The sequence below is a fragment of the Ruegeria sp. CDSA236 genome (genome assembly GCF_059611285.1).
In genome coordinates this window covers 112,962-168,110 of the sequence record NZ_JBXWPG010000001.1, presented here as the reverse complement: position 1 = coordinate 168,110, position 55,149 = coordinate 112,962, and the positions used below count along the sequence as shown (strand labels likewise).

The 55,149-nt window shown below is 55.3% G+C and carries 61 protein-coding genes and 1 tRNA gene (2 of these 62 running past the window's edge); 21 read left to right on the top strand and 41 right to left on the bottom strand.

Annotated elements, in window-relative coordinates; all coding sequences use genetic code 11:
• Positions 1-560: the 3' portion of a LuxR family transcriptional regulator gene (locus tag AC2FLB_RS00895; protein WP_142633818.1), read on the top strand. It extends 196 nt beyond the left edge of the window; 560 of the gene's 756 nt are visible here — the last part of the coding sequence; the start codon falls outside the window, past its left edge; it ends in the stop codon at positions 558-560.
• Positions 561-954: 394 nt separating this feature from the next.
• Here AC2FLB_RS00895 and tsf read toward each other — a convergent pair whose 3' ends face one another.
• From tsf to AC2FLB_RS00870, 5 genes are all read right to left on the bottom strand, one after another.
• Positions 955-1,830: a translation elongation factor Ts gene (gene tsf / locus AC2FLB_RS00890; RefSeq protein WP_142633819.1), complete on the bottom strand. Its 876-nt coding sequence runs from the start codon at positions 1,828-1,830 to the stop codon at positions 955-957.
• A 77-nt stretch (positions 1,831-1,907) separates the two neighbouring features.
• Complete coding sequence (gene rpsB / locus AC2FLB_RS00885) at positions 1,908-2,699, bottom strand: 30S ribosomal protein S2 (protein WP_496708451.1); 792 nt, start codon at positions 2,697-2,699, stop codon at positions 1,908-1,910.
• A 167-nt stretch (positions 2,700-2,866) separates the two neighbouring features.
• Positions 2,867-3,703, bottom strand: coding sequence for a lyso-ornithine lipid O-acyltransferase (gene olsA / locus AC2FLB_RS00880; RefSeq protein WP_271948058.1), 837 nt, complete (start codon positions 3,701-3,703; stop codon positions 2,867-2,869).
• Between the two features lie 4 nt (positions 3,704-3,707).
• Positions 3,708-4,463 (bottom strand): L-ornithine N(alpha)-acyltransferase, encoded by a 756-nt coding sequence (olsB, locus tag AC2FLB_RS00875; protein ID WP_496688091.1) that lies wholly within the window; start codon positions 4,461-4,463, stop codon positions 3,708-3,710.
• 97 nt (positions 4,464-4,560) lie between these two features.
• Complete coding sequence (locus AC2FLB_RS00870; RefSeq protein WP_271947102.1) at positions 4,561-4,743, bottom strand: DUF3553 domain-containing protein; 183 nt, start codon at positions 4,741-4,743, stop codon at positions 4,561-4,563.
• Between the two features lie 42 nt (positions 4,744-4,785).
• Between AC2FLB_RS00870 and AC2FLB_RS00865 the strand changes: the two genes are divergently transcribed.
• Positions 4,786-5,382: a histidine phosphotransferase family protein gene (locus tag AC2FLB_RS00865; RefSeq protein WP_496704611.1), complete on the top strand. Its 597-nt coding sequence runs from the start codon at positions 4,786-4,788 to the stop codon at positions 5,380-5,382.
• Here the strand turns inward: AC2FLB_RS00865 and AC2FLB_RS00860 are convergent.
• From AC2FLB_RS00860 to AC2FLB_RS00820, 9 genes are all read right to left on the bottom strand, one after another.
• On the bottom strand, positions 5,379-6,641 hold the full coding sequence (locus AC2FLB_RS00860; RefSeq protein WP_496708450.1) for a glutamate-5-semialdehyde dehydrogenase: 1,263 nt from the start codon (positions 6,639-6,641) through the stop codon (positions 5,379-5,381). The two genes, AC2FLB_RS00865 and AC2FLB_RS00860, sit on opposite strands and share 4 nt — an antisense overlap.
• 24 nt (positions 6,642-6,665) lie before the next feature.
• Positions 6,666-7,772, bottom strand: coding sequence for a glutamate 5-kinase (proB, locus tag AC2FLB_RS00855; RefSeq protein ID WP_496708449.1), 1,107 nt, complete (start codon positions 7,770-7,772; stop codon positions 6,666-6,668).
• The gene (obgE, locus tag AC2FLB_RS00850) at positions 7,760-8,794 is read right to left on the bottom strand and encodes a GTPase ObgE (RefSeq protein ID WP_496708448.1); all 1,035 of its coding nucleotides are present in this window, start codon (positions 8,792-8,794) and stop codon (positions 7,760-7,762) included. The genes proB and obgE overlap by 13 nt, the downstream gene beginning before the upstream one ends.
• Before the next feature lie 37 nt (positions 8,795-8,831).
• Entirely contained in the window at positions 8,832-9,368 is a 537-nt protein-coding gene (locus tag AC2FLB_RS00845) for a GNAT family N-acetyltransferase (RefSeq protein ID WP_142633834.1), read from the bottom strand.
• Positions 9,365-9,973, bottom strand: coding sequence for a LysE family translocator (locus AC2FLB_RS00840; RefSeq protein WP_496688076.1), 609 nt, complete (start codon positions 9,971-9,973; stop codon positions 9,365-9,367). Before AC2FLB_RS00840 ends, AC2FLB_RS00845 begins: the two co-directional genes overlap by 4 nt.
• Before the next feature lie 93 nt (positions 9,974-10,066).
• Positions 10,067-10,336 (bottom strand): 50S ribosomal protein L27, encoded by a 270-nt coding sequence (gene rpmA, locus AC2FLB_RS00835; protein WP_120635433.1) that lies wholly within the window; start codon positions 10,334-10,336, stop codon positions 10,067-10,069.
• An 11-nt stretch (positions 10,337-10,347) separates the two neighbouring features.
• Positions 10,348-10,965, bottom strand: coding sequence for a 50S ribosomal protein L21 (locus AC2FLB_RS00830; RefSeq protein WP_496688073.1), 618 nt, complete (start codon positions 10,963-10,965; stop codon positions 10,348-10,350).
• Between the two features lie 210 nt (positions 10,966-11,175).
• On the bottom strand, positions 11,176-11,973 hold the full coding sequence (locus AC2FLB_RS00825; RefSeq protein WP_281994622.1) for a DUF2059 domain-containing protein: 798 nt from the start codon (positions 11,971-11,973) through the stop codon (positions 11,176-11,178).
• Positions 11,973-12,755 carry a DUF2059 domain-containing protein gene (locus tag AC2FLB_RS00820; protein ID WP_496708668.1) on the bottom strand — a complete coding sequence of 261 codons (783 nt, stop codon included), beginning with the start codon at positions 12,753-12,755 and terminating at the stop codon, positions 11,973-11,975. The genes AC2FLB_RS00825 and AC2FLB_RS00820 overlap by 1 nt, the downstream gene beginning before the upstream one ends.
• Positions 12,756-12,938: 183 nt before the next feature.
• On the opposite strand from AC2FLB_RS00820, the gene AC2FLB_RS00815 reads away from it, so the two are divergent.
• The 11 genes from AC2FLB_RS00815 (at position 12,939) to AC2FLB_RS00765 (ending at position 23,839) form a co-directional block, all read left to right on the top strand.
• Positions 12,939-13,028, top strand: a tRNA-Ser gene (locus tag AC2FLB_RS00815).
• A gap of 344 nt (positions 13,029-13,372) precedes the next feature.
• Positions 13,373-13,894, top strand: coding sequence for a hypothetical protein (locus tag AC2FLB_RS00810; RefSeq protein ID WP_281972111.1), 522 nt, complete (start codon positions 13,373-13,375; stop codon positions 13,892-13,894).
• Between the two features lie 201 nt (positions 13,895-14,095).
• A complete protein-coding gene (locus AC2FLB_RS00805; RefSeq protein WP_496708447.1) occupies positions 14,096-15,124 on the top strand; it encodes a zinc-binding dehydrogenase in 1,029 nt (342 codons plus the stop codon).
• Positions 15,125-15,198: 74 nt separating this feature from the next.
• On the top strand, positions 15,199-16,074 hold the full coding sequence (locus tag AC2FLB_RS00800) for a branched-chain amino acid ABC transporter permease (protein WP_496708446.1): 876 nt from the start codon (positions 15,199-15,201) through the stop codon (positions 16,072-16,074).
• 3 nt (positions 16,075-16,077) lie between these two features.
• Positions 16,078-17,175, top strand: a complete 1,098-nt coding sequence (locus AC2FLB_RS00795; protein ID WP_496708445.1) for a branched-chain amino acid ABC transporter permease — start codon at positions 16,078-16,080, stop codon at positions 17,173-17,175.
• A complete protein-coding gene (locus AC2FLB_RS00790; protein WP_496708444.1) occupies positions 17,172-17,936 on the top strand; it encodes an ABC transporter ATP-binding protein in 765 nt (254 codons plus the stop codon). The genes AC2FLB_RS00795 and AC2FLB_RS00790 overlap by 4 nt, the downstream gene beginning before the upstream one ends.
• On the top strand, positions 17,933-18,706 hold the full coding sequence (locus tag AC2FLB_RS00785; protein ID WP_496708443.1) for an ABC transporter ATP-binding protein: 774 nt from the start codon (positions 17,933-17,935) through the stop codon (positions 18,704-18,706). The genes AC2FLB_RS00790 and AC2FLB_RS00785 overlap by 4 nt, the downstream gene beginning before the upstream one ends.
• A 4-nt stretch (positions 18,707-18,710) precedes the next feature.
• Positions 18,711-20,597, top strand: a complete 1,887-nt coding sequence (locus AC2FLB_RS00780; RefSeq protein WP_496708442.1) for an AMP-dependent synthetase/ligase — start codon at positions 18,711-18,713, stop codon at positions 20,595-20,597.
• A gap of 29 nt (positions 20,598-20,626) precedes the next feature.
• Positions 20,627-21,787, top strand: a complete 1,161-nt coding sequence (locus AC2FLB_RS00775; protein ID WP_281994628.1) for an ABC transporter substrate-binding protein — start codon at positions 20,627-20,629, stop codon at positions 21,785-21,787.
• Positions 21,788-21,931: 144 nt separating this feature from the next.
• The gene (locus AC2FLB_RS00770) at positions 21,932-22,597 is read left to right on the top strand and encodes a YrbL family protein (protein ID WP_496708441.1); all 666 of its coding nucleotides are present in this window, start codon (positions 21,932-21,934) and stop codon (positions 22,595-22,597) included.
• 153 nt (positions 22,598-22,750) lie between these two features.
• Complete coding sequence (locus tag AC2FLB_RS00765; RefSeq protein ID WP_496708440.1) at positions 22,751-23,839, top strand: SGNH/GDSL hydrolase family protein; 1,089 nt, start codon at positions 22,751-22,753, stop codon at positions 23,837-23,839.
• Between the two features lie 102 nt (positions 23,840-23,941).
• Here AC2FLB_RS00765 and rpsI read toward each other — a convergent pair whose 3' ends face one another.
• The 4 genes from rpsI to AC2FLB_RS00745 all read right to left on the bottom strand — a co-directional run bounded on the left by rpsI (position 23,942) and on the right by AC2FLB_RS00745 (position 26,984).
• Positions 23,942-24,427, bottom strand: a complete 486-nt coding sequence (gene rpsI / locus AC2FLB_RS00760; RefSeq protein WP_271947073.1) for a 30S ribosomal protein S9 — start codon at positions 24,425-24,427, stop codon at positions 23,942-23,944.
• A gap of 5 nt (positions 24,428-24,432) precedes the next feature.
• Positions 24,433-24,891: a 50S ribosomal protein L13 gene (gene rplM / locus AC2FLB_RS00755; RefSeq protein ID WP_113790645.1), complete on the bottom strand. Its 459-nt coding sequence runs from the start codon at positions 24,889-24,891 to the stop codon at positions 24,433-24,435.
• Between the two features lie 147 nt (positions 24,892-25,038).
• Positions 25,039-25,569: a GNAT family N-acetyltransferase gene (locus tag AC2FLB_RS00750; protein WP_496708439.1), complete on the bottom strand. Its 531-nt coding sequence runs from the start codon at positions 25,567-25,569 to the stop codon at positions 25,039-25,041.
• An 11-nt stretch (positions 25,570-25,580) separates the two neighbouring features.
• On the bottom strand, positions 25,581-26,984 hold the full coding sequence (locus tag AC2FLB_RS00745; protein ID WP_496700998.1) for an aminotransferase-like domain-containing protein: 1,404 nt from the start codon (positions 26,982-26,984) through the stop codon (positions 25,581-25,583).
• 99 nt (positions 26,985-27,083) lie between these two features.
• On the opposite strand from AC2FLB_RS00745, the gene AC2FLB_RS00740 reads away from it, so the two are divergent.
• Positions 27,084-27,311, top strand: coding sequence for a DUF1127 domain-containing protein (locus AC2FLB_RS00740; RefSeq protein WP_142633870.1), 228 nt, complete (start codon positions 27,084-27,086; stop codon positions 27,309-27,311).
• Positions 27,312-27,370: 59 nt separating this feature from the next.
• Here the strand turns inward: AC2FLB_RS00740 and AC2FLB_RS00735 are convergent, their stop codons facing one another.
• Positions 27,371-27,814, bottom strand: coding sequence for a PaaI family thioesterase (locus AC2FLB_RS00735; protein WP_142633872.1), 444 nt, complete (start codon positions 27,812-27,814; stop codon positions 27,371-27,373).
• A 58-nt stretch (positions 27,815-27,872) separates the two neighbouring features.
• On the opposite strand from AC2FLB_RS00735, the gene AC2FLB_RS00730 reads away from it, so the two are divergent.
• The 4 genes from AC2FLB_RS00730 (at position 27,873) to gluQRS (ending at position 31,805) form a co-directional block, all read left to right on the top strand.
• On the top strand, positions 27,873-28,658 hold the full coding sequence (locus AC2FLB_RS00730; RefSeq protein WP_282021264.1) for an enoyl-CoA hydratase: 786 nt from the start codon (positions 27,873-27,875) through the stop codon (positions 28,656-28,658).
• Positions 28,659-28,919: 261 nt separating this feature from the next.
• Positions 28,920-30,260, top strand: coding sequence for a methylenetetrahydrofolate--tRNA-(uracil(54)-C(5))-methyltransferase (FADH(2)-oxidizing) TrmFO (gene trmFO, locus AC2FLB_RS00725; protein ID WP_496708438.1), 1,341 nt, complete (start codon positions 28,920-28,922; stop codon positions 30,258-30,260).
• A 37-nt stretch (positions 30,261-30,297) separates the two neighbouring features.
• Positions 30,298-30,918, top strand: coding sequence for a class I SAM-dependent DNA methyltransferase (locus AC2FLB_RS00720; protein WP_496708437.1), 621 nt, complete (start codon positions 30,298-30,300; stop codon positions 30,916-30,918).
• On the top strand, positions 30,909-31,805 hold the full coding sequence (gene gluQRS, locus AC2FLB_RS00715) for a tRNA glutamyl-Q(34) synthetase GluQRS (protein ID WP_496708436.1): 897 nt from the start codon (positions 30,909-30,911) through the stop codon (positions 31,803-31,805). The genes AC2FLB_RS00720 and gluQRS overlap by 10 nt, the downstream gene beginning before the upstream one ends.
• A 4-nt stretch (positions 31,806-31,809) precedes the next feature.
• Here the strand turns inward: gluQRS and hisI are convergent, their stop codons facing one another.
• Positions 31,810-32,199, bottom strand: a complete 390-nt coding sequence (gene hisI, locus AC2FLB_RS00710) for a phosphoribosyl-AMP cyclohydrolase (RefSeq protein ID WP_496691259.1) — start codon at positions 32,197-32,199, stop codon at positions 31,810-31,812.
• A gap of 48 nt (positions 32,200-32,247) precedes the next feature.
• Between hisI and AC2FLB_RS00705 the strand changes: the two genes are divergently transcribed.
• Positions 32,248-32,700, top strand: a complete 453-nt coding sequence (locus tag AC2FLB_RS00705; RefSeq protein ID WP_281972123.1) for an iron-sulfur cluster assembly scaffold protein — start codon at positions 32,248-32,250, stop codon at positions 32,698-32,700.
• 60 nt (positions 32,701-32,760) lie between these two features.
• Positions 32,761-33,399 carry a MarC family protein gene (locus tag AC2FLB_RS00700; protein ID WP_142633886.1) on the top strand — a complete coding sequence of 213 codons (639 nt, stop codon included), beginning with the start codon at positions 32,761-32,763 and terminating at the stop codon, positions 33,397-33,399.
• 185 nt (positions 33,400-33,584) lie between these two features.
• On the opposite strand, the gene AC2FLB_RS00695 is transcribed toward AC2FLB_RS00700, so the two are convergent.
• The 5 genes from AC2FLB_RS00695 to sciP all read right to left on the bottom strand — a co-directional run bounded on the left by AC2FLB_RS00695 (position 33,585) and on the right by sciP (position 39,250).
• Entirely contained in the window at positions 33,585-33,758 is a 174-nt protein-coding gene (locus tag AC2FLB_RS00695) for a hypothetical protein (protein ID WP_496676229.1), read from the bottom strand.
• A 62-nt stretch (positions 33,759-33,820) separates the two neighbouring features.
• A complete protein-coding gene (gene recG, locus AC2FLB_RS00690; RefSeq protein ID WP_496708435.1) occupies positions 33,821-35,911 on the bottom strand; it encodes an ATP-dependent DNA helicase RecG in 2,091 nt (696 codons plus the stop codon).
• Complete coding sequence (ligA, locus tag AC2FLB_RS00685; protein ID WP_496708434.1) at positions 35,908-38,034, bottom strand: NAD-dependent DNA ligase LigA; 2,127 nt, start codon at positions 38,032-38,034, stop codon at positions 35,908-35,910. Before ligA ends, recG begins: the two co-directional genes overlap by 4 nt.
• Before the next feature lie 123 nt (positions 38,035-38,157).
• Entirely contained in the window at positions 38,158-38,874 is a 717-nt protein-coding gene (gene ctrA, locus AC2FLB_RS00680; protein WP_281972126.1) for a response regulator transcription factor CtrA, read from the bottom strand.
• Positions 38,875-38,956: 82 nt separating this feature from the next.
• Positions 38,957-39,250 carry a CtrA inhibitor SciP gene (gene sciP, locus AC2FLB_RS00675; RefSeq protein WP_281994636.1) on the bottom strand — a complete coding sequence of 98 codons (294 nt, stop codon included), beginning with the start codon at positions 39,248-39,250 and terminating at the stop codon, positions 38,957-38,959.
• A 129-nt stretch (positions 39,251-39,379) separates the two neighbouring features.
• Here sciP and mnmA point away from each other — a divergent pair, with 129 nt between their 5' ends.
• The gene (mnmA, locus tag AC2FLB_RS00670) at positions 39,380-40,525 is read left to right on the top strand and encodes a tRNA 2-thiouridine(34) synthase MnmA (RefSeq protein WP_281994637.1); all 1,146 of its coding nucleotides are present in this window, start codon (positions 39,380-39,382) and stop codon (positions 40,523-40,525) included.
• Here mnmA and AC2FLB_RS00665 read toward each other — a convergent pair.
• The 16 genes from AC2FLB_RS00665 to AC2FLB_RS00590 form a co-directional block, all read right to left on the bottom strand.
• Positions 40,522-41,103, bottom strand: coding sequence for a cadmium resistance transporter (locus AC2FLB_RS00665; protein WP_282021269.1), 582 nt, complete (start codon positions 41,101-41,103; stop codon positions 40,522-40,524). The two genes, mnmA and AC2FLB_RS00665, sit on opposite strands and share 4 nt — an antisense overlap.
• Positions 41,103-42,260 (bottom strand): lipid-A-disaccharide synthase, encoded by a 1,158-nt coding sequence (gene lpxB, locus AC2FLB_RS00660; protein WP_496708433.1) that lies wholly within the window; start codon positions 42,258-42,260, stop codon positions 41,103-41,105. The genes AC2FLB_RS00665 and lpxB overlap by 1 nt, the downstream gene beginning before the upstream one ends.
• The gene (locus AC2FLB_RS00655) at positions 42,260-43,054 is read right to left on the bottom strand and encodes an LpxI family protein (protein WP_496708432.1); all 795 of its coding nucleotides are present in this window, start codon (positions 43,052-43,054) and stop codon (positions 42,260-42,262) included. Before AC2FLB_RS00655 ends, lpxB begins: the two co-directional genes overlap by 1 nt.
• Before the next feature lie 4 nt (positions 43,055-43,058).
• The gene (gene lpxA / locus AC2FLB_RS00650) at positions 43,059-43,844 is read right to left on the bottom strand and encodes an acyl-ACP--UDP-N-acetylglucosamine O-acyltransferase (protein ID WP_496708431.1); all 786 of its coding nucleotides are present in this window, start codon (positions 43,842-43,844) and stop codon (positions 43,059-43,061) included.
• Positions 43,841-44,314, bottom strand: a complete 474-nt coding sequence (fabZ, locus tag AC2FLB_RS00645) for a 3-hydroxyacyl-ACP dehydratase FabZ (RefSeq protein ID WP_496691266.1) — start codon at positions 44,312-44,314, stop codon at positions 43,841-43,843. The genes lpxA and fabZ overlap by 4 nt, the downstream gene beginning before the upstream one ends.
• A 72-nt stretch (positions 44,315-44,386) precedes the next feature.
• Positions 44,387-44,971: an OmpH family outer membrane protein gene (locus tag AC2FLB_RS00640; RefSeq protein ID WP_496691267.1), complete on the bottom strand. Its 585-nt coding sequence runs from the start codon at positions 44,969-44,971 to the stop codon at positions 44,387-44,389.
• Positions 44,972-44,977: 6 nt separating this feature from the next.
• Positions 44,978-47,338 (bottom strand): outer membrane protein assembly factor BamA, encoded by a 2,361-nt coding sequence (bamA, locus tag AC2FLB_RS00635; protein ID WP_281972129.1) that lies wholly within the window; start codon positions 47,336-47,338, stop codon positions 44,978-44,980.
• Positions 47,339-47,466: 128 nt separating this feature from the next.
• On the bottom strand, positions 47,467-47,595 hold the full coding sequence (locus AC2FLB_RS00630) for a hypothetical protein (protein ID WP_271947040.1): 129 nt from the start codon (positions 47,593-47,595) through the stop codon (positions 47,467-47,469).
• A gap of 92 nt (positions 47,596-47,687) precedes the next feature.
• Positions 47,688-49,040, bottom strand: a complete 1,353-nt coding sequence (gene rseP / locus AC2FLB_RS00625; RefSeq protein WP_496708430.1) for an RIP metalloprotease RseP — start codon at positions 49,038-49,040, stop codon at positions 47,688-47,690.
• A gap of 1 nt (position 49,041) precedes the next feature.
• Complete coding sequence (gene dxr, locus AC2FLB_RS00620) at positions 49,042-50,217, bottom strand: 1-deoxy-D-xylulose-5-phosphate reductoisomerase (protein WP_496700256.1); 1,176 nt, start codon at positions 50,215-50,217, stop codon at positions 49,042-49,044.
• On the bottom strand, positions 50,217-50,999 hold the full coding sequence (locus AC2FLB_RS00615; protein ID WP_496708429.1) for a phosphatidate cytidylyltransferase: 783 nt from the start codon (positions 50,997-50,999) through the stop codon (positions 50,217-50,219). The genes dxr and AC2FLB_RS00615 overlap by 1 nt, the downstream gene beginning before the upstream one ends.
• Positions 50,996-51,727, bottom strand: coding sequence for an undecaprenyl pyrophosphate synthase (gene uppS, locus AC2FLB_RS00610; protein WP_281994644.1), 732 nt, complete (start codon positions 51,725-51,727; stop codon positions 50,996-50,998). Before uppS ends, AC2FLB_RS00615 begins: the two co-directional genes overlap by 4 nt.
• A gap of 9 nt (positions 51,728-51,736) precedes the next feature.
• The gene (frr, locus tag AC2FLB_RS00605) at positions 51,737-52,300 is read right to left on the bottom strand and encodes a ribosome recycling factor (RefSeq protein ID WP_142633921.1); all 564 of its coding nucleotides are present in this window, start codon (positions 52,298-52,300) and stop codon (positions 51,737-51,739) included.
• Between the two features lie 186 nt (positions 52,301-52,486).
• The gene (gene acuI / locus AC2FLB_RS00600; RefSeq protein WP_496695388.1) at positions 52,487-53,482 is read right to left on the bottom strand and encodes an acryloyl-CoA reductase; all 996 of its coding nucleotides are present in this window, start codon (positions 53,480-53,482) and stop codon (positions 52,487-52,489) included.
• An 85-nt stretch (positions 53,483-53,567) separates the two neighbouring features.
• Positions 53,568-54,671 carry a dimethylsulfoniopropionate demethylase gene (locus tag AC2FLB_RS00595; RefSeq protein ID WP_496695387.1) on the bottom strand — a complete coding sequence of 368 codons (1,104 nt, stop codon included), beginning with the start codon at positions 54,669-54,671 and terminating at the stop codon, positions 53,568-53,570.
• A 140-nt stretch (positions 54,672-54,811) separates the two neighbouring features.
• On the bottom strand, positions 54,812-55,149 hold the 3' portion of the coding sequence (locus AC2FLB_RS00590) for a DUF1326 domain-containing protein (RefSeq protein WP_496708428.1). Its footprint extends 367 nt past the window's final position; only the last 338 of its 705 coding nucleotides appear in the window; the start codon falls outside the window, past its right edge; its stop codon occupies positions 54,812-54,814.

The window sequence follows — 55,149 nt, the reverse complement described above, 5'->3', positions numbered from 1 at the left end:
ATGGGTTTCTGGGAGGCGGGTTGTATTTCCATGCTCCGATGCTGAAATGGGCTTTGCATAATGAAGGGGCCGCAAGCTGGAGGATCGCCCAGGATCTGATGACTGATGGCACCCTGACCGCAAAAGAGCGAGACGTCATCGAGTTCAACAAAACCAAAGGTGTCGTCGCCGGTTATACGGTCAGTTTCGACTCGGTTTCGGTTCGGTCGAAAGGGGCAATTTCGCTTTCAGCGCATGGATCGCGTACACAAGACGATGTGGACGCTGTCTGGGAGGAATTTGGCCAGGATATTCTTCTGATGAACAACGTTGCTCATCTGAAAATCCTCACCCTGCCCTATAACGCACCAAATCGTGCCCTGACAAAACGTCAGCGTGAGGCGCTTGAGTGGGTCGGCGACGGCAAAACAACTCAGGACATTGCGATTCTGATGGGGCTGACTTCGGCCACTGTCGAAAAGCATCTGCGTCTGGCGCGCGAGGCCCTCGTGGTCGAGACAACGGCGCAGGCAGTTTTGAAAGCATCTCTTCAAAATCAGATGTTCATCGTTGGGGTTTGACTCAGGGAGTGACGCGAATATGCGTCAATTTACCTAGGGTAAGGAAAACATGACTTTCCGAATCTAACGCTAAAGTTGCAAAGTGGTATTGTTCCGTGAGTGGTGGCTTTAGCCTGGGAACATTTGGTCGGATCTTTGCAATAACAAAGCTCTCCGATCGCTCTGACAATAGGGCGCCTATTTGTCCGCGTCTCTTTGTCGGAATTTTGGGGGGCCTCGTCCATCCCCATCTTTGCGGGGCCCCTCATTTAAACTAGGTTTAACTTGTGGACGCTTTCGGCGTCCTTTTTCGTTTCTTGGCATCATTTCTACACTAAGGGCAAAGAAAAACCGGATACGCATGGCGTACCCGGTTTCTCAGATTGATACAGGCCCTGTTCAGGGCCTGTGATGCTTAGCCCTGAACTGCTTTTGCAACTTCAGCGGCAAAGTCTTCTTTTTCGACAACGATGCCTTCGCCAACTTCCAGACGCACGAATCCGGTGACGGTCGCGCCTGCTTCTTTGGCAGCGGCCTCAACGGTCAGGTCAGGGTTTACAACGAACTGCTGGTTCAACAGGGTCGATTCAGCGACGAACTTCTTCATGCGACCAACGATCATCTTTTCGATGACCTGCTCCGGCTTGCCGGATTCGCGCGCGATGTCCATCTGGACCTGCTTTTCTTTCTCGACGATCGCCGGGTCCATGTCTGCCTCGGACAGAGCTGCCGGGTTCACAGCCGCGATATGCATCGCAATCTGCTTGCCGATGGCTTCGTCACCGCCGGTCAGAGCGACCAGAACGCCGATCTTGCCCATGCCGTTAGTGGCTGCGTTATGGACGTAAGATACAACAGTGTCGCCCGACAGTTTGGACATACGGCGCACCGACATGTTCTCACCGATGGTGGCGATCTTGTCGGTCAGCGTTTCCGCAACGGTTTTGCCACCCAGATCAGCTGCCAGCAGAGCTTCGACATTGTCGACGCCTTCTGCGGCATATGCGATTTTACCAACCATTTCCTGGAATTCGGCGTTTTTCCCGACGAAGTCGGTTTCCGAGTTCACTTCAACTGCAACACCATTGTTGCCGTTTACGTGAACGGCAACCAGACCTTCCGCCGCGGTACGACCCGATTTCTTGGCCGCTTTGGCCAAGCCTTTGGTGCGCAGCCAATCAACGGCTTCGTCCATGTTGCCGCCGGTTTCGGTCAGCGCTTTTTTCGCGTCCATCATGCCTGCGCCAGTGGTGTCGCGCAGTTCTTTTACCATTGCTGCTGTGATTGCCATCTTTTGGCTCTCCTCAATTCAAACGGAATTGGGGCAGGTCATACCCTGCCCCAGATGTCATTTACGTGACGGGCAGCTTACGCTTCGGCAGGTGTTTCTGCTGCTGCGGTTGCTTCTTCCGCAACGACTTCTTCAACCGGTGCTTCTTCGAATGCGCCAAGATCAACGCCTGCTGCACCCATCTGAGCGGTCATGCCGTCCAGAGCGGCACGTGCTGCCAGATCGCAGTACAGCGAGATCGCGCGGGCTGCGTCATCGTTGCCAGGGATGATGTAATCGACACCATCGGGCGAGCAGTTGGTGTCGACAACTGCCACGACCGGGATACCCAGCTTGTTGGCTTCGGCGATGGCCAGTGCTTCTTTTTTGACGTCGATGACGAACAGCAGGTCCGGGACGCCGCCCATTTCGCGGATACCGCCCAACGAAGCCTGCAGTTTGCCCTGGTCACGTTCCATGCCCAGACGCTCTTTCTTGGTCAGGCCTTCGGCGCCCGATTCCATGGCTTCGTCAATCTGGTTCAGACGGTTGATCGACTGGGAAACGGTTTTCCAGTTGGTCAGCGTGCCGCCCAGCCAACGGTGGTTCATGTAGTACTGGGCTGACTTTTCAGCTGCTTCGGCGATTGGGCCTGCGGCCTGACGCTTGGTGCCTACGAACAGAATGCGGCCGCCCTTGGCAACAGTGTCACGAACAGCCTGCAGAGCCTGGTCCAGCATCGGAACGGTCTGGGTCAGGTCCATGATGTGGATGCCATTGCGCGAGCCGTAGATAAACGGGCCCATGCGGGGATTCCAACGCTGTGTCTGGTGACCAAAGTGAACGCCAGCTTCCAACAACTGACGCATGGAGAACTCGGGAAGAGCCATGCTTTATTTCCTTTTTCCGGTTTACGCCTCGGCGGGGGTGAAAGAAGCGGATGCTCCAACCGGCGGGCCAGATAAGGATGTCTCCCCTATAAAGCCCAAACCCCGCCTGCGGGTTTGAATGGCGCGCGTATACGGCAGGTTTTCAGGCAGTGCAAGGGCCAATCGCCCTATTTTTCAAGCCGCGCAAGGCTGTGCGCCTGACGCACGGTATCTTCGCAATAGGCGGCCAGGGCCTTTCGGTTCTCAAAGTCGCTGACCTTGGCTGGCGAATGATAAATTAGCTCTACGCCACCTTGGCGACGTGCTCCCAAAGTCTTTAACAGATGCGGTGCAAAATCCATGTCACCCCACCAGCCATAAAACCGGTCAGGCTCACCCTTAGGTGCATGGTAAACGACCGACACCGGTTGAACATACATGAAATCGCGTAGATCTTCGGTGAAGAATGCCGCAAAAAGTGTTGTTTTAAATGGTAAAATCCGTAGACCGTCGGTCGACGTACCCTCTGGAAAAAACAGCAGCTTGTGACCGGCTGTCAGGCGCTCCTGAAACAGAAGTGTCTGTTCGCGTGCCTTCTTGCGGTCGCGCTCGATGAAAACAGTACCTGTCGCTCGCGCCAGCCAGCCTATACCGGGCCATTTGGCTACCTCGGCCTTCGAGACAAAATAGATTCTTTTACGGGCATTCAGCGCAAAAATATCAAGCCACGAGGAATGGTTCGCAACAACCGCACCACGCTGGGTCATAAGCTCGCCGGTTGTACGGTAGCTAATCCCGAGAATCCGGAACGCATTACGGCATACGAACTGCGTGATGAAGGGCGTGACCGGACGGTGAACCCCATAGAGCGGGCGCTCGATCATGCGAAGGATCAGCAGGACAATCAGCCCGCTGAATACAAATACAGCAAGTGGTAAACCCCGAAGGAAGACCAATAGCCATCCGCAGACCCCCAGATTGATTGGGTCAGGTGCGTCTTCACTGTGCCATGAGGCGTCACTCATCACGTTACGCTCCACCATAGATGCGCCGTTGTCGCTCATTCATCCGCGCCGTGTCGAGGATAAGGCAAACATCGGTGGTATTGAACATATGGTCGATAAAGGCACCCTCGCCCACAAACCCGCCGAGACGCAGGTATGCTTTTATCAGTGCTGGAACCTGCACCATCGCTGCGCGCCGATCCAGTTTATCGCTATCCAGCATATCCATGGGCTGGAACACTTCGGGCTGAGCCCGAACCCGAAGGTCCGGAGGCGCAAGGTGATTGTGATGTAACATGGACAAAGGCTGAGCCAGAGCTTGAGGATCGGTGCCGTGGAAACTGGCGACGCCGAACAAGACCTCGATCTCGCGCTCGGCAACATAGGCGGCCAACCCGTTCCACAGGTGATACATTGCTGTGCCGCCGCGATAATCGGGATGTAGACATGAACGTCCCAACTCCAACAGCTTGCGTCCGCCTTGTTTCAAGATGGAAAGATCGTATTCATCTTCGGAATAGAACTGTCCGATTTCAGAAGCACGATCACCTGGTAACAGCCTGTAAACGCCAACAACTTTGCCAGATTGATCGTCAACCGCCAACATGTGATCGAAATAGGGATCGAACCTGTCACGCTCCAGCCCGGCATCGTGGTCGACCATTTCCCCACCGCCGCCCAGTTCACGTATGAACACGTCATAGCGTAACCGCTGTGCAGCCCGCAATTCGGTGTCATTTTCGGCGAGTTTGACGGTGAAAGAAGGGCCTGCGTCCGGCATCAGAGGTTCCGTATTGTTTCCGCGCTGATACCGCAGGTTTCAGGGGAATGGCAACATAGAGCGCTTCGATCAAACGTTAACCTTTCTTAAACCAGTTTCACGGATCAAAGACCGGCATCAGGGCGATGCGTGTCCCGTCGATTACCACTTTTCCCTGCTCGCGGAAGTTTACGGTGATCTTACCTGCGATGTTGGATTGTACCTGTCCAATGCCCCAATCGGGGAAATCGGGGTGGCGGACATACATGCCCGGTGCGAGAATGGCATTCAGATCTGTCATCAAGGGGCTCCGGTCCGGCGGCAGATACAGCAGGAGGTACGCATGAGCGACTTGGACGTCAACCTGGCCGAACTGATCGGCTCGCGGATCTGCCACGATCTGATCAGCCCGATCGGGGCGATCACCAACGGCTTGGAGCTGCTTGAAATGGTTGGCGCGGTGCAAGGCCCCGAGATGGAACTGATCGCGGGAAGTGTCGGCAGCGCCGGCGCACGCATCCGCTTTTTCAGGGTCGCTTTTGGGTCGGCCAGCGATCATCCCCTTGGGCGGGCCGAGGTTTTAGAGCTGTTGAATGATGTCGAACGCGCAGGTCGTGTTCGCGTCAACTGGAACCTGACCGAAGCGGTACCGCGTAATCAGGTGAAACTGGCCTTTCTGGCGTTGATGTGCTGCGAAAGCGCGATGCCATTTGGCGGGGATGTAACGATCGTAAACGACGGGAAGAACTGGTCTGTGACAGGGACCGCGGACAAATTGAAGCTGGAAACCGAGCTATGGAAGAACCTGCCCAGCGGACGGTTTACCAACAAGGTCACCCCGGCGCAGGTTCAATTTGCGCTGCTGCCTGAATCCGCATCGTCGATGGGACGGCGGGTCGCGACCGATACGGCCTCAACTCGCGTCGAAATCCGGTTCTAAGACCGAACAGTCCCTGAACCGCGCACCAGATACTGAAAACTGGTCAGTTGAGCCGCCCCTACGGGGCCGCGCGCGTGCATCTTTCCGGTGGCGATGCCAATCTCGGCCCCCATGCCAAACTCACCGCCATCGGCGAATTGGGTTGAGGCGTTATGCATCAGGATCGCGCTATCAAGCCGTTCAAAGAACCGGGCAGCTGCAGCGGGATCCTCGGTCATGATGCAATCGGTATGGTTCGACCCAAACCTGCGGATATGAGCAATGGCGGCGTCGATATCAGTCACCGGCTTGGCCGCGATGATACTATCCAGAAACTCTTTGCCCCAATCATCAGAAGTGGCCGCGATAGTGCCATCAACGGCCAAAGTACCTTCGGCGTGTACTTCGACACCTGCGGCCAGAAACGCCGATATGACATCCCGTCCCAGCGTTTCAGCGATATCCTGATGGATCAGCAGACATTCGGCAGCACCGCAGATTCCGGTACGACGGGTTTTGGCGTTCAAAACCACCTCCAGCGTCTTTTGGGGGTCAGCGGCCTTGTCGATATAGATATGCACAATGCCTTCCAGATGGGCAAATACCGGGACCCGGGCCTCGCGCTGGACTAGCCCGACCAGCCCTTTGCCCCCACGGGGAACGATCACGTCGACATAATCGGTCATGGTCAGGAGTTCCTGAACCGCCGCCCGGTCGCGGGTTGGGATAAGCTGAACGGCATCCTCAGGCAGGTTCGCCGATTTCAGACCCTGAACCAAACAGGCATGGATGGCTGTCGAGGAATGGAAACCCTCTGATCCGCCACGCAGGATGACCGCGTTCCCGGATTTCAGGCACAACGCTCCCGCATCCGCCGTGACATTCGGGCGGCTCTCATAGATCACGCCGATCACGCCCAGAGGCGTGCGCACACGCTGGATGTTCAGGCCCGAGGGCATGTCCCATTCGGTCAGAACCTCACCAACAGGATCGGCCTGCTCTGCAACGGCGCGCAGCCCGTCGACCATGCCCTGAATGCGGGCCTCATCCAGCATCAGGCGATCCATCATCGCCGGGCTCAACCCTTTGTCGCGCCCGAATTCCATATCTTTCTTATTGGCCGCAATGATCTGTTCACGATTGGCCCAAACAGCCTCGGCGGCCCCAATCAGGGCTGCGTGTTTACGCTCGGCGCTTGCAAATGCCAGCTCGGCAGCGGCGGCCTTGGCGCGTTTCCCAAGATCGGCCATCAGGTCGGGGATGCTGTCGAAATCCTTCATCTCAGGTGCCTTTCAGTCAATTTGTCAAACAGCCAGATCATCGCGGTGGATCAACACCGCGCGGCCAGGATAGCCTAGAGTGGCTTCGATCTCGGTCGATTTGCGCCCCTTGATAGCGTCTGCTTCTTGCGCGGTATAGCGGCTGAGCCCCTGCGCAAGCCGTCGCGCCTGTGGGTCCATGATCGAAACAGGATCACCGCGCCCGAAATCTCCGGACACTTCGACTATTCCTGCTGGCAACAGGCTTTTGCCATTGCTCAGCGCCCGCGCGGCCCCCGCGTCTACAACGATCTCACCCCGGGGTTTCATCGCTGAAATCCAGCGTTTGCGTGCGGCATGCGGGTCAACAGTCGCGATGAACCATGTACAGTTCGCGCCGTTTTCAAGCATTTTCAACGGGTTCAGAGGGGAGCCTTCGGTGATCGCCATGTCGCAACCAGCAGCCGTGGCCATTTTTCCCGCCAACAGTTTGGTCTTCATCCCGCCCTTTGATAGGCCGGAACCGGCATCACCCGCCATCGCCTCAATCTCGGGCGTGATGTCTTCGATGACGTCAAACCGCTTGGCCGAGGCATCCTCATTTGGATTGGCCGAGTAGAACCCATCAACATCCGACAACAGGATCAACTGGTCGGCGCCAACAGTGACGGCAATCTGTGCCGCCAGCCGATCATTGTCGCCATATCGTATCTCATCCGTGGCGACTGTATCGTTTTCGTTGACAATCGGAACGACACCCAGCCCCAGCAGCGTTTCCAAGGTGGCGCGTGAATTCAGATAGCGGCGACGATCCGCGCTATCCTCCAGCGTAACGAGCACTTGTGCAGTGGTAATGTTGTGAGGCGTCAGCGCTTCTTCATAGGCGCGGGCCAGCCGGATTTGCCCGACAGCGGCGGCGGCTTGCGACTGTTCCAACGGAAGCGTGGCCATGGGCAGACCCAAAACGCCACGCCCCAACGCGATTGACCCCGATGAGACCAAAATGACGTCGGTCCCCTGCCCCTTCAGCCATGCGACGTCCTGAGCAAGCGAATGTAACCAATCAGATCGCAGCAACCCTGTGTTCCGATCCACCAGCAAGGCGGATCCGATCTTGACCACGAGGCGTTTGGCTGCGGTCAGGGTTGCCAAGGCAGTTCCTCCTCGGCGGGTTTCTGGCGCACGCGGTCATCGTCTATCCGACCGCGCAAAGCCCGCAGGACGTCGGTTACACCCAGATGTGCCACACCAGACATTGCCATTACGGAGCCTCCGACGGCCTCTTCAAGCTCGGTCTTGGCCAGTTCGCGTTCCTCGTCATCTAGGGCGTCGACCTTGTTCAAGACGGTGATGCGAGGCTTATCGGCCAACTCACCACCATAGGCTTCAAGCTCGTGAATGATCGTGCGATAGTCTTCGGCCACACTTTCCGAGGTGCCATCAACCAAATGCAGCAATACCGCACAGCGTTCGACATGGCCCAGAAAACGGTCTCCGATGCCACGTCCTTCATGTGCGCCCTCGATCAGACCGGGGATGTCGGCCACCACGAATTCCACATTGTCGACACCCACCACGCCCAAATTGGGGTGCAAGGTGGTAAAGGGGTAATCGGCAATTTTGGGGCGTGCGTTCGATGTCGCAGCAAGAAAGGTCGATTTGCCGGCATTAGGCATTCCCAACAGGCCGACATCGGCAATCAGTTTCAGGCGCAGCCAGATCGTGCGGTCGATACCTGCCTGACCCGGATTAGCCCGACGAGGAGCCTGGTTGGTGGCCGATTTGAAGTGCAGGTTGCCAAAACCGCCATTGCCGCCCTTGGCCAGCAGGACGCTTTGGCCCACCTCTGTCAGATCGCAGATAACCGTTTCTTCGTCTTCGTCCAGGATCTCAGTGCCGACCGGGACGCGAAGAATGATGTCATCACCATCTTTTCCGGTGCGCTGCTGCCCACGGCCAGGCTGACCGTTCTTGGCAAAGAAATGCTGCTGGTAGCGAAAGTCGATCAGGGTATTCAACCCATCCACAACTTCGACCCAGACAGAGCCACCTTTACCGCCGTCCCCGCCATCGGGACCGCCGTATTCAATGTACTTTTCGCGCCGAAAACTAACGCAGCCGCCACCGCCGGCCCCGGACCGGATGTAGACCTTTGCAAGATCGAGAAATTTCATGACTGTCCCCTACTGCAAGGGCCCCACCGGCCACAAGTCAGAGTTTTTTACTGTATGTCCAAGTGGGCACGTTCGCATCACGCGCCACCGAATAGATTTCGGCATCACCCAGGTATTCGAAACCACAATGCGTCAGCACCCTGGCTGAGGCTGGATTGTCCTGAAATACGCTTGCGAACATCGACGTGTTTTCAAGCGGATTGGCGACAACCAGTGCTTCGACCGCCAGAGATGCGATCCCGGTGTTCCAATAGACAGGAGCTACCCAATAGCCGACCTCGGATTGGTTGCGATCCAGGCGTTCCAGCGAGATCAGGCCTATCAGCTCCGGACCGCCATCCTTGGTCGCGTCCATCGCCCAGACATCCTCGCTGCGGTCTTCGGCCATGGACCGGGTCACAAAGGCCTCAACCGCGCCGGGCGGCAAAGGGTGCGCAATCCTTGTCGTCATACGCGCAACCCGTTCATCTCCGGCATAATGTTCGATGAGACCCAGATCCGACCGGCGCAGAGGGCGCAGATCGAACCGCTCGGTTTCTATGACCGGCTGGTTTATGATCGTCTCAAGTTTCATAGGTGCGTTCCTCCTCCGAACAACACAAAAAGTACAGACGCAACAGTGAGACCTGCTAACGTCCACATCAGATATTTTTCCATCGGCCGACCTTCAACCGCGTGGGCAATTCTATCTCCGGCAAATGTCCAGATTGGATGAAGAATCACCTGACAAATCAACAAACAAGCCGCGATTGCGAGCGTTGCCTCAAAAGTTGGTGTTCCGACGGCGACAAACCCCGTGAACCCCGCAACGATCATGGCCCAGGCCTTGGGATTGAGCGGATGAACAATCAATCCAGCCAGAAACCCTGGCGCTGCGCCATCAGCCTCTTGCCGGGACAGCCGCGTGTTGGCGATCTTCCAGGCCAGCCACATGATATAGGCCGCCGAGGCGTATTTCAGAACAGCAAACACCGCCGGCGCCTGATCCGCCAATTGCAGCAACCCAAAGCCCACCGGCCAGATGATTAGCTGCTTGCCCAGAATGACGCCGCCCACAAAAGGCAGCGCTGCCCGAAACCCGTAACGCGCACCGGTTCCCAGCAGGACCATATTGGCCGGTCCCGGCGTGCCGACCTGACTGGCGGCAAAGATCAGGAAACTGGTGGTTGCGACTGTCATCGGACTGTTTGATCGAACCTGTGTTAAAACGAGAAAAGGGACCGGCATTTTCTGCCGGTCCCCCAAGAATTTTCAAACCTTATGGGTTTCGGCTTACTCTGCGGCCTCCGCCACTGGCAGGACCGAAATAAAGGTGCGGTTTTTGAGGCCTTTGTGGAACTTCACAGCGCCATCAACAGTTGCAAAGATGGTGTGATCTTTGCCAATGCCTACGCCTTCGCCCGGCCAGAACTTGGTGCCGCGCTGACGCACGATGATGTTGCCTGAGATGGCGGCCTGGCCACCATACAGTTTCACGCCAAGGCGGCGACCAGCTGAGTCGCGACCGTTACGGGAGGAACCGCCAGCTTTTTTATGTGCCATTCTCTCTCTCCTTAGCCTTTAGCAAGCTCTTTGGCCTGCTCAACCCATTCGGGTTTCACTTTGACCGTTTCGATAGCAGCAATCTGCTCGTCCGACAAGGCGGCCAGAGCGGCAAAGCTCTCGATACCGGCCTCGTTCAGCTTTTTGGCAGCGGCTGGGCCGACACCGTTCAGCGCGGTCAGATCGTCTGCAGCAGCAACAGCGGCAGGCGCCTCTGCTTTTGCTTCAGCTTTCTTGGCAGGCTTTTTTGCCACCGGAGCAGCTTCGCCAGCCGGCGCGGAACCGGTTGCAGCTTTGATGCCCGACTTGTCAGCGCCCGACGACAGGATGTCGGTGATCTTGACCAGGGTCAGTTTCTGACGGTGACCAACGGTACGCTTCGAGCTGTGCTTACGACGACGCTTGACGAAGTTGATGACCTTGTCACCCTTGATCTGTTCGATCACGTCGGCCTGAACGGCTGCACCATCTACAAACGGTGCACCAACAACCGGAGCGTCACCGCCCAGCATCAGAACATCGTTGAATTGAACTTTTTCACCTGCGTCGGCAGCCAATTTTTCAACGCGGAGGATATCACCCGCCTGAACCTTGTACTGCTTGCCGCCAGTCTTGAGGACCGCAAACATGCGTCTTTCCTTTGTCTAACCCGCGTTCTGTGGTCCCCTTGCGGGTGTTTTCGGCCTCAGCCACCTCGAACAGCGCGCCCTTTTTCGGGCTGTGTGAATGACCCATGGATCAGCCCCTTGGGTCAATAATAACGATACCCGGCGCGGAGATTCCGGCCGGGATGGGCGCTTATCCAAAGATTGCAGAGGAAAGTCAACATGAAATGGCGACTAAAGATCAGAGCCCTGTAAGACAGCCGCTACCGCCTTTCCCAGATCGTAATAGATCTGATCATACATACTGTCGAAGCTTTCGAACAGTGAGCTGTTCAGCGCTTGCCCTGTATCCGTTCGAGAAAACGCGATGTTCTTGCGCATTTGGGCGTTGCTCAGAGGGTTATAGGCCATCAACAGAAAGGAATACAGCCAGGTTTCTGTCTCTTGCTCGATCCCGTCCTTTTGCAGCAGAAGGTTGTCCAGAAGGTCGCTGTCATCGAGAACCTGGCCGTCATTTATCCCCCTGAAAAAGTTGTAATCCGCGCTCAAAGCGCTCCGCACGTTCTGTTTGATCAGGTCGTTGGCCAGTATGTACTCTTCGACCAGTTTGAACTGCATGCTGTCTTTGGTGTTTTCGAAATAGGCCTGTTTTGCCAAGTCTTCGATTGCCGGATCAACAAATGCAAGCCGTGCGGAATTCTCAAGGGAAACGATGGTCTGGCCAAGATCGCTTTCAAAAAAGGCGATGGCGCGTTCCAAATGCACTTCATCCAGGCTTTGCCGGAATCCCTGGACCAACTGATCATACATCCAATCGGGATCATAAATCGCCTCGACCCGAGTTTCGAACAGAGCGCCACCGTTGCCATCCAACAAAGTGGCGTCCATCTCTTGGCTCATCTTTCCGCCTTCGGACAGGAGGATTTCGATCAGGTTCTCCAGACGCATTGCTTGCGCCAGCCGATCCGCTTTTTCCACGGCGCCGGATGATGTGGCCCAGAAGATCAGGGCAAAAACGATCAGAATGCGCATCAGATGTCCTGTGCGGGGTGAAGCTCGGCCATTTTGGTTGCCAGGACTTCGAATTTCATAGCCATTATCTCATACTGAATGGCGTTCAAAAGTTCGTAGACTTCCTGCATTAAAGGCTGTTCCAACGCCTCGACATAGGTGATGACATCCGCATCCGAGAAATCCTGATAGGTATAAGCAGCACCGGCAAGTGCAGAAAGCTGTAAGGCCTGTCGCATCCCGGTTTCGTTCTGTTTCATCATTGCGCGCAATTCATCTGCATCCAACTGCAGTTCGATCACACCTGAAGCGCTGGCGGCGAGGAGGAACCGGATTTGTATTTCCTGAAGGGCGCGCAAAGAAGTACCGCTCGAGTCGATGGCAGTGTTCATCCTTTTTAGACTCTCAACACGTTGAGAGCCTTCGCGGACAAGTTGAGCGACTATCTCTTGCCCCTGCTGTTGTTTCGCTTCGTCATCCTCGATCAGATGGGAAGCGTTTTCAGCAGAGACCAGTCGTTGACCCAGATCTGATGCATAGAATTCTACCGCGTGATTTAGCGCCTGATCGCTGAGCGTCTGCTCTAAAATCGAAACTGCAGTTTCATGCATGTCTTTGGTATCGAAAACTTCTTCGGTCAGCCGCGCCCAGTCCGACCCGAATCCATCGGGGTCAAAACCCAACATCTGAGGTGCCGAGGCCGAGGCCAGAGCAATACTTTCAAGGGCAACGTCGAAACCGGTTGTGGTCAAGAATGCCTCGATCGTATCGCGCCCGGCAGCGGATGCCGGGATTGGCAGCATGAATACTGTGAAAAGAAACAGCGAAAGGGCGGTGGTGATGTGGTGCGTAAAATGTCTCATGTACAGAAGCCTAGGGGTTTTGCGGCATCTGGCAACGGAAAATCCTGGGATTGATAAATTATGAAACTTTCTGCTTGCACCCCCGGGTGTTCATCACTAAATCCCCCCCTCACAGACCCCCGCGGAGAGGTGCCGGAGTGGTCGAACGGGGCGGTCTCGAAAACCGTTGTGGGTGCAAGCCCACCCAGGGTTCGAATCCCTGTCTCTCCGCCATCAGCCATTCAGCGCATGATTGGTAACCAGCTTTCCGGAATTTAGCTCAAGCACCTGAAATGCAGGCCTTTGTCGCCTTATTCGCTTTGCGCGCGTTCCTACGAGAATTCTTAGTTTCTGTGCTTCCCTGCTGAACAGGCATTTGTGCGACCCTGTGGGTCGGTTGACAAGAATGGCATCTCGGCCACTGGTTGTTCAACGTTGGCGTGTTATTGCCATGGGATCGGCCCAGATCGGCGTACACTGGCTCAATCCCTTGTTCTGAGAGGATGTTCCACGAATTCCCCTTTCCAGTCCGCTAGTTTCCCCCCATCTCGGCGACACATATTTCAAAGGAGAATCCCATGTCGCGTATAATCTTGCTAGGGGTCGTCGTCGCCGGCGTTGGCGCCGCAATCTATTACTATCTGAATCAACCTGCCGCTCCGGTCGAACAGCCGCAAGCCGCCGCTGAAGAAACCGGAAACGCCGTGTCTGAAGCCGTAGAATCGGTTACCGAACAGGCTGGTGAAGCTGCGTCTTCCGTTACGGAACAGGCGGCTGAAATCGTCGAACAGTCCAGCGAAGCCGCGTCTGACCTAGCCACTCAAGCCGGTGAAACAGCGACTGAGCTGGCCGATCAGGCTGGAGAAGAGGTCGCTGCCCTCACCAACCAGGGGCAAGAGCTGCTGAATTCCTGGGTTGAGAGCGGCGCTATGAGTGTTGATAACTTTGACTATGACGCCATGGTGGCCTCAGTTCAGGAAAGCACACTGGCAGAAGAACTGAAGGTAAAAGCGGTTGGTATTCTCGATGATATCAAAGCCTCACCTGCAACAATCGCGCTGAAAATTCAGGAACTTCAGGCCCTGTTGACTGGTCAGTAAGAATTAGAAAGACCGCCGAAACAGGCGGTCTTTCCCTACGTCAAAGAATAGTTCGATTGACGCGCCTTTGGCCATTTGCTTGGCTGATCTGAACACATATGCCACGGTTGATGTCGATCATGGCCATCATTTTCGAAATTGTTGGTTTGATGCAGTCAAGCAGGACCCGACAGTTTCCTATCGTTCAGAAAAGGTACGCTCATGACCCCCCTTCCCTCTTCCATGTTTGCGATCGTTCAAACACATCATGGGTATTCGGGCAAAGCCACTGGTCCCAACATCCAAAATGCGTCTGATTGGCTGGCCGAAACGGAAATGCCTGTGCCCGAGCCGGGCGCAGGTCAGGTTCTGATCCGCCTGAGGGCATCATCGGTTAATCCGTCCGACCTCCATTTTATCAAGGGTGAATACGGGCAGCCTAGGGTAAAGGGATCTCCGGCCGGGTTTGAGGGATGTGGAGACGTCGTCGCCACCGGTGCCGGAGCCGAGGGTTTGCAGGGACAGCGCGTGGCATTCATGGCCACTCTTTCCGGTGCCTGGGCCGAGTACGCTCTGACCGATGCACAAATGTGTATTCCACTGCGCCCGGATATCTCGGATGACGACGGGTCAGCACAGATTGTGAACCCGATGACGGCCATGGCGATGGTCGATCTGGCGCGTCAGGCCGGAGATGCTTTTATCGTATCTGCCGCAACCAGTCAGTTGGGCAAGCTTATGTGCAGCCTCGGTCGCGATCTTGGGCTCAAGCCGATTGCGATCGTGAGACGCGCTGAGACCGTTGCTGCATTGAAAGAGCTGGGCGCTCATGACGTGCTGGTAACATCAGACCCCGACATGCTGCAGAAATTCGCAGCGCTTAGCAAAGAGCTTAAACCTCGGGTCTTTCTGGATGCCGTCGCCGACCAGATTTCCGAACAGATTTTCTGTGCGATGCCGAAAGGTGCGCGCTGGGTGTGTTATGGCAAGCTCAGCCCTGAACTGCCCAAACTAACGCAGACGGGACAGCTCATCTTTATGGGTAAGAAAATCGAAGGGTTTTGGCTGACACAATGGATGACAGCGACGCCTCGCGAAGATGTGGTACGTGTCGTTGCCGAGGTTCAGGCCCGCTTTGCGGACGGGCGTTGGAAAACAGATGTTTCAGAAAAGCTTACATTAAAAAATGTTATGTCCGGGCTGGTCGATGCACTGCAAAAGAGTGACGGAAAGGTAATTATCACGCCATAGTAGTACAAACCCCGGGCTAAGGAGGAGGCCCGGGATCTAAATGAACCCGGAGCAACCGGTATAGGGAGGTGAGTTTGGATAATGCGCAGCTGCTGATTAGCGGGCTGGCGAATGGCTGTGTCTATGGGCTGATCGCGCTCGGATTTGTTCTGATTTACAAGGCGACCGAGGCAGTGAACTTCGCACAGGGTGACCTCATGATGCTGGGCGCCTTTGTTACCATCGGGCTTACAAATGCCGAATATATGGGGCTGCCTTTTTGGCTGGCCTTGCCGATCTCGTTGGGGATCATGGGCGTGCTGGGGTACTTGCTGGACCGGTTGATCATTCGGCGACTTTTCGGGGAAAGCCAGACGGCCGTGGTCATTCTGACCATCGCCCTGGGCTTTGTAATCCGCTTTGTGGCCGGTCTGATCTGGGGGCACGAACCGCAGACGCTACAGAATCCACTGGCCGGAAAAGAAGTGCATTTCGGCGGCCTTGTACTGGGGATGGAGGACGTGGCGGTTATCGTCGTGACCGTTCTGCTGACCTGGGGGCTGTACCAGTTCTTCAGTCGCACCAAGCTTGGGCTTGCAATGCAGGGTGCCTCACAAAATCAGCTGGCGGCCTATTATATGGGAATCCCGGTAAAACGAGTGCAGGGTTTCATCTGGGCGTTGGCCGGCATGGTTGCGGGTATCGCAGGCATTTTGTTTGCCGCCAAAGGATCCGTGGACCCGGCAACCGGACTTCTGGGCATTAAGGCCTTCGCCGCTGCGGTCATTGGCGGATTCGGAAGTTTACCTGGAGCATTGGCTGGAGGTTTGATCGTTGGCGTAATCGAACCGTTTGCCAGTCGCTATATCGCTGCTGGGTACAGTCAGATTGCACCTTATGCGCTGTTGTTGGCTGTCCTAATCTTTCGCCCCAATGGGCTGTTCAGCCAAGTTAGGGTCAAAAAGGTTTAAGCCATGCGGATCATTTTCAAGACCAGTTACATGCAAGATATCCGGCCTTGGAAAGACCGGTATCAACTGAGCCTATACCTGATCCTTCTAGGCGTCGTGATCGCCGCTCCATGGTGGTTGGACGCATTCTATCTGGGTGAGCTGACAAATGTTTTGATCTGGGCGATTGCAGGTCTTGGGTTGATGATACTGACCGGCCATACCGGACAGGTCAGCCTTGGGCATGCGGCTTTTATGGCTTTTGGGTGCTATGCGAACATCATCTTGATAGAGGCAGGCTTGCCATTCCTGCTGGCCTTCCCGATCGCCGGTATCCTGACCGGGATAGCAGGGGTGACCGTTGCTATCCCGGCCCTGCGCCTTCACGGTATCTACCTGGCAATCTTTACCATGGCCCTATCGATCCTGATGGATGACGTGATTGTCCTGGCCGAGCCGATCACCGGCGGGGTCGCCGGTAAATATGTCGGCGGGGTCGAGATATTTGGATTCATGGTCGATCGTTGGGCTACGCCGGTCCAATTCTTCTGGCTGGTGCTTGCAGTCGCGGTTCTGGTCACTCTGGGCTATATCAACCTGCTGCGCGCACCGCTTGGGCGCAGTTTCATCGCCGTGCGAGATTCTGAGGTCTCGGCCCAGGCGATGGGTGTTGATATTGCGCAAACCAAGATGATCTCATTTGCCCTGTCCTGCGCTGTGACCGGCTGGGCAGGTGCTCTGATGGGTATGTTCTCGGGCGCGTTCAATAACGAGACATTCAGCGTCCTAATCTCAATTCAGTTGCTGATGATGATCGTGATCGGTGGTCTGGGCTCAATCCACGGGGCATTTCTGGGCGCTGTCGTCATAGGGTTTCTGCCGCAATTTTTGTCGATCGCAAAAGAGTATGTCGGCGCAGTTTTCGGGGGCAGCACCGTCGCAATTCCGGGATTGGAATTTGGAATCTTCGGCATGATCCTGATCGCCTTTATCCTGTTTGAGCCCATGGGGATGTATGGACGTTGGCTGAAAATCCGGACATGGTTCGAACTGTTTCCCTTCTATCGCAAGGACATGTTCAAACGTCAGAAATCCTATCTCAAGACGGAGCGTCTGAGATGAGCCTGCTTAAATTTAAGAATGTCACCTTGAAATTTGGTGGCGTCACGGCTGTGAACGACCTGTCCTTTTCAGTCGAAGACGGCGAGGTTTTTGCCATAGTCGGCCCCAATGGCGCGGGTAAATCGACCGTTTTCAATCTGATCTCGCGCTTTTATGAACCAATAGAGGGTTCAATCCGGTATGACGGGCATGACTTGCTGCAGGTGAAACCGTCCGGCGTTGCAGCTTTTGGTGTTGCGCGGACGTTTCAGAATATCGAACTGTTCGAACACGCCACTGTTCTGCAGAACCTGCTGGTCGGGCGTCATCGGCACCGCAAGACAAAACTTTTATCCGAGGTGCTGTTCCTGCCGTCGGCCCGGCGGCAAGAGATCGAAAACCGTGAAAAGGTTGAAGAAATCATCGATTTTCTTGATCTGCAGGTCTATCGCGACAAGATGATATCAGGCCTACCTTACGGTGTGCGCAAAGTGGTTGAAGTTGCCCGCGCCCTGGCCACCGATCCCAAGTTGTTACTGCTGGATGAACCGGCCTCGGGGCTGTCGGTCGAGGAAACGACCGATATGCGCTGGTGGATAGATGATATCCGGCGGCAGATGGGGATTACGGTGCTGATGGTCGAACATGACATGGCTTTGGTCTCGGGCGTCTCGGATCGGGTCCTTGCAATGGCGGATGGGGCAATGCTCGCACTGGGAACCCCTGCGCAGGTACAGTCACACCCGGCAGTGGTTGAGGCCTATCTGGGGAAAGTGTCATGAGCGATCCGATCCTGACCATTCGCAATGTCGAAAGTTTTTACGGGCCAATCATGGCAATCCGGGGCGTGTCGCTGGATGTGCATCCTGGTAAGATCGTGTCGATCCTTGGGGCCAATGGGGCCGGCAAGACCACATTGATGAAAACCGTGTCCGGCGTAATGGACCCGGAAAAGGGCAAGATCAGCTTTGACGGGGTCGAAATTCAAGGGGCTGAGCCACATAAAGTTGTGCAGAAAGGCGTCGTCCACGTACCCGAAGGGCGCGAAGTATTTCCTCTGCTGACCGTGGACGAAAACCTGAGCCTCGGCGCCTATACATCCTCGGACCGAGGCCAGATTGACCATGACCGCGAACTGGTTTTTTCCTACTTCCCGATCCTGAAAGAGCGGCGCACGCAAGAGGCAGGCACCCTTTCTGGCGGCCAACAACAGATGCTGGCAATCGGGAGGGGGTTGATGGCAAATCCAAGGATCATGTTACTGGACGAGCCCTCGCTGGGCCTGTCTCCTTTGCTTGTGCAAGAGATTTTCGGCATCCTGAAACGCCTGAACGACGAGCAGAACATGACGATGATGCTGGTTGAACAGAACGCCAATGCTGCGCTGGAACTGGCGCATCACGGCTATGTCATGGAGGTCGGGCGCATCGTCATGGATGGCCCCGCGTATGAGCTGATGCAGTCAGAAGACATCCAGAACTTCTATCTGGGTGTGCAGGAAGAAGGTGCGCGTGAAAACCGCCGCTGGAAACGCAAGAAGACATGGAGGTGAGCGCATGAACATAAGCACCTTGCCCTCTCAGATCATGATCAACGGTGTTCAGTACAACGCAAATCCCGGTCAGCGACCGGTCTATGTAGATGAATGCACAACCATCGGGCAACTTTTTCAAAAGCGTTGTGCCAATTTGGGCGCGCGTACCGCGCATCGCGAGAAAGATTTAGGTATCTGGAAATCCTATTCATGGACGGATTACTGGCAGCACGCGAAATGGATCGGCCTCGCCCTGCAAAAGCTGGGATTGAAACGCGGTGAGGTCGTTTCGATCCTTTCCGAAGACCGAAAAGAATGGGCCTGGTTCGATATGGGCATTCAGGGCGTCGGTGGGATTGCCTCGGGCATCTACACGACGGATGCGGCCGCCCAGGTGAAATACCTGATCAATGACAGTGACAGCCGTTTCCTGGTGGTCGAAAACGAAGAGCAGTTGGACAAGTTCCTCGAGGTCGAAGGGGATCTGCCGACCCTTTTGAAGGTCATCATCCTCGAGGATGAAGGCCTGCATGATCTGGACCACGACCGCTGCATGATGATCAGCGATCTTTATGAGCTGGGCCAGCATGTCGAGATGGAAGAGCCCGACCGCTTTGAAGCGGAAATCGCGCTGGCATCCCCGCAGGATACCGCTCTTCTGGTTTATACATCGGGCACGACCGGCATGCCAAAAGGCGCAATGCTGAGCCACGAGAACATCCTTGCCGCAATCGAAGCCGGCGCTCATTCCTTGCCCGCATTGGAAACAGATGAACAGCTGTGCTTTTTGCCGCTCTGCCACATCCTCGAGCGTGATGTTTCCATATATTTCCCGCTTGCAACGAAATCTGTCGTCAACTTTGCCGAAAGCCCCGAGACTGTTTTCGCAAATCTGCAAGAGGTTTCTCCTTCGACGTTTACGGCGGTCCCGCGTGTATGGGAAAAGATCTATTCTCGGGTTCAGATCATGGCCCAGGATGCAACCTCGACCGGGCGCGCGGCCTTTGGAATGGCGGTAAAGGCGGGTCTAGCACGTGCCGAATTTATCCTGGCGGGCAAGCCGGTCCCGGCCAGTGTTGCCGCGCAGTACTGGCTTTGGGACCGTTTGGTTTTGCGTAACCTGCGCCGGATGCTGGGGTTGGACAATATGCGGCGCGGTGGAAGCGGCGCCGCCCCGATTTCGGCGGACTTGCTGAAATGGTTCTGGGCCATTGGTGTACCTCTGGTCGAAGGTTTTGGTATGACCGAAACATCGGGCCTGGCGACATTGAATACACTTGGAAACAACAGGATCGGAACCATTGGAAAGGCTGTGCCCGTTAATGACGTCCGTATTTCCGAAGGCGGAGAGATTCAGCTTAAAGGGTTGAACATCTTTCAGGGTTACTGGCGAAACAACGCCAAAACAGCCGAGACTTTCACTGCCGATGGTTGGTTGCGTACTGGTGATATGGGCCAGATCGACCAAGACGGTTTCGTGACCATTACGGGTCGCCTCAAAGATCTTATCATCACGGCGGGCGGCAAAAATATAGCCCCGGCCGAGATTGAAAGCCGTCTCAAGTTCAGCCCCTTTATCTCGGACGCAGTTGTAATTGGCGATAAGCGCAAGTTCCTGACTGCACTAATCATGATTGATCAGGAAAACGTGGAGAAATTTGCGCAGGATCGAAAGGTCCCCTTCTCGAATTTTGCCTCTCTTTGTGCCTCCGCCGAAGTTCGGGACCAGATCAAAGACGAAGTGGGTGCCGCAAACAAGGATTTCGCACGGGTTGAGCAGATCAAGGATTTCCGCCTGATAGATGTTCTGCTGACGGCAGATGATGACGAACTGACGGCCACAATGAAGCTCAAGCGCAGCTTTGTGGAAAAGAAACACGAACATCTTATTGAAGACATGTACAATTAGACAAAACGTTATCCAAAGGGAGGATTATAATGAGGAATCTGATTAAACGGCTGTCCGCTGCCACAGTTTTGACGGCTGTCGCGACACTCTCCAGCGCTCAGACACAGGGTGTTACGGATGATGAGATCGTAATCGGCTCGGTCAATGATCTGAGCGGTATCTTCGCCGCTGTTGGTGTCCCAGCCACCAAAGGCGCCAATGTGGTGTTCGACCGCGTGAACGCTGCAGGTGGTGTTCACGGTCGGACCATCCGTTTTGTGGTTGAGGATAATGGCTATCAGATGCCGCGCGCGATGCAGGGCTACAACAAGTTGCTGAACCGCGACAAGGTGTTTGCGATGTTGCAATCTCTGGGTACGCCGATGAACCTGGCCGGATTCAAACTGCTGGATCCCAAGGGCATTCCGAATGTCGCGCCTTTGACGTCGTCGCAGAAAATGCTGCAAGAACCAGTGCGCAACAAATTCACGTCCTTTTCCACCTATTTCGATCAGGCGCGTGTCGGCGTGAACTATCTGGCCAGCGAATTCGGATCGCAAACAGTCTGCACCATGTATCTGCCCACCGATTTCGGCGAGGAGATTCTGGAAGGCAGCAAGGCGGGTGCCGAAGAGGCTGGGATCGGTTTTGGCACAGAAACCACCCACAAGCCCGATGAGACCGATTTCGTGGGCTCTCTGAGCAAGCTCAGAGATGAAGGCTGCGACATCGTCACCATGGCCCTTGGGGTTCGGCAGGCGATCACTGTGGTTGGCACCGCCAAAAAGATGGGTCTAACGGATATGAAATTCTTGGGAACATCAGCCAGCTTCCTGACCGTCGTTGCCCAGGTGCCGGGTGGCGTGACGGATGGTTTTTATGCCGCCGCCTCATGGCTGGACTTGTGGGCCCGCGCGGATCAACCGGCCCCTGCAGCCTTCATCGAAGAGTATAAGGCTGCAACAGGCGAAGACCCCGTTGGATTTGCGATGTTGGGCTATTCTGCGGCTGAAATGATGGTTAAGGCGCTGGACGCCGCCGGCCCCGATCTGACTCATGACAGTTTTATCGCTGCGATGGAGACACTCGACTACAACGACGAACTGGTTGGAAATCACATCTCGTTTTCGCCGGACGACCATCAAGGTGCCGACACGGTGTTTGTGAGCGTTGTTGAAAACGGTGCTTGGAAGCTGGTCCACGAAGAGTAACGTCTGAAAAACAGAGTTTGATCAGCATTCAGGCGTTAGAAACCATGAGCCGTCCGTTCCAATACGGACGGCTTTTTCATTTTGTTTTGGGCTATCCACCTGCGGATAATTGGTTCCAATGCAAAACCACTATAGTTAGGCGAAATGGAAAAAACTCGAATCGAAAATCTGTTATCGTTGAAAGATCGTAAGATCATCGCGCAGGGTAATCGGCAATTTGTCTATCAACACCCTGATCTGCCGGACACTCTGCTGAAGATCCCGCAACCTCAGACGATAGATGACGAAGCTCATCTTGTGACGGATACCTGGTTTGATCGGATGTTTCGACGCTCGACGGCGTTCAAAGGATTTCTGCGCGAGTTTCACGAGTCGTTTGATCTTATGGTGCGTCACCAGAAATCCGCTGCCCCTATCCCCGTATGTGAGGTGCGAGGTGTGGTTCAGACGGACCTGGGTCTGGCGCTTATGTACGAGCGGATTTCCGAGCCTGACGGGCAGCTATCGCCCAGCCTTATTGGTATGGTCCAAAGCCGTCGCCTTAAGTCGCATCACTTGGATTCGTTGAACGCGCATTTTGATATTTTGGTCAAAGAGAACGTTTTGGTCAGTAACCAGAACCCCGGCAACATCGTCTATCAGACGTTGGCCGACGGCTCAGGACGATGGGTCTGGATAGACAGTTTCGGAAATAAGCAGGCGATCCCAGTTCGCAGGTGGTTCCCAAGCCTGAACAAACGAAAGATCGACCAGACTCGGCAGAAATTCCTTGCTTTGGCCCAACAGGCTTTAGGACGTGAAACGGACTGACAAATCCGTGTTGGAGTGACTTTCTTTTCGTCTCACGCTTGACGTGTGCGGGCTGTTAATCTCAACATTCAGAAATGTGTTTTGTGCGTCCTCGTCATTACCATGAAAACGGGACCAATTCAGTAAATGGTATTCTAGGTAGTTAGATAAAAAATGCGGTCAAAAATTCTGAACTTTCTGATCATCGTGATGATCTCTGCAACGCTTCTTGCTGGTGTGGAGCTGGGCATCCGTTGGCTGTCACCACAAGGCGTTCTGACAACATATCCAGAGGGTGGTCCACTTGGATTGAAGGACCCGGTCGTCGGGCATACGAACAGGCCAAACACCGTCGTCGCCATCAATGCACCAGAGTTCACGGTCGAGTATAAAGTCGACGAAAACGGGTTTCGTGAAACCCGCTTTCCGGCCAGTGCATTAGACGATGGAAAAACCATCAAGATCCTGTTGCTGGGAGATTCCTTTACCTTCGGCGCATCAAATGAGCTGGGCGATATCTGGCCAGAACTCTTGGCCCAGAAGTTCCTGGATCAAGGCATGCCTGTTCAGCTGATCAACGCAGGTGTTCCGGGATATAACACATCTCAACAGGCGCTGTATCTCGAGCGGTTAAGCGAAAAATATGACCCTGATATCGTGCTGGTGACCTTTCTTCCCAATGATATGTTCGCAAATGAGCCCATTCGGACCGTTGATGGCGTTGATGTCGCCTTTAGCGATGTCAGCTCGGTTGTAGGCTCGGGGAATATCAAGAAATCCTCGCTACACTCGGTTACGCTGTTAAAGCGAATGCTGATGGCGAACGATCAGACCTATACCCAACTGTACCTGATGACGCCGCGAAAGGCCTTTTTCACCACCCCGATGAGCGATCTGTTTCAAGCCAAAGTCGAGACGACAAAGCAGGTGTTTTCCCGCATGGCAGCCTTCACTCAGTCGCAGGGATCCGAGCTTGTGGTCGTGTCTGTCCCACAGTTGTTTCAGGTTCTTCAGGCCGCGAAAACATCTTCCGATCCCGAGGTTGACCCCGGCCTGCCCGACCGCCTGATGGAGGGGATGGTGGCCGAGCAAGGGTTTCAGTGGCACGAAGCGCTGCCCTACCTCGCTGAGGAATACAGCACCAAGGGTGAAGACCTGTATTTCAGATACGATGGCCATCTGAATGCGGACGGCAACAGGGTTCTGTCTGACTTCATGTTCCAGATTCTGGCCCCGCTGATCGAAACCAAAGCAGCTGGCTGAGTTCGACAACAGATTCGGTAAACTAAATCCCAATCAACAAAAGAAAAACGGCCGCAACATTGTGCGGCCGTTTGAAACAGTCTTGAAGGTTCGTGCCAGCGATTAACGCTTGGAGAACTGGAACGAACGACGCGCTTTGCGCTTACCGTATTTCTTACGTTCCACAACGCGGCTGTCGCGGGTCAGGAAGCCAGCGGCTTTCAGTGCGCCACGCAGCGACGGATCGTACAGTTGCAGCGCTTTCGACACGCCGTGCTTGACCGCACCGGCTTGACCGGTCAGGCCACCGCCTTTGACGGTTGCAACAACGTCGAACTCGCCTTCTACTCCGGCAACCTGGAAAGGCTGGCGCAGGATCAGCTGCAGAACGGGGCGTGCAAAATACACGTCCTGGTCTTTGCCGTTCACGGTGACCTTGCCGGAGCCCGGCTTGATCCAAACGCGGGCAACAGCGTCTTTACGCTTGCCGGTGGCATAGGCACGACCCAGTTCGTCGCGTACGGGTTCACGCACGATGACTTCTTCGGCCACAACTTCAACGCCTGCTACGGCGCTCAGCTCTTCGAGAGTATTGATCTGATCAGCCATGGTCATTAGCTCCGGGTGTTTTTCTTGTTCATGGATGCAACATCCAGAACTTCGGGCGCTTGCGCCTCATGGGGATGCTCGGCACCGGCATAAACACGCAGGTTGGTCATAACCTGACGCGATAGGCGGTTGCCCGGCAGCATGCGCTTGACCGCCTGGGTCACGACGCGCTCGGGGTATTTGCCCTCGAGGATCTGCTGCTTGGTGCGCGACTTGATGCCGCCCGGGTGGCCAGTGTGCCAGTAGAAGTTCTCTTCGCGCTTCTTGCCGGTCATCTGGATTTTGTCAGCGTTGATCACGATGACATTGTCGCCCATGTCCATGTTCGGGGTGAACGACGCTTTGTGCTTGCCACGCAGACGCATGGCGACGATCGAGGCAAGACGGCCCAGAACAACGCCCTCGGCGTCGATCAGGATCCATTTCTTGTCGATGTCTGCAGGTGTTGCAGAAAAGGTTTTCATGGCAGGATAGTCCTGTTTGATGTGAAAGACCGCCCCCATACGGAGCGGTCCGAATTCGATGGATGGGGTTTAAACCCACGCGAAAGGCGGGTCAATACACACAAATCAGTTTTAACTTAGCAAAAACAATGCATTACAAAATAGGTATTATTTTACCCCATGTTTTTGCCAATCTTTTTCCGTCAATACCCAACGCATCCACTGCCCAGCCCCGGTACCAAGAACAAGTTGCTGGGTATCAACGTACCGCGCCCCAAGTTTCGCGGTCCCTTTTTGTGATCGCAAGTTGGTTGGGTCGATATGAAACCAGACCTCATTCAGTTCGCCGAACACCCGATTTACCATCAGCGATTTGATCGCCCGATTGCTGGCTCCGCCCCAGTGATCACGGGTAATAAAGCTGTATCCGATGCCGATGCCCCCGGGAACTTCGGGAGGCTCATAATAGCGAGAGCACCCGATGACCCGGCCTGTCGCCTCTTCGCGTATTGTCACTGACCCACCTGCGCTCAACAGAAAATCGAAATAAGGGGCGAAAACCTCTTTCTGATGGCGGGATATGGCGGGATGCCCGGCCCAAATCAACGGATCGCTGGCTGCAAGGTGCAGGTCTTCGAAGTCACTTTTGAGCATAGGTGTGACGACAAATCCCCTGCCCCGCATTTCCCGAATATCCATTAAGCGTCCCCTTACACCGAAATCTGTTCGGGTGGATTATCCAGCAGACGCCTGAGACGCTGCATTGCGTCTTCGAATTGATCCAACGATACATGCCCATTCATGGCTATACGAACCGCATTGGGTGCGCGCCCGTCACGCAAAGCAAACTCATCGGCAGACCGCAGTTGAATTCCCTCTCGCTCGGCTGCGCGGCTGAACGCAGCTGCTCGCCAACCAGAAGGCAAGTTCAGCCAGACAAAAGGTACATCTGAGGCCCAGTTCAGGTCGAACCCACCCAGGGCGTTTACGGCCACGCGCACATATTCCCCCATCCGGGTCCGGACATCTTTTGCGATTTGGCGCGTCCGCGGATCAGACAACATCAGCCGCGCTAGTTCGGCAAGCGGCTGAGCAAGGCCAAAATAGCCATATTCCGCTGAACGGCGCAGATCAACGCTGCGCTCGCGCGGCGCTATGGCAAACCCGACACGCAGTGCGGGCGTCAAAATCTTCGAGATGGACGACACATGCCATCCCCTTTCCGGCGCCAGGGCGCGATAGCTGGGCGCTCTTGCATCACCCATGCGGTAGCAGTCGTCCTCGATTATCTGGACGCCGAACCGCCGCGCGATTTCCACAACTTCTTTGCGGCGTTCCAGTGGTGTATGTGAGCCGGTCGGATTTTGAACCTCGGGTGAGACACATATGGCCTGCGCCGCCGACTGGCGAAGGACATGCTCCATAGCGTTTGGATCCACGCCCCATTTGTCCATCTTTACGCCAATGACCTCTGCACGCATCAACTCACCGGCGCGTCGGAACCCCGCGTATGACAGATCCTCGACCAGAACGATCGGCTTTGGTCCGCGTAATATTGTCTGAAATACAAGGCAAAGGCCGTTTTGTCCGCCGTGGGTCAGAACGATATCGTCCTGCGAAATTGGTCCCAATGGCAAATCGGAAAGCCAATCTACAACAGCCTGTCGCATAGGTTTATACGCATCGCGGGTTGGATAGTTCATAAACAGGCGTGGATCGGATTGTGCCACTTTCTGCATACATTCGCGGATCAGGGCCACCTGCCCCATATCGGCAAGCCTCGGGCTGAACAGGCTGACATTGGCGTCATATTTGTCATCTCTGAGATGAAGTTGCCGAGCCCAGACATCATCGAGCAGAGGCGCCTTGGGCGGAGCCACAAATGTACCACGTCCTACTTCGGCACTGAGCAGACCTTCGTCTGTGAGTATCGTATAGGCGCGCGCAACGGTGCCCGGTGTGATTTGTAACCTATAGGCAAGTTCCCGCACCGGCGGCAGCTTTGTACCGACTTCCAAAATATTGTTATCTATAGCTTTTCGAATTGTATCGGCGACCAGTGTATATTTTGGCCCTTTGGATTTAGGCAGTGACTCTGGCCAAATTGTATCCATTACAATTCTTCCTTTGATTGCAGCACAATTCTGAATGTATCAAGTGTTCATACCGAACATATTACGTTTGTGTCAATACAATTTGAAAGGAACCCGAAGATGACACGCGCAATGCACAACCCCGCCCTGATAGCGCTTAACGACAGCCCCCGGCTGCCGCTGATTGCCGCACTGGCCGTGCGGTTTGCGGCGACGGTCACAAAATGGGAGCGGCAACGCCGCAGCCGAATTAACTTGTCCAATCTCGATGACAGGCTGCTGAAGGATGTGGGCCTGACTAATTATCAGGCCAGACGAGAGATCGAACGCCCTTTTTGGCAGGGCTAGGTAATCCCCAGTCCCTATATGGGACCTCTTCCTTGGCCGGGTTTATCCCGGCCATTTTTTCACCCAAAAGCTGCCGCAGCTGACCCCTCTGGTGGTAAAGAATAGGTCATCGTTGCGCGAGCGACGGGTTTGTCTGACCCTTCCGAAAATATTAGAACGTCACCTACGGCAAGGGTTTTTCCTAGCTTCAGCAAGGTGCAGCGCGCAATCAAATCTGCATTTCCATCCGGTTTACGCATGAAGTCCATTGAACAACCGGTTGTCACGGCCAGAGATTGCTGGCCCCTGCGCGCCAGGATCAGTGCGTAAACGCTTACATCAGCTAATCCAAACATAGACGGCCCCGAGACAGTCCCACCGGGGCGCAAATGACGATCGCCAACGGCAAGTCTCATGACGATGGACTCTTCGGTCAGATCCTGGACCGAATAGTCCTGACTGACCTGGGGGAAGATTTGGCTCATATAATCCTCCAGTTCCTCCCGATTCATTGCCAATGACATACTTCCCCTCCTGGATTTGCCGACCTAGAGTTGGCCTCACATCAGATCGGAGGGCAAGATGGGAATTCTGGAACGAAATGACGCAGACGCCGTGGCTAGGCTTACAATGAATGCGCCAGACCGACTCAATGCCCTAAGTGACGAAATGCTGGCTGCGCTACAGACTGAACTTGATGCCCTGCGCGAAGACAGTTCCATCCGGGCGGTGATCCTTTCTGGTAAAGGCAAAGCTTTTTGTGCGGGTCATGATCTGAAACAGATGACAGCTGGGCGCCAATCTGAAGACGGCGGCAAAGCCTATTTTCAGGACCTTTTCAATCGCTGTGCGAAAATGATGCTTTCAATTCAGTCGCTTCCGCAGCCGGTTATTGCCCAGGTGCACGGCATTGCTACGGCGGCCGGATGCCAGTTGGTTGCAACCTGCGATCTTGCTGTAGCTGCTGAAGGGACGCGGTTTGGCGTAAACGGTGTGAATATCGGGCTGTTCTGTTCGACCCCAATGGTTGCTCTTAGCCGAAACATTCCACGCAAACACGCCTTCGAGATGTTGACGACCGGGGATTTCATTCCGGCGTCACGAGCTGCTGAGCTGGGTCTTGTCAATCGCGTGGTGCCAGAAATGCTGTTGGAGCATGAGGCTGTTTCACTGGCCGAGCAGCTTGCCTCCAAACTGGGATCTGCCGTGAAAGTCGGAAAACAGGCCTTCTACCGCCAGTTGGATATGCCATTGGATCAGGCCTATTCCTATACCGGCGAGGTAATGGCTCAGAATATGATGCATCGGGATACCGAAGAAGGAATATCTGCATTTATCGGAAAAAGAGATCCAAATTGGAGCCAATAAGGAATTTGTCATGCATATTTTTCCGCAATGTCGCCATTTTTGGACTTTTCAAATGGGCGTTACTGTGGCAATGCTGAGACGAGGCTAAGGCCTTGAACACTTTTTGGGTCGCCGTGGGCGGAAGGTCCCTCCGAGCTGGTTTCTCTCACTGGCGCAGACATTCCCGCATCGGCGACCCCAAAAATCCCTTGAAAACATGATTTCCCGTGCGCCATCGCTGCTGTGTTGCGTTGCGATCTTCTGTGCCCTATGTGGCAGCTTATGACACAGAAATTGCATATCGTGGGCGGCGGCATGGCCGGGTCCGAGGCTGCCTGGCAGGCGGCGGAAATGGGCGTCGAGGTCGTGATTCACGAAATGCGCCCAAAAGTCGGAACTTTTGCGCATCAGACCGGCAACTTGGCCGAGATGGTCTGCTCGAACTCATTCCGGTCGGATGATGACGAACAGAACGCCGTTGGACTGCTGCATTGGGAAATGCGCGAGGCCGAAGGGTTGATCTTGAAAACGGCAGATGCGCACCGACTGCCGGCCGGGGGCGCATTGGCTGTGGATCGCGATCCGTTTGCTGAATCTGTGACGGCCAGGTTAAAGGCTCACCCCCTTGTCGAAATCACTGGAGAAGAAGTGACCGCCCTGCCCGATGACGGCCAATGGATTTTCGCCACCGGCCCACTGACGTCTGCTGGATTGGGAGAAGCAATCCGCGCGGAAACCGGCGCCGAGTCGTTGGCGTTCTTTGATGCCATTGCACCAATCGTCTATGCAGACAGCATCGACATGAGCAAAGCTTGGATGCAATCTCGGTATGACAAGGGTGAGACCGAAGAAGAACGCACCGCTTACCTGAATTGTCCGATGGACCGAGAACAGTACGACGCCTTCATCGACGCTCTGCTGGCCGCGGACAAGACCGAGTTCCATGAAGGAGAGACCGCAGGCTATTTCGATGGTTGTCTTCCGATAGAGGTTATGTCCGAGCGGGGTCGTGAAACGTTGCGCCACGGACCGATGAAGCCGGTCGGCCTGACGAACCCGCATCAGCCCGAGGTAAAGCCCCATGCGGTGGTTCAACTGCGCCGGGATAACGCGCTAGGAACATTGTTCAACATTGTCGGCTTTCAGACCAAGATGAAATACGGAGCCCAAACCGATGTGTTCCGCATGATTCCGGGGTTGGAGAATGCCAGTTTTGCGCGGCTGGGCGGTATTCATCGCAATACGTTCATCAATTCTCCGACTTTGCTGGATTCCCAGATGCGACTGAAATCAAAGCCCAATATCAGGTTCGCTGGTCAGATTACCGGTGTCGAAGGTTATGTGGAAAGCGCCGCGATGGGTCTTTTGGCCGGACGTCTGGCTGCTGCCAAGATGTTGGGCCGTACCGTTCCCGAAGTTCCGCAGGACAGTGCCATGGGCGCTTTGATCCACCACATCACTGGCGGTGCCGAGGCAAAGACATTCCAGCCTATGAACGTGAATTTCGGTCTATTCCGTCCTGTCGATGGGTTAAAAGGCGGTCGGCGTGGCAGAAAAGACCGCTACAAGGCCTATACTGACCGGGCCAAGGAAGAATGGACCAAGTGGTTGGCGCATTGGTGACTGGACGGGTCCGGCCCCGACGTCCTAACATATCGGTATGAGCGATAAATTCCTAAAGGATGTCTATGGGCTGGATTCGCCTCAGGCGACCGAAGCACATTATCAAAAATGGGCCTCGTCTTATGACGATGAGGTTGGGTCAAACGGTTATGCGACCCCGGGACGTATCGCCCGGGCTCTCTGGTCGCAACTGCCCGAGCCCAAAACCCCAATTCTGGACTATGGCTGCGGTACCGGCCTGTCAGGTGTCGCGCTGAACGCGGTCGGGTTTGAGGTCGTCGATGGAATAGACCCCACCCCGCAGATGTTAGAGGGCGCTCTGGCAAAGGGGGTTTATCGCAACCTGATCAGCTTTGACATCGCAGATCCCAGCCCGCTGCAGTCTGGCGCGTATAAGGTCATCACCGCAATCGGGGTCATCGGCGTGGGTGCCGCACCACCTGAGACTTTGGATATGCTCATCAACGCGTTACCGTCAGGCGGCCTTATTGCTTTTTCTTTTAATGATCATACGCTTGAAGATCACAGCTATACCGTTCGCCTAAGTGAGTGGCTGGATATGGGCGCAGCACGATTGCTGTTCCGGGAATATGGCCCGCACCTTCCCGGAATGGACATGAAGTCTGACATCTATATTGTTGAAAAAGTGTGGCTTTAGTAACAAGATTTGCCCCTTCGCCGACAGGACCACTGCATCTGGGCCACGCGTATTCGGCGATTTTGGCTCATGATTTTGCAAAGTCGAAGGATGGCCAGTTTTTGCTGAGGATCGAGGATATCGACCGCTCACGCTCGCGTCCAGAATGGGAAACTCAGATTTACGATGATTTGCGCTGGCTTCGCCTGTCGTGGCCGGAACCGGTGCTCTGCCAATCCACGCGAGCTGCCGCCTATGATGCCGTGCTGGATAATCTGTGGTCGCGAGGGTTGCTGTACCCCTGCACCTGCAATCGAAAAGACATCGCTAACGCAGCCAGCGCCCCTCAGGAAGGGGCCCCGCTTCATGGACCAGATGGGCTTATCTATCCGGGGACCTGTCGTGTACGCTGGGAACAGCTGGGTTCAACGGAGCAACCGCGCCCTCTGGATGTTCCGTTGCGATTGGATATGGCGGCAGCTGTAGAACAAGCTAAAAGTCTGTTTCAGAACGATAATAACACCGCATCGTTTCAAGAGATCGGAGAAGGCCCGAGCGCGGAATCCGGTAAAGTCCGGTTCACCCAGGCCGAGATGTTGGACACGATCGGGGATGTCGTTCTGTCGCGTCGGGATATGGGGACGTCATATCATCTGTCGGTCGTTCTGGATGACGCTGCACAAAAAGTTACGCATGTGGTTCGCGGTCAGGATCTGTTCGAAGCCACACGTATCCACGTTCTGCTGCAGGCGTTGTTGAAGTTGCCGACACCCATCTACCTGCATCACTGCCTGATACGCGATCAGGCCGGCAAACGGCTGGCTAAACGCGACGATGCGCGAGCCATTGCCAAGTTCCGCGACGAAGGGGCGACGCCCGAAGATATTCGGGCGATGGTGGGGCTTTGACCGATCAAGCCATAGGGGTCATGATTTCGACCTCGTCCCCGTCTCTGACCGCTGTGTAAAAGCACGACCGACGGTTGGTGTGGCAGGCCGGGCCGGTCTGGCGCACAAGGACAAGCAGGCAATCCCGGTCGCAATCCACGCGGAGATCAACCAATTCCTGCACATGGCCCGAGCTTTCACCCTTGATCCAGAATGACTGGCGCGAGCGGGACCAATAGGTAACGCGTCTGGTTTCGAGCGTCTTTTCAATGGCGCTCTGGTTCATCCAGGCCATCATCAATACCTCGCCCGTATTTTCGTCCTGAGCGATGGCTGGAATCAGCCCAGCCTCGTTGAATTTCAAACTCGATGCATCGAACGCGACTGAGGAAGACATGACAAAAACCTTTTGCATCCCGGTGGATGGCCACTATGTATTGGGAACATTCAACGAGGGAAAGCCATGTCCGGCGAGAATGACCTGATAAAGCTATACTCTGGCCGAATTCTGGCCCTTGCTGCTGACATCCCACACCTATGCCGGCTTGATGATGCTGACGCTACGGTGAAAAAACGCTCGCCCCTATGCGGGTCGACCATCACGGTTGATGTCAAAGTTCAGGATGGCAGAATTTCAGAGTTCGGTCAGGACGTGAAAGCCTGCGCTTTGGGACAGGCCTCCGCTTCGGTTGTTGGCGGGGCAATCGTCGGAACAACGCGTGCTCAGGTCGAAAAGGCGCGCGAGCAACTGTCCGCCATGCTGAAAAAGGATGGATCGGCACCCGAGGCCCCATTTGATGGGCTAGAGGTTTTGATGCCCGCACGGGAATATAAGAACCGTCATGCCTCGATCCTGCTGGTTCTTGATGCAACCGCAGAGGCATTTGAACAGGCGGAACGTGCAAATTGCGCCTAAACATGGTTTTGACGGGCGAAACGTTATAGCCTTTCGGAATAAACGAAGGGAATTCCAGTTTTGAACGGTTTACTTGAGCATTTTGTCACGCTTTGGGTTGTTATTGATCCGATTGGAACAATCCCGGTCTTCATCGCTGTTACCGCAGGGCTTGGGGCCGCCGCACGCCGTAAGATGGCGCTTGTGGCCTCGCTTATAAGCGCCGGGATTCTATTGTTTTTCCTGGTCTTCGGGCAACTGCTGATCGAGGCGCTGGATATCGGCCTGAACTCTTTTCAAGTCGCTGGCGGCATTATCCTTTTCCTGTTCGCGCTGACCATGATTTTTGGCGAGCCCAAACAGGAAGTCGAGCAGCGCGCTGCTGAGGACGACATCAAAGACGAACTCCACAAACACAACCCAGCGATCTTTCCTCTTGCCGTCCCCTCGCTTGCCTCACCAGGTGCGATGCTGGCCATCGTCATCTTGACCGATAACAACAGGTACAGTGTTGCTGATCAGGGGATCACTGCTTTGGTCATGCTGTCGGTTGTTGCGATTGCCTTTGTCCTGATGTTGCTGGCCGAACCGATCATTCGGCTGATCGGCCATTCAGGCGCCGCGATCATCAGCCGTGTCATGGGGATGATCCTGGCATCGGTCGCAGTAAACTCGGTTCTGTCGGCGTTGTTGGAAATTATGAAAACCGGCCAGCTTTAAAAAAACCGCCGCTCCTTTCGGGCGGAAAGGGCGGCGGCAGGTAATGCGTTTCTCATGTGGGGTCCGGATATCCGCGCGGGGCCGAGGCATGGCCCTTCAAGGGTATTGGGACAGGCAGGTCACCCTTGATTGAAATGGGGATGACAAGCGCGGCGTGATCGGCACGAGATCGCAGGCAGAAAGACTTAATACGTTCCGGGAAGATGAAGTGCGACCATAAGTATGACCACCAGTGCAACCGCACCTGCTGCGTCCTGCAGCAGCGTCGACTGGGAACGACTTAGGGTGGTCTTGATCTGGGTCAGCATATGGGTACCTCCGGTCAGGGTTTTAATCCTTTGTTGACCTTTTGTTCTCATATTTTGATGTCCTGGTAAAGAACTTTTTGAGAACATTTGTGAACTAATGTTCCTCTTTTCGTCTAACCAACTGATATCAAACGGATTGCCTGATCCTGTTTCATCAGCCACAAAAGAACACGAGCCGCCTTGCCCCTTTGCGTTTCAAGTTTGGCGTCCACGCCCAGCAGAGCCCTTGCGTCAGACTGCGCAACGGCCATCAAACCGGCCTGCCTTTCCAAATCGGCGATACGGAACTTCGGCAGACCTGACTGCGCGGTACCGATCAGATCGCCCGCTCCACGCATTTGCAGATCCGTCTCTGAGATTCTGAACCCGTCTTCTGTTTCGCGCAGAACTTCCAGCCTTTTGCGCCCCCCTTCGCCGAGGGGTGGCTGATACATCAGCAGACATGTCGATTCTGCCTCGCCTCGCCCAACACGACCGCGAAGCTGATGCAGCTGCGCCAGGCCAAAAATCTCGGCCCTTTCGATGACCATGATCGAGGCATTTGGAACATTCACGCCAACCTCGATTACCGTGGTCGCCACCAGAACTTTGGTTTGCCCCTGCTGAAATGCCTTCATCGCTGCGTCTTTGTCGGCGGGCGGCATTTGGCCGTGAACCAGCCCCACTATCCCGTCCCCCAAAATGGCACGCAGCCTTTTGAACCGTTCCTCGGCAGCGGTCAGATCCGATACTTCGGATTCATCGACAAGCGGGCAGACCCAATAGCATTGGCGGCCCTCAGCAATAGCTTTTTGCAGATGCGAGACAACTTCTTGAATCCGTTCAGTGCTCACAACCGCTGTTTTGACAGGTTTTCGCCCCGGCGGCTTTTCATCAAGCACGGACACGTCCATGTCACCGTATTGAGTCAGGGCAAGACTGCGTGGAATAGGCGTTGCTGTCATGACCAAAACGTCCGCCCCCCTGCCTTTTTCCGACAGCTCCATGCGTTGACGGACCCCAAATCGGTGCTGTTCGTCGACGATTGCCAGCCGTAATTCCTGAAACGCGACATCGCTTTGAAATACGGCGTGAGTGCCCACCAGAATGTGAATATCCCCCCGTTGAAGCGCCAACAGCTTGGCACGCCGATCCGCCCCCTTGTCGCGACCGGTCAGGATTTCCAGAACCACGCCCGCCTCTTCGGCGAGGGGGCGCAACCCTTCCAGATGCTGCTGAGCGAGTATCTCGGTTGGGGCCATCATGACGCCCTGCCCGCCCGCCTCGACCGCGACCAGCAGTGCCATGAACGCAACCAGAGTCTTGCCGGACCCAACATCCCCCTGAAGCAATCTGTTCATGCGCGTATCGGAGGCCATATCCCCTGCGATCTCTTGAATAGCGCGCTGTTGGGCGTTGGTGGGCTTGTATGGCAGGTTCGACAACACACGGGATTGCAGCTTGCCCGTACCAGCGCTGGCGACCCCCTTGACCCTGCGCTCTCTTTGGCGGGCCAATGCCAACGTCAGTTGATGCGCGAACAGCTCATCATAGGCCAAACGCTCATGCGCTGGAGAAAAAGACGCTACATCATCCGCACCCTGCGGATTATGCGCTGCTTGTACAGCGCTCAACCAGTCTGGCCAGTTCTCTTTTGCGACCTGCGCGGGATCAATCCATTCCGTCAATTCCGGCGAGAGTGCAACCGCGCTACGCGCGGCCTTGAAGGCAGTTTTCTGGGTCAGCCCCTGGGTCAAATGATAGACAGGCTCAAACTCAGGGATATCCTTTGCATCCGCAGGCGGCAGCATGTGATCCGGGTGGACCATCTGAGCGATCCCGTCGAAAAGCTCGATCTTGCCAGAAATCACCCTGCGCGCGCCCTGAGGGAGCACTTTTTGCAAGTAATCGCCGCGGGCATGAAAGAACACCAACTGAAATTCAGTCTGGCTGTCTTCAACATGGACACGGTACGCACCGCCCTTGTTTCTAGGGGGGCGATGGATGCCAACGGTGACTTCTACGGTCAGCGTCGAGGGCAAATCGACGCCTTGAATGGTATCGCGCCTGCGCCGATCAATCACCGCATAAGGCAGCCCGAACAAGACGTCGCGCGGGGTCTCGACACCTGACTGCGCCAAGACCTGAGCCGTTTTCGGCCCCACGCCGTCAAGCGTTTCCAGCCGCGAAAACAGCGGGAACAGAGATTCGGGCCGACCACTCATTTGCCGTCGATCAGCTGCAACCAGCCATCTTCGTCGAGCGTCTCAATACCAAGTTCAGCCGCCTTTTTCGCCTTTGATCCAGCACCCGGTCCTGCAACCAAAAGATCGGTTTTATTGCTGACCGATCCCGACACTTTGGCGCCCAATGCCTCGGCACGAGCCTTGGCCTCGGCGCGGGTCATCTTTTCAAGCGATCCCGTAAAAACCACGGTCTTTCCCGCAACGGGGCTACCCGAGGTATCGGGCCGTTTCGCGTCTTGGACATCAAGCTGAGCCACAAGATCGTCGATGCTCTGCCGTTCGGCAGGTTGGGCGAAGGCTGAAACCAATGCGCGGGCCATAACCTCACCAACACCGTCAACGTTCAGCAGCTCATCCCATTCTGACCCGGTCTGACTATGCGCTATGGTAACCGCTTTTTCCAGCTCATCCCATGATCCGTAATGCGTTGCGATTAGGTTCGACGCTGCCTCGCCGACATGTCGAATGCCCAGTGCAAACAGCAACCGACCCAGTGGAATAACTCGTTTTTCATCAATCGCTTGCCACAGATTGGTGGCGCTCTGCGCCCCCCATCCCTTGCGATTAGCCAGCCTGTTCAGGTTTGCACTATCTCGTTGTTTCAGAGTAAAAATGTCAGCCGGGGTCCGAACTGGCAGATCGGGATCATCATAGAACATCTCAATCTGCTTTGCTCCAAACCCTTCGATATCAAACGCCTTGCGTGAGACGAAATGCTTCAATTTCTCAACGGCTTGCGCAGGGCAGATAACGCCGCCGGTACAGCGACGGACCGCGTCACCTTCCTCGCGGATCGCATCGCTGTGACATTCAGGGCATTTTTCCGGGAAGATAAACTTTTCGGCATCATCCGGGCGTTTCGAAATGTCGACATCGGCAACCTTCGGGATCACATCGCCGGCGCGATAAACCTGAACCCAGTCGCCGATCCGAATGTCTTTGCCTTCGCGTATCTCGCCGCCTTTTGCGTCTTTACCAGAAATGTAATCTTCGTTGTGCAACGTTGCGTTCGACACGACCACACCGCCGACAGTAACCGGGTGCAGCCTGGCCACCGGGCTCAGCGCGCCGGTGCGGCCAACCTGAATGTCGATCGCTTCAAGACGGGTCCAGGCAAGCTCGGCCGGAAATTTATGCGCAATTGCCCAACGTGGTGTGCTGGACCGGAACCCAAGCCGTGATTGCAGCGCAAGATCGTTTACCTTGTAGACCACACCATCAATGTCATATCCAAGCGTCGCGCGCTGCAGCTCGATGCTGCGATAGTGATCCAGAATCTGCTTTGTATCCGCGCATAAACGGGTTAGCGGGTTGGTTGAAAATCCGAATTCCTTCAGGCGCTGTATGGCTTCGTATTGGGTGCTTGCCAGAGGCTCAGACAGCTCCCCCCAGGCATAAGCAAAAAACTTGAGGGGACGAGAACGGGTAATTGCGGAATCCAACTGACGAAGGGATCCTGCGGCAGCATTTCGCGGGTTGGCGAAGGTTTTTTCGCCTTTCTTGGACTGGCTCTCATTTAGACGATCAAAGTCGTCGTGAGACATATAGACCTCGCCGCGAACCTCAAGGATGTCTGGTGCGCCGGTGATTACCTGTGGAATATCCGATATGGTTAGCGCATTTGCGGTAACATTTTCCCCGACTTCTCCGTCTCCCCGCGTGGCCGCCTGGACAAGCCTACCCCTCTCATACCGAAGCGAAAGGGAGAGACCGTCGATCTTGGGCTCAGCCGTATAGCTCAAACTCGTCTCGTCATCCAACCCTAGGTATTTTCGGACGGACCGATCGAAATCAGAGACGTCTTCGTCTTGAAAAGCGTTGCCCAAAGACAGCATGCGCACGGCATGTGAAATCTTGGAGAACCCATCGGCGGGGCGGGCACCAACGATATCCGATGGGCTGTCAGATCGCTTGAGTTGCGGAAATCGCGACTCGATTTCTGAGTTTCTGAGTTTCAGCGCATCATAGTCGGCATCAGAAATCTCAGGCGCGTCTTTCTGATGATACAATGCGTTCGCATGATGTAAAAGCCCAGCCAGCCGCGCCAGTTCATTGCGTGCCTGATCTTCCGTCAGGTCTGATACAGAAATGGAATTGCTCATGCCCTTGCCCCGTCAACTGTTCTTGGAGTTCAGTGATAGGGCGAGGGCATGGCTAGGTCCAGACGTGCTGTTCAGTGAGCGAGGGTGTCGCCCCGGACCCTTGGCGACGTAAAACTTGCGCGCCTAGGCGCCAACCGCAATGCGAGGTTCGTCGACGCTGTTTTTCTGAGGATCGCGCAACACATATCCCCTGCCCCAGACGGTCTCGATATAATTTGCGCCGTCGGTGGCATTGCTAAGTTTTTTGCGCAATTTGCAGATAAAGACGTCAATGATTTTCAATTCGGGCTCATCCATTCCCCCATAGAGATGGTTAAGGAACATCTCTTTAGTCAGGGTTGTTCCCTTTCGAAGGCTCAGAAGTTCGAGCATTTGATATTCTTTGCCGGTCAGGTGAACAGCCTTGCCTTCCACTTCGACGGTTTTCGCATCCAGATTCACTGCAACGCGCCCGGTGTGGATTATGGATTGAGAATGCCCTTTTGAGCGGCGAATAATGGCGTGAATACGTGCAACCAATTCTTCTCTATGGAATGGTTTGGTCAGATAATCGTCAGCACCAAATCCGAAGCCTTTAATTTTACTTTCTGTATCGTCGGCCCCCGACAGGATCAGGATCGGCGTTTCCACCCGCGCAACCCGCAACTGGCGCAGCACTTCATGCCCGTTCATATCCGGAAGGTTGAGATCAAGGAGGATCAGGTCGTAATCGTAAAGTTTTGCCAGGTCGATCCCTTCTTCGCCTAAATCTGTCGCATATACGTTCAGATTGGCATGTGTCAGCATCAGTTCGATGCTTTTGGACGTGGTTGGATCATCCTCGACAAGAAGTATACGCATTTACTGCTCCAATTCAGCTCAATTTACCAATTAAAATCGAGCCTGCTCAAAAATGGTTAATCTGACGTTACCGTTGAATCATTTATTCACACTCTCCTTTAGGTTGTCGATATTTTTTTATCGTGGTGACCTTTAAAGCGTCCGTTCCGTGTTCTGCGACCGCAGAAACCCAGGAATTAAATTCTTCATCGCTGAGGCCATATTGGTTTTTGGCTTCCGAAAGCGTGATCAATCCGTAAAGAACGCCCCGGACTACAATCGCTTTACGGGATGCCACCCAGCGGGTTGTCTCTTTTGGCGGCAGATCAGCCCGGGATAAAACCGTTCCATCCGGCAGGGTTACCGACCTGGGCCCCTCTACTTTGTGCAAATACATCTTTCGGTCCTCTTCGTGCTGCGACAAAGCTGACACCATGCTACTTAATGTGTTGTGAAACCGCCCCTTGAGAGTATCTAGAATTTTCCTATATTCTGCCGGTCTTTCTTAACCCGTACTGGAACCGTCATGGCCCTCGACACCGAGACACCGCTGAACTCTCTTGGCTTTGCCAAGCCCCCGTCTGAAACGCGGGTGGTAGTTGCCATGTCCGGAGGTGTGGACAGCTCGGTCGTTGCCGCGCATTTGGCGGATCAGGGGTATGACGTCATCGGCGTCACCCTGCAGCTGTATGACCACGGTGCTGCGCTGGCCAAAAAGGGGGCCTGCTGTGCCGGTATCGACATTCACGATGCGCGCCGCGTGGCCGAGGAACGCGGGTTTCCGCATTACGTTCTGGATTATGAGAACATCTTCAAGGACGCCGTGATCGACGAATTCGCCGACAGCTATTTGGCCGGTGCGACGCCGGTTCCCTGCATTCGCTGTAACGAACGGGTGAAATTCAAGGATCTGCTGGAAACCGCCAAGGATCTTGAGGCTGATTGCATGGCCACCGGCCACTATATTCAGCGCAAGACAGGCCCCAACGGGCCGGAATTGCACAGCGCCGAGGATGCCAACCGCGATCAATCCTATTTCCTGTTCTCGACGACCCCGGAACAGCTGGATTTCCTGCGCTTTCCGCTGGGCCACCTGCCCTCCAAGGACGCAACGCGCGAAATGGCTGCGCAATATGGGTTGGCTGTTGCCGACAAGCCCGACAGTCAGGACATCTGTTTCGTGCCCAACGGCAACTATGCCAGCGTAATCGAAAAGCTGCGCCCCGGCGCGGCGGAACCGGGTGAGATCGTTCATGCGGATGGTCGTGTGCTGGCCCAGCATAACGGGGTAATCCACTATACCATTGGTCAGCGCCGCGGGCTTGGTATCGGAGGCCTCAGCGACCCGCTTTACGTGGTGAAGCTGGATGTCGACAAGAAACAGGTTGTGGTTGGCCCCAAAGAGATGTTGGCCACCCGCACTATTCCGGTGCGTGAGATCAACTGGCTGGGCGATGAGCCGTTTACGTCACGCGATGAATGGCACGTCCTGGTCAAGGTTCGCTCGACCCGACCCCCGCGTGAGGCCATCATCCGCCCGCTTTCGGAAACCACGGCCGAGGTCGAGTTGCTGACCCCGGAAGAAGGTGTGTCACCTGGTCAGGCCTGTGTCTTCTATGCGTCCGAAGGCAGCCGCATCTTTGGCGGCGGCTGGATTTGGCGCGGATACTAGACTGCGTCGGTCCACGAGTTGCTGAGAATATAAAGACCAGCGCAGATCATCACGTAAGGAACAAGCATCTCAAGCTTGCGCGCGATGCGACCACTGATGAGCGGAGATTTGGCGCCCAGCAGCGCCAGCGTGGCCAATCCTACCACGGCAAGCCCCGCGCCAAAGGCTCCGGCGATCCGAAAGCCAGGCGTTGAATCTGCCAATAACGGCGCCAGAACGGCCAAAGTGTCCATCGACAGGCTAGTAAACAGTAAGGTTGTCACCAAAATTGACGCTCCGGCTTCGAGATGCGCCGGTGTATCGGCGCCCTGCCCGCGCCATTGGCGGATGGCGGCCAGACAGCCCAGTGTCAGCGGGATCATCCCCAGATACCCGGCCCAGCCCGGTATCACGCCCTCGATCCCCATGGCGAACAGCAAGGACGCCGAAATCACCAAGCCCTGTGCGAACAGAAAGCCAAAGACGGCCCGCTTGTCCCCTGACACCAAGATCAGCGCCACCAAGGCGGCAAGATTATCCAGATTGGTCAGTATCAATGCCAGAAAGGCCGAAAAACCAAAGAGGATGAACTCGGCCATCAGGACGGCTTTCTGGCCAACACGGCCTTTGCAGCTCTGAAACCAGGGGCGTCGCCGCCACGGCCCAGGCGCTCCATTGTCAGATCCATCGCGCTGCGCTGCGCGTCAGGTTTCAGGGCGACCTCTCGTAGCGCTACGGCAATCTTGTCCGGCAGGCAGTCATCCAGCAGGCATTCCGGGATGGAACGCGTTTCCGAGACAAGATTGACCAATGTAACCGTGTCCAGATTGACCATACGTACTGCCAGTTTCTGGGTCAGCCAGCTGAGGCGGTAGGCAATCACCATGGGTGTTGCCTGGGCTGCAAGTTCAAGCGACACGGTACCCGATGCCGCCAGAGCAAGGTCCGCTGCGGCAAAGGCTGCGCGTTTCTGCTGAACCGCCTCTTCGGTCGGAACATTGCGCGGGTCGATCACGACGGGATTGCCTGGCCATGTCTGCAGATGTTCGGTTACGGCCTCGACCATATGCGCAACCGCCGGAACAATAACCCGCGTACCCGGCCGGTCGGCTAGGAACTGCCCCAAGGCCTGACCGAATACAGGGGCCAGACGGTCAACCTCACCCTTGCGCGACCCCGGCAAGGCAAGAACCAGCGGAGCATCCCCAAGATCATAGGCGGCGCGAAACTCCTGGATATCGCGATCAGACGCGATGGGCTCGTTTGCAACCGGATGGCCAACAAAATCGCATTCCATCCCGGCGCGTTCCATATAGGGCGGCTCAAACGGAAGCAACGCCAGCACATGGTCGATGACCTTGGCCATCTTATCCGCACGCCCCGGTCGCCACGCCCAAACGCTGGGGGCCACATAGTGGACGGTTCGAGTATCGCTTGCCGCTTTGACCAGCTTGGCAACGCGCAACGAGAAGTCCGGACTGTCGATGGTGATCAATACGTCAGGTTTGGTGTCCAGCACGGCCTGCGCTGTCTCCGATATCCGGCGCTTGAGGTGAAAGAATTTTGGCAATACCTCGATCAGGCCCATCACTGACAATTCGGACATCGGAAAGCGGCTGTTCAGACCCTGGGCCTGCATCAATGGTCCGCCGACCCCGTCGAATGTAACATCTGGGACAAGGGCACGTAGCCCTTCCATCAACGCGCCGCCCAATCGATCGCCCGAAGGTTCGCCGGCGACCAGAAACACCCGCATCAGTTGGTTCGCTCACGCACATAAAGGAACAAACCCAGGCGATCGCACTCAGCAATTACACGTTGTCGCTGCAATACAAGCACCCCGCCCTTTTCGATCACGATCCCGGACAAACCAGCTGCGACGGCGCTGGAAATGGTTTCAGGTCCAATAGCTGGCAGATCCGCGCGAAAGTCCTGATCAGGCTTTGGACCCTTGAAAAGCACCCCACCCCCCGCATCGGGCCGTTGAGTCAGAGACTCGAGCATCCATGCGGTGCCAAAAATTCCTTCGATCGCCAAAGCCTGCCCTTTGGAAACTGCACAGGCCTGGCCGATATCAGCTGCCCCCATGGCACGCAGGATACTGGATGCCCGATCCGCATCTGCGCGATCCGCGTCTGAGGGCTGTGCCTCTGTCAAACAACCAAGCGGAGGCAGCAGTTCAGGCGCAATCTCATGCGCGGCACGGACATTCAGGCCTGAGTTTTCGAATATCCCAATGACAGCCCGTAATGCGCCGTCATCGCCGGACTGAATCGCCTGCACCAGAATAGGCACCAACGGCATCGTCGCGGCATCAATGCGCGACGGGTCAACGGCGGGACGTTGAACCGCTCCGGCCATACAGATTTCAGTTACGCCACGGGTTTTGAGATCTGCGATGAATGATCCAAGCTGTTCCAGCGGGAAAACGATGTCGGCAGACAGAGTATCCGGGGCAAAGCCTTCCATCGCACAGATCAAGGGCCGTTCAGCCAGACAGGAAACCACTTCGTCCGGCAACACACCTGTTCCCGCGATCAGTGCCAACATGATATTACTTCCTCGGTGTCAGAAAGGACCGATCCGAATCGCCGGTTACGAAATTGACGATTTCGCGGACATATTCGCTTTCGGCATCTTCACCCAAGCGCTTGGCGCGGTCCATAAAAGTTCCGTCACCATCGGACAATTCGCGAAACGCTGCGCGTAAAGCTGAAATATCAGCTCGTGCGACACCACGCCGTTTGAGGCCAACAAGATTCAGGCCGTCCAGCTCGCCGCGAGGCGCTTGAACAAGCCCATAGGGAATCACGTCGTTGGGCACCATCGTCAGCGCGCCGATAATCGCCCCTCGGCCCACACGAACCCATTGATGCAAACCCGAAATCCCACCGACGATAACATCGTCTTCGATAATGCAATGTCCCGCGGCACCAGAATGGTTCACCATGATCACGCGATTGCCAATCTGAACGTCGTGAGCCACGTGAACACCAGCCATCAGCAAACAGTCATCGCCAATCCGGGTTACACCGCCACCGCCGTCTGTTCCAGAATTCACTGTTACATGTTCACGGATACGGTTTCGTTTGCCAATTTCCAGCTGCGTATCTTCACCGCCGAACTTAAGGTCTTGCGGGATTTCACCGATGACCGAAAAATTGAAGATTATGGTGTCTTCATCCACCTCGGTGTCACCGGTAACAACAACATGCGACTTCAGTTCTACCCGGTCTTTCAACCGCACCCTTGAACCAACAAAACAAAAAGGGCCGATGACACAGCCCTCTCCGATCTGAGCACCGTCTTCGATGATTGCGCTAGGGTGAATGCCACTCATGTTGTCTTTTCCATGTCCCAATCAACATAGGCTGAGAACTCAGCTTCGGCTGCGACCTCTCCATCAACCGTGGCCCTGCCAGAGAACTTGAAAATCTTGCCACCCTTCTTGCCGCGCACAGTTTCAACATGCATCTCGAGCACGTCACCGGGCACGACTTTGCGGCGGAACTTGCACTTGTCGATATTCATGAAATAGATCAACAAGTCGCTGTCGATGACATCCATCCCAACGCCAAGCATAACACCTGCGGTCTGCGCCATTGCTTCAACAATGGTCACACCAGGCATGATCGGCGTACCAGGAAAATGGCCCTGGAAATGCGGCTCGTTCATAGTGACGTTCTTGATGCCGACCGCTGACTGATAGCCTGAAATCTCGACCACCTTGTCGACCAGCAGAAACGGATAGCGGTGCGGCAATATCCGTTGAATCAGCTGAATGTCGGCGCTTTTGGTGTCCGTGCTCATAGTTCTGATATCCTGTTCTGGATTTCTCTTTTCAATGTGGTTAGCAACACCGCGACCCGAGGGCAAGCAAACCTATTCGCCTGTACCTTCGTCAAGTGTTGTTCCATCACCAATGGCTGTATCAATTCGGGTGATGGCGGCATCTGTCACATCGGACAGATCCGAACTGAGAAACACGCTGGAGCGTTGAATAATGACCGAGGCGCCAGATTCGCGCAAAAGATCGATCAAAACTGGGCGGGCGAGTTCAAAAAACATCTGTTGTGCATCTTCACTGCGACGCGCAAGGGCATCAAGCTTGGCGCGCTGCCCTTCTCGGTGGTTCTGAACCTTTCTGTCGAACGCCTCTGCGAGGGGACGAAATTCTTCAGCAGACAGAGAGGCGCGCTTTTCGGTGAGGTCCTTCTCCTCCGCGCTGAGCTCTGCAACGATCCGCTCGTTCTCAGCAGCCAACAGAGCCCCTTCTGCTTCGATCTCACTGAGAATGCGACGTCCAAACGCCGAGTCAGAAAACAGCCGTTCGCTGGAGATTGTCAGGACGCTGGCTTGTGTTACGCCAAGCTGCTGTCCGGTAACCGGTCCTGCCAGGGTTAAGGTCAGAAAAAGACACAGGGCCCGAATGGGGCCCTGCATATAGGTTTGAAGACTACCTCGCATCCGAGATCAGAACCTCGCCTGAATGGTCAGGTCGAAATTCTGTTCCTTGTCAAAGTCCTCTTTCTTGAGCGCTTGCGAAAAGTTAAAGCGCAGCGGGCCAAACGGTGTTTCCCATAGGACTGCAACACCCAGAACATGGCGGATAGACCCATCCGCACCGACAATGTTGGCACCCGAAGTGTTTACATCGTCGATATTGTACAGGTTACCGAAATCATAGAACACGCCTCCACGCAGGCCCAATTCTTCGGGCAAGCCCAGAGGAAAGTCCGATTCCAGACGCGCGACCCAATAGTAATTCCCGCCGATAGCGTCATCCTGACCATTTGACAGATCCCGTGGCCCCAAACCCGCTGGCTCGAACCCGCGGAATTTATTGGGGCCCAACACAAAGCGATCCAACGTCCGGCTGAAATCGTTGCCAGTCCAGTGCATTGCACCCATTTCAAGCGATGCACGAAGAACGACTTCTTCACTCAGAACGCGTGTTTGGGCAATCCCGCGTGCGCTGGTTTTGTAGAACTTGTTGTCCCCACCCAGCCCAGCGGCATCCAGGCCAACCTCAAACAAAACACCGGCATTGGGGTTAAGCCCACCAAGGCGGCTGTCATATACATAGGACACACCCAGAGAACTGGTCGTGCGTTCACCCTGATCAATCTCAGAGGCGATGACCGCGCCGTTTGCCTCGTTGTCCTGCTGCTTCATCTCGCTGTTTTCCCAGGCATAGCGTACGCGCAACGAAGACAGCTCTCCGATCGCATAGCTCAACTGAGGGTTAAAGAACACACGCTCGGTGTTATAGCTGGCAAAACTGGAGTCGGTCGACGCCAAACCCAGACCAAGATCAAAGCGAAGCTTGCGGCCCAAAAGATAGGGTTCGGTGAAATTCAGGGAGTACTCTTCTGAATCCTGTGCGGTCGAAATCGTAACCCCGACGGTCTGTCCACGGCCTAGAAAGTTTGACTCACTTAGGCCGATCGCAATGCCGAAACCGTCAGAGATCGAGTAGCTACCACCGAGGCTGAGCGAGCCTGTTGGCTGTTCTTCGACGTCGACATCCACGATCACTTGGCTGGGCGTCGAACCCTCGCGCGGTTCAACATCAGCGACGGCGAAATAGCCCAATGCCCGGATACGTTCAGCCGCCTGCCGGATTTCACGCGGGTTGAAAGGATCACCCTCGACGGTGTCGAATTGACGACGGATCACGCGGTCAAGCGTGGTGGTGTTGCCCTCGATGTCGATACGCTCGACAAAGATACGCGGTCCTTTGGTCAGAACGAATTCAACATCCAGCGTCAGATCACGTGCATTGCGCGTGACGCGCGGCTCAACCCGCAGAAAGTCCACCCCTTGCCGAATGCCCAAACGCTCTTGCCTGGCGATAGAGTTTTCGACCAGTGAAGGAGAATAGGTGACACCCGGCTTGACCTTGAGTGCGGCCTGATATTCGGCCGCATCCACACCGGGTATTTCGCTCACGGTGGTGATCTTGCCGAATGAGAATTTCTGACCTTCGGTTACATTCATCACCAGGAAAAACGCGTCGCGCTCACGCGTGAATTCAACATTGGCGCTGTTGACGCGGAAATCGACATAGCCACGCGACAAGTAGAAATCACGGATGACTTGTTTGTCGAACTCGATCCGGTCAGCGATAAAAGTATCGCCCCGCAGGAACGTACGCAGGAAATTGGCTTGCTTGGTTTCAAGCACACGGCGCAGACGCCGGTCGGAATAGGCCCGGTTGCCAACAAAGCTTACGCGCTCAACCTCGATCGTCGTACCTTCGGAGATTTCAAAAACGAGGTCTACCCGATTGTCGCTACGGCGGATGATTCTGGGGATGACGGTTGCTGCAACACGTCCTTGAGCCAAATAGATTTCGGCAATCATGTCTGCGTCAGCTTCAGCGACCTGAGGTGTAAAGACCCGGCGGGGCTGAGACGAAACGGCATTGAGCAACAGCTCATCCTTAAGCCTCTTGTTACCCTCGATGCTGATCTGGTTGATCGTAGGATATTCCTGAACTTTGATGACCAAAGTGCTGCCACGAGGGGTCAAATCGACTGTTTCAAAAACACCACTGTCAAGCAGCCGTTGGAAGGCATCGTTGAGTTGTCCAGCTGTCACCGTCTGCCCAGGTTCGATTCCCGATCGTGCGATGATTGTCGATGTCTCGATGCGCCTGTTCCCCTCAACTTCGAACGAGTTGATGGTGTAGCTTTGCGCCTGAGCAGCCTGCGGCAGTGACAGCAAACTAACTGTGGCAAATAAGAAAAAGAATGTTAGGGCCTGCCACAAAATCTTGTTTACCGGCTTTTGCCCCCCGCAGGATGTGCCTGCGCCTCGCCTGTCGGTCATATTTTTCTCTACCCAGAATTTTAAGACTTTAAAGCTGAGTAACGGGATTGTCTGGCCTTGTCAAAAGCCGAAAAACAGAAAGCGGCCCATTGGGCCGCTGTTCAGCAAATAAAAAGAAAGGAACAGAATCACATGGTGATCAGATAAGCGCATCCACCCATAGCCAACGCAGTCGCGCCGAAAAACAAGATCGAGTCCCAGTTCAGCGCAAGCAGGAAGCTAAAGCTGCGATATGATTTTTTGATAGCATTCGCCATGATCGCCTCTGACAGACAAAATTATGAAACGAACACATCCTATGAGGGAATTGGGGCGGAATTGCGACTAGATTGTGCAAGCTCCGCCCAAATCAACAGAATAGGTCATTTGAGACGGAAAACAGCATCAGAGCCAGAATGATTGACACTCCGATGCCCATCAAAATCCGCAGCGCTTTGTCGCTGGGTGGTTTCCCCGAGATGGCCTCATATGCGTAAAATACCAAGTGTCCTCCATCCAAAGCCGGAATCGGAAACAGGTTCAGCAAACCGACAGCAGTTGACAGAACGGCGATAAAGAAGATGAAGTTCTGCGCTCCCTGGCTGGCCATCGCACCCGAGGTTTCGGCGATTCCGATCGGGCCGGACATGTTGCAGGTGCTGATCGCTCCGGTCACCATGTGCCAGATACCTGAAAGAGACCCGTCAATAATTCGCAATGTTTGTCGCACACCGCCGCCAAGAGATGTCAGGATGCCCGCCCTTTCGGTTGCAGGTTCTAGCATCATGCCGCCGACGATCCCGATCCTCCAATGCGTTACAAAACCACCATCAGACTGCGGCTCATCCGTGCGGCGTGGAGCCAGGGCAAACTCCAGTTCCGCTCCGTCACGCCAGACATTCAACAGCAGTGGCCGCCCATCAGAGCTTTCCACATGGTCCTTGAGCTGTTCAAAGGCATAAACCGGGTCGCCATTAACAGCTGTTATGACATCCCCCTGTGCCAGGCTGATATCCATTGCTGCGCTGCGCGGAACAACCTGTTGAATCAGGGGGGGGAACAGCCAAGGTGCGGAAACGTCCAATGTGTCACCGTCACGAAGAACTGTGTAATCAAGAACGGGGTCAACGGGCAAAGAGTCTACGAACTCGCTCCACGATCCTTCTTGTTCGAAATCTGGCAGGTCAATACCTGCAATCGCGAGGATTTCATCACCTTCACGCAGCTCTTGAACTGTCCCCGGCAGAGGATGCAGAGACCCAACGGTCAGAGGGTCTCTGGTTGCGCCTTGCGTAAAGAAAATTAGGCCAAAGACCAGTATCGACATTGCGAAATTAAAGATTGGCCCTGCCGCAACAGTTGCCGTCCTGGCCCAAAGTGGCGCGCCATGCATTGTGCGGCGCAGCTCCTCCGGGCTTTGATCAGAAATTTCAGACATAGCCGCTTCGTCTTTGCCGGATGCTGCATTGGCGTCACCCAAAAACTTGACATACCCGCCGAATGGAAGCGCTGCGATCTGCCAGCGCGTTCCTCTTTTGTCGATACGGCTCCAGAGTACGGGACCGAAACCGATTGAGAACACTTCGGCGTAGATGCCGGACCAACGGCCAACGATGTAATGCCCGTATTCATGTACGGCTACGATGGCGGATAACGCGATCACAAAGGCGAATATGGTGTAAATCAAATTGCCGAATTGTGGGATCAGTGAGAGTACGTCCAATTTATTTTCCTGCTCGTTGCGCAACGGCGTTATCGACCCATATACGTGCCAGATGGTCGGTTTGCAGCACGTTATCAAGGGTCATTGGGGCGTCAATATGGTTGTCTTGTGCATCGAAACGATCCAAGACGGCGGCCACGATGTCTGCCATATCAAGAAAACCAATGCGACCTGCAATGAAATGGTCGAGTGCACATTCTTTGGCTCCGTTGAAAACCGCTCCGGACAGCCCGCCCCGCTCCATGACGTCGCGCGCTAACCGCAAAGCCGGATATCGGTTTTCGTCTGGTTCCTGAAATCGCAACTGTCCCAGCTTTGCAAGGTTCAGCCTTTCGACCGGAAGGGTCTGACGTTTTGGCCAATTCAGGGCATATCCGATCGCGTGGCGCATATCTGGCGCGCCCATATGGGCCATAACCGCTCCATCGTTAAACCCGACCATCGCATGAACGATGGATTCCGGATGCACAATCACTTCGATCATATCCGGGGATATTCCGAAGAATTCGCGTGTTTCGATCACCTCGAGCGCCTTGTTAAACATCGAAGCGCTATCAATCGTGATCCGCTGCCCCATATTCCAGTTCGGGTGGCTCGATGCCTGCTCAACCGTGGCCGAGGCCAATTTGCTCAGTGGCCAATCCCGGAAGGCGCCGCCGCTGGCAGTGATGATGATACGCTCGACCGATGCCATATCTTCACCGACCAGAGCCTGAAAAACGGCAGAATGTTCGCTGTCCACCGGTAGCAATCGGGCATTGTGCTTTCGGGCAGTATCCAGAACCAAAGAACCCGCGCAGACAAGCGTTTCTTTATTCGCCAAAGCCAGCGTCGCGCCCTGTTCAAGCGCCGTCAGCCCTGGTTGCAACCCCGCAGCCCCAACGATGGCAGACATGACCCAGTCAGCCGGTCGCGCCGCAGCTTCGGCCAGAGCATTCGCCCCGGCGGCGACCTCGACATCAGAACCGGCCAAGGCCACTCGCAGGTCCTCAAGCCGGTCTGGATGGGCTGTAATCGCGATATCCGCCTTCAAACGTTTGGCGTCACGCGCAAGTTGTTCGATATTGGCTCCACCGGTCAGGGCGACAACATCATACGCTGATGGATTTCGGTCAATCAGATCTATCGTGTTTTGCCCGATAGAACCCGTCGCGCCAAAAACAGAGATTTTGCGCATCACATGGCTCCGGGGGAATAAATCAACCCCACAAGCAGAACGAACAGAGCGGCCCCCATCATCCCATCGAATCGATCAAGGAAGCCGCCATGGCCGGGAATCAGGTTCGAACTGTCCTTGACGCCGAATTTTCGTTTGGCCGCGCTTTCGACAATATCGCCGGCCTGGCTGGCCATTGACGCCAGAACCGAGATCACGATGAACCAAGTTCCGAAGCCGCCGTAAGCCGCAAAGGCTAAGCCAACAATGGCAGCCGCTACCCAGCCTCCCGCTGTTCCCGACCACGTCTTTTTCGGGCTGACTCGTGGCCAGAATTTTGGCCCACCCAATGCCTTTCCAACAAAATATCCGGCGACATCCGTAGCAACGACGACCGATATCAGCCAGACCATCCAGACAAATCCCATATTCGTCCGGATTGAGATAAAGCCCAGCCCCGCGGCCGCGATCCACAGCGCAAATAGGGTATAGATACCCCGGTACCGGCTGACCTGCCCTGCCCCGACCAGCGCCGGAGCAAGCAAGAAGGGAAGTTTATAGAGTGCCGGAAGATGGTAACTCAGCACCACCGCAAAACCGGTCAATATGGCAAGCTGGACCGCAACAGCTTTCCTGCCCGGGTCAATCATACGGACCAGTTCCCAGGTCATCAGCCCGCAAGCAATGGAAATGAAGGCTTCGAACCACAGACCGCCCAGCCAGACCTCGACAGCGCCAACGGCAACAAGGACACCCGCCGACAATACGCGGGCAGTCAGGTCGGACCAGCGTCCGTCACTCATGCCGGTACAGCTCCGAACCGTCGGTCTCGGCTGCCATAGCTCAGGCACAGGCGCTCAAGCTCTGCCGCAGTGAAGTCTGGCCAGAGCGTGTCGATGAATTCGTATTCCGAATAGGCGGATTGCCATAGCAGAAAATTGGAAATACGCGCCTCGCCGCTGGTTCGGATCACCAGATCAGGATCGGGAAGAACATGTGTGTCCAGATATTTCGGCAGCGTTTCTTCGTCTACATCATCAGGATGCAATCGCCCGTCAGCGACATCCTGTGCCAGACGTTTGGTAGCCCGCGCGACTTCATCCCGACCGCCATAGTTCAACGCAATGGTCAGGTGAACCAGATCATTTCCCTCGGTCTCGGCCTCAAGCGTATCCATCAATTCGATCAGTTTGGCATCCAACCTGACTCTGTCACCGATGAAACGCACCCGAACACCCGAGTCTCGGAGCGTCCGGGTTTCCTTGATAATATAGCGCCGAAACAAGCTCATCAGACCGGCAACTTCGACCTGAGTGCGTTTCCAGTTCTCGGTCGAAAACGCAAAAACAGTCAGATACTTAATACCAAGCCTTGGGCAGGCCTCGACCACATCGCGCACACGTCTTGCCCCGGCGTGGTGGCCAAACAGGCGAGGTCGCCCGCGGGCCTGCGCCCAGCGACCATTACCATCCATGATGATCGCGACATGCTGGGGCCCTCTTTCGGGCATGGTATGCGAGGAAGAGGGCATCACCCGGTCTCAGACCTGCATGATTTCTGCCTGCTTGGTCTCAAGCGCGGCATCTACTACCTTGATCATCTGATCGGTTAGATCCTGCACTTCGCTTTCCCAAAACTTCTGGTCATCTTCGGACATACCGTCGGCCTTGGCCTTCTTGATCTGATCCATCCCGTCGCGGCGCACATTCCGGATCGAGACCCGTGCGTGTTCGGCATATTGCCCGGCGACTTTGCCCAACTCGCGACGGCGTTCTTCGTTCAGTTCCGGGATCGGTAGCATGATGATCGTTCCGTTGAGCTGAGGGTTGATGCCCAGCCCACTTTCACGGATCGCTTTTTCCACTTTGCCGACCAGCCCTTTATCCCAGACATTGACCGTTACCATACGCGGCTCGGGCACATTGACCGTTCCCACCTGGTTGATCGGCGTCATCGAACCATAGGCATCGACCATCACCGGCTCGAGCATCGAGGCCGAGGCGCGCCCGGTGCGCAGCGATGCAAATTCGGTTCTGAGGTTTGACATTGCGCCGTCCATGCGGCGTTTCAGGTCGTCTGTGTCCAGTTCGAAATCGTCAGACATTCTGCTCACTCCCCGTCTTCAGGTACTGTTTGCATGGCTCATAAGCCATTCAATTTGGGATGTATAGCAATGATGATCCGTATTTACGCCATTGACCAGAGGTGTTTGCCGGATTTTCCCGAACCTGCAGCCACAAAATTAACCGACCGCAAATCAATGCGGTCGGTCAGACATATTCATTCCGGATCAGGTGTTTACGTCTACGACAACACGACCTTTAACCTGACCTTGCAGGATATCCGCCCCTAATTGGGGCAGATCGCTCAGCTTTGCGGGATGGATCATCGCCTCAAGCTTGTCCATCGGAAGGTCGGTTGCTATCCGCTGCCAAGCCCGCAGCCGATTTTCATAAGGCTGCATAACGCTGTCGATCCCCAAGAGGTTCACACCGCGTAAAAGGAACGGGATAACAGTTGCCGGAAGGCCCGCGCCGCCAGCCAACCCCACGGCCGAGACCGAGGCACCGTATTTCATCTGCCCCAGAACGCGTGCCAGCATTGCGCCGCCGACCGCGTCCACACAGCCAGACCATGCCTCGCTTTCCAGAGGGCGCTTAGTTGTCTCGTTCAGCTCATCGCGTGGCACAATGGTCGCGGCGCCCAAAGACTTCAGGTAATCGCTGGTTTCCGGTCGTCCGGTGACGGCTGCCACTTCGTATCCCAAATTGGCAAGAATCGCCGTCGCGACCGAGCCAACACCACCTGCTGCCCCTGTGACCAAAACCGGACCCTGCCCCGGTTTCAGCCCATGATCCTCAAGTGCCATAACCGCCAGCATCGCGGTGAACCCAGCGGTTCCGATGGCCATCGCCTGGCGGGGCTCCAACCCATCGGGCAGCGGGACCAACCAATCGGCACGGGCATTGGCTTTTTGTGAGTACCCACCCCAATGCGCCTCACCGACACGCCAACCGGTCAGGACCACTTTGTCACCCGGTTTATATCGCTCATCCGAAGACGACTCGACCGTCCCCGCATAGTCGATGCCAGGAACATGCGGATAGCTGCGTACCAGCCCCCCGCCTTTGGGCGACAGGCAAAGACCATCCTTATAATTTACCGTTGAATACTGAACCGCCACGGTAACCTCACCCTGCGGCAGATCCCCCTCCGAAAGCTGTTGAACCGAGGGGCTGGCCAGCCCGCTTTCCTCGTCTTTTTCCATCACCAGTGCGTTGAACATCAAAATGTCCTCCTGTTTTGGACGTCAGAGTAAAGCCCCGACCCCGTGTAATAACCTGTTTCTGAACCCGATACGCCGCTTGCGATCAGATCCAAAACTTTTCCCGTACAGTCGCCTCACGCATACCGTCGGGCGTTTCGACCTCAACCCTTGTGCCCGCGTCCCAATGGCTGAGTTTGAGCATCCCAATGGAAACATTGGTGTTGAAATCCGGAGACCAAGCGGCAGAAGTGATTTGACCGACCCGTTTCCCCTGAGCGTATACCGACCATGGAGCAACGCAGGCACCAACGGCCGGCCCAGCGATTTCAATCGGACGGATTTGCTGGATCGGCCCTTCTTTTGCGACCCGCAACAACGCGTCCCGGCCAATGCACCCAATCGCCGTGTGTGTGTTACAGAACTTGCCCAGGCCACATTCATGTGGGGTGTTGTCGTCGGTCATATCGTTTCCGTAGGACAGCAACCCAGCCTCAATGCGTTCGATCAGGTTGGGACAACCTGCGCGTACGTTCAAATCCTCGCCTGCCGAAAACAGCGCATTCCACAGCGTCATTCCGATATCGCTGCCCTCGACATAAATCTCGAACCCGCCCTGCTTTGAATACCCTGACCTGGCGATGGCCAGATCGCGGCCCGCAAACTCGAACATGTCGAACTTGAAAAACCGGATGTCTTTGACGCGCTCGCCAAATACGCGAGACATCAGTTCATCCGCCATGGGCCCCTGTACCGCCAAGGGTGAGACGTCTGGCTCATCCACCAGAACATCCAGCCGATAGCCGTTCGCGATTCCTTTGACCCATAACAACAAATCGCTATCCGCGATGGAGATCCACCAGCGGTCCTCGGACAGTTTCACCGCAACCGGATCATTCAACATGCCACCGGTCTCATCAACGATAGGGACGTAATAGCATTGGCCGGGCAACATGCCTCTCAAATCGCGTGGCGTCAGCATTTGCATAAGGCGTGCCGCGTCGGGACCTCTGAGTTCGACCTGTCGCTCACACGAGACGTCCCAGACCTGCACATGCTTTTTTAAGTGCCGGTAATCAGCCTCGACGCTGTCGAATACAGTTGGCAATAGCATCCGGTTATAAACCGTGAATGCCTTTACGCCTGCGGCTTCGACCCCTTCAGAAAAAGGTGTGCGCCGCAACCGGCGAGAGAAGGAAATATTGGCCACTCAAGCCTCCTCGGGCATAATGCCAGATCACAATTCGAAGCCTGCGTTCCCGTCAACATCTGGTGCAACAGGCCGCGATGGCGTGTCTGGCGATTAAAAATTAGGATCACGTATTGCGCGTAATCCTTTGTGGTTTCGTATTATTTCGGCCCTTGCCAATCGATTGGGCAGATTTCGGCGGATTTTCCACCGAAATCCCAGACCCGACCGTAATCGCGGACCTTGGATTTGGTGCCGCGCGCCACGATAATGTCCGGTCCCATCCAGTATTTCGAGTTTGAGACCATCACAGGATGCTCGGGGTCTTTGCCCGCCAACATCTCGATTTCGCCCTGGATTTTCCGACCAATCATGATGCGGCGCTTGGTCCCGTCGCGTTCGATCTGAACCGGAGCACGTTCGGCCCCGATAATTTCGCTGACCAGCATGGTAAACAAGCCGGTCGTGCCCCCGGCCTGACCGCTGAATATCTGGAGCA

Bases quoted from the DNA above. Each gene is read 5' to 3' on its own strand.
- tsf (WP_142633819.1), bottom strand. From the start codon at position 1,830: ATGGCAATCACAGCAGCAATGGTAAAAGAACTGCGCGACACCACTGGC.
- rpsB (WP_496708451.1), bottom strand. From the start codon at position 2,699: ATGGCTCTTCCCGAGTTCTCCATGCGTCAGTTGTTGGAAGCTGGCGTT.
- olsA (WP_271948058.1), bottom strand. From the start codon at position 3,703: ATGAGTGACGCCTCATGGCACAGTGAAGACGCACCTGACCCAATCAAT.
- olsB (WP_496688091.1), bottom strand. From the start codon at position 4,463: ATGCCGGACGCAGGCCCTTCTTTCACCGTCAAACTCGCCGAAAATGAC.
- AC2FLB_RS00870 (WP_271947102.1), bottom strand. From the start codon at position 4,743: ATGACAGATCTGAATGCCATTCTCGCACCGGGCATGTATGTCCGCCAC.
- AC2FLB_RS00865 (WP_496704611.1), top strand. From the start codon at position 4,786: ATGAGCGACTTGGACGTCAACCTGGCCGAACTGATCGGCTCGCGGATC.
- AC2FLB_RS00860 (WP_496708450.1), bottom strand. From the start codon at position 6,641: ATGAAGGATTTCGACAGCATCCCCGACCTGATGGCCGATCTTGGGAAA.
- obgE (WP_496708448.1), bottom strand. From the start codon at position 8,794: ATGAAATTTCTCGATCTTGCAAAGGTCTACATCCGGTCCGGGGCCGGC.
- AC2FLB_RS00845 (WP_142633834.1), bottom strand. From the start codon at position 9,368: ATGAAACTTGAGACGATCATAAACCAGCCGGTCATAGAAACCGAGCGG.
- AC2FLB_RS00840 (WP_496688076.1), bottom strand. From the start codon at position 9,973: ATGACAGTCGCAACCACCAGTTTCCTGATCTTTGCCGCCAGTCAGGTC.
- rpmA (WP_120635433.1), bottom strand. From the start codon at position 10,336: ATGGCACATAAAAAAGCTGGCGGTTCCTCCCGTAACGGTCGCGACTCA.
- AC2FLB_RS00830 (WP_496688073.1), bottom strand. From the start codon at position 10,965: ATGTTTGCGGTCCTCAAGACTGGCGGCAAGCAGTACAAGGTTCAGGCG.
- AC2FLB_RS00825 (WP_281994622.1), bottom strand. From the start codon at position 11,973: ATGCGCATTCTGATCGTTTTTGCCCTGATCTTCTGGGCCACATCATCC.
- AC2FLB_RS00820 (WP_496708668.1), bottom strand. From the start codon at position 12,755: ATGCTGCCAATCCCGGCATCCGCTGCCGGGCGCGATACGATCGAGGCA.
- AC2FLB_RS00810 (WP_281972111.1), top strand. From the start codon at position 13,373: ATGTCGCGTATAATCTTGCTAGGGGTCGTCGTCGCCGGCGTTGGCGCC.
- AC2FLB_RS00805 (WP_496708447.1), top strand. From the start codon at position 14,096: ATGACCCCCCTTCCCTCTTCCATGTTTGCGATCGTTCAAACACATCAT.
- AC2FLB_RS00795 (WP_496708445.1), top strand. From the start codon at position 16,078: ATGCGGATCATTTTCAAGACCAGTTACATGCAAGATATCCGGCCTTGG.
- AC2FLB_RS00790 (WP_496708444.1), top strand. From the start codon at position 17,172: ATGAGCCTGCTTAAATTTAAGAATGTCACCTTGAAATTTGGTGGCGTC.
- AC2FLB_RS00785 (WP_496708443.1), top strand. From the start codon at position 17,933: ATGAGCGATCCGATCCTGACCATTCGCAATGTCGAAAGTTTTTACGGG.
- AC2FLB_RS00780 (WP_496708442.1), top strand. From the start codon at position 18,711: ATGAACATAAGCACCTTGCCCTCTCAGATCATGATCAACGGTGTTCAG.
- AC2FLB_RS00775 (WP_281994628.1), top strand. From the start codon at position 20,627: ATGAGGAATCTGATTAAACGGCTGTCCGCTGCCACAGTTTTGACGGCT.
- AC2FLB_RS00770 (WP_496708441.1), top strand. From the start codon at position 21,932: ATGGAAAAAACTCGAATCGAAAATCTGTTATCGTTGAAAGATCGTAAG.
- AC2FLB_RS00765 (WP_496708440.1), top strand. From the start codon at position 22,751: ATGCGGTCAAAAATTCTGAACTTTCTGATCATCGTGATGATCTCTGCA.
- rpsI (WP_271947073.1), bottom strand. From the start codon at position 24,427: ATGGCTGATCAGATCAATACTCTCGAAGAGCTGAGCGCCGTAGCAGGC.
- rplM (WP_113790645.1), bottom strand. From the start codon at position 24,891: ATGAAAACCTTTTCTGCAACACCTGCAGACATCGACAAGAAATGGATC.
- AC2FLB_RS00750 (WP_496708439.1), bottom strand. From the start codon at position 25,569: ATGGATATTCGGGAAATGCGGGGCAGGGGATTTGTCGTCACACCTATG.
- AC2FLB_RS00745 (WP_496700998.1), bottom strand. From the start codon at position 26,984: ATGGATACAATTTGGCCAGAGTCACTGCCTAAATCCAAAGGGCCAAAA.
- AC2FLB_RS00740 (WP_142633870.1), top strand. From the start codon at position 27,084: ATGACACGCGCAATGCACAACCCCGCCCTGATAGCGCTTAACGACAGC.
- AC2FLB_RS00735 (WP_142633872.1), bottom strand. From the start codon at position 27,814: ATGTCATTGGCAATGAATCGGGAGGAACTGGAGGATTATATGAGCCAA.
- AC2FLB_RS00730 (WP_282021264.1), top strand. From the start codon at position 27,873: ATGGGAATTCTGGAACGAAATGACGCAGACGCCGTGGCTAGGCTTACA.
- trmFO (WP_496708438.1), top strand. From the start codon at position 28,920: ATGACACAGAAATTGCATATCGTGGGCGGCGGCATGGCCGGGTCCGAG.
- AC2FLB_RS00720 (WP_496708437.1), top strand. From the start codon at position 30,298: ATGAGCGATAAATTCCTAAAGGATGTCTATGGGCTGGATTCGCCTCAG.
- hisI (WP_496691259.1), bottom strand. From the start codon at position 32,199: ATGCAAAAGGTTTTTGTCATGTCTTCCTCAGTCGCGTTCGATGCATCG.
- AC2FLB_RS00705 (WP_281972123.1), top strand. From the start codon at position 32,248: ATGTCCGGCGAGAATGACCTGATAAAGCTATACTCTGGCCGAATTCTG.
- AC2FLB_RS00695 (WP_496676229.1), bottom strand. From the start codon at position 33,758: ATGAGAACAAAAGGTCAACAAAGGATTAAAACCCTGACCGGAGGTACC.
- recG (WP_496708435.1), bottom strand. From the start codon at position 35,911: ATGAGTGGTCGGCCCGAATCTCTGTTCCCGCTGTTTTCGCGGCTGGAA.
- ligA (WP_496708434.1), bottom strand. From the start codon at position 38,034: ATGAGCAATTCCATTTCTGTATCAGACCTGACGGAAGATCAGGCACGC.
- ctrA (WP_281972126.1), bottom strand. From the start codon at position 38,874: ATGCGTATACTTCTTGTCGAGGATGATCCAACCACGTCCAAAAGCATC.
- sciP (WP_281994636.1), bottom strand. From the start codon at position 39,250: ATGTATTTGCACAAAGTAGAGGGGCCCAGGTCGGTAACCCTGCCGGAT.
- mnmA (WP_281994637.1), top strand. From the start codon at position 39,380: ATGGCCCTCGACACCGAGACACCGCTGAACTCTCTTGGCTTTGCCAAG.
- AC2FLB_RS00665 (WP_282021269.1), bottom strand. From the start codon at position 41,103: ATGGCCGAGTTCATCCTCTTTGGTTTTTCGGCCTTTCTGGCATTGATA.
- lpxB (WP_496708433.1), bottom strand. From the start codon at position 42,260: ATGCGGGTGTTTCTGGTCGCCGGCGAACCTTCGGGCGATCGATTGGGC.
- AC2FLB_RS00655 (WP_496708432.1), bottom strand. From the start codon at position 43,054: ATGTTGGCACTGATCGCGGGAACAGGTGTGTTGCCGGACGAAGTGGTT.
- lpxA (WP_496708431.1), bottom strand. From the start codon at position 43,844: ATGAGTGGCATTCACCCTAGCGCAATCATCGAAGACGGTGCTCAGATC.
- fabZ (WP_496691266.1), bottom strand. From the start codon at position 44,314: ATGAGCACGGACACCAAAAGCGCCGACATTCAGCTGATTCAACGGATA.
- AC2FLB_RS00640 (WP_496691267.1), bottom strand. From the start codon at position 44,971: ATGCGAGGTAGTCTTCAAACCTATATGCAGGGCCCCATTCGGGCCCTG.
- bamA (WP_281972129.1), bottom strand. From the start codon at position 47,338: ATGACCGACAGGCGAGGCGCAGGCACATCCTGCGGGGGGCAAAAGCCG.
- AC2FLB_RS00630 (WP_271947040.1), bottom strand. From the start codon at position 47,595: ATGGCGAATGCTATCAAAAAATCATATCGCAGCTTTAGCTTCCTGCTT.
- dxr (WP_496700256.1), bottom strand. From the start codon at position 50,217: ATGCGCAAAATCTCTGTTTTTGGCGCGACGGGTTCTATCGGGCAAAAC.
- AC2FLB_RS00615 (WP_496708429.1), bottom strand. From the start codon at position 50,999: ATGAGTGACGGACGCTGGTCCGACCTGACTGCCCGCGTATTGTCGGCG.
- uppS (WP_281994644.1), bottom strand. From the start codon at position 51,727: ATGCCCTCTTCCTCGCATACCATGCCCGAAAGAGGGCCCCAGCATGTC.
- frr (WP_142633921.1), bottom strand. From the start codon at position 52,300: ATGTCTGACGATTTCGAACTGGACACAGACGACCTGAAACGCCGCATG.
- acuI (WP_496695388.1), bottom strand. From the start codon at position 53,482: ATGTTCAACGCACTGGTGATGGAAAAAGACGAGGAAAGCGGGCTGGCC.